Origin of the sequence: Paraburkholderia sp. SECH2, assembly GCF_030464795.1 — a bacterium.
Classification (GTDB): Bacteria; Pseudomonadota; Gammaproteobacteria; order Burkholderiales; family Burkholderiaceae; genus Paraburkholderia; species Paraburkholderia aspalathi.
In genome coordinates, this window is the sequence record NZ_JALPRH010000004.1 from 239,512 (window position 1) to 296,712 (window position 57,201).

The following is a 57,201-nucleotide window of genomic DNA, read 5'->3' on the forward strand; positions in this document are numbered from 1 at the left end:
TGACCCGGAGCCACTCACGGCGCGGCTCCAGCGCACGAATCCCCCGATCCTCAGAACTTGTGCCGCAGCGCGAGTCGCACGGCCACCTGATTACCCGTCGACGACGGCGCCTGCACGCCCGGAATGAACGCGTTGTCGAGAATCGAGTGGGTGGTGTCGCCCGCGACCTTCTGATACTCGCCCTGTACATACACGTCCGTGCGTTTGGACAGGTTGTAATCCGCCATCAAACCGATTGAGTGAATCTTCGGCTTCACGCTGCCCGTCGACGCATCGTAGTTCTCCATCGTGTACACATACTGCGCGCCGATAAAGAAGGCCGGCGTGAACTGGTATTTGCCGTTCACTTCGAAGTTCTGGTACTTCAGCGTATTCAGGCTGACACCCGATGCCGCCAGCGGGATGCCGATATAGCCGTTGCCGGTCGGGTCCTTATAGTTGGAGTTGGTGTAAGCAAAACCGGCGGTCGCCGAACCGAACGTGTAGTTGATGCCGGCGCCAAACACCCGCATGCGCCCGGCGATGAAGCTCGCGTCATTCGCGGTGATCGCACCGGTGGAACCCGCGCCCGGATTGTTCGCCTGCAGGTACGCAGCCGCAATCAGCAGGCCGCCGTTCGCGTACTGGCCACCGAAGCTATAAGCACGGTTGTTCGCGAAGTTCGTGTCGTTGCTGAAGCTGTACACGCCGCCGAACTGGAAACCCGCGATCTCCGGGCTCGCGTACTTCACGCTATTGCCGAGACGGAACGAGTTGTCCGTGTTGTCGTTGTCGTACGGGTGCGCAAACAGGTAGCCGGCCCAGTTGCCGTTGGCGGTGGTCTGCGCAAGGTAGTCGACCACCGAGTCGTACTGGCGCCCGAGCGTGACCGTGCCGAACCGGTTGTCGCTCAAGCCCACATAGGCCTGGCGGCCGAACATGCGGCCGCCCTGGCCGAGCCGCCCCGAACTCACGTCGAAGCCGTTTTCAAGTTGGAACACGGCCTTCATGCCGCCGCCCAGATCTTCCGATCCCTTCATGCCCCAGCGGCTGCCCTGCGCATAGCCGCTCGCCATTTCCCAGACCGCGCCGCGCCCGGCGTTGTTGGTGTAGTCGATGCCTTCATCGAGCACGCCGTACAGGGTCACGCTGCTTTGCGCGAAGACGGACGGGGCCGCCAGCGAGGTGAGTGCCGTGAAGGCGGCGGTGGCGATGACATTCTTTTTCATTGTGAGCTCCAGACTTTGGTAATGAGTGACCTCAGTGGGTCGAAACGGGGTTCGACCGCCTGTAAAGGCCGCTGCTTTTGGCAAAGCCCGGATTCTGCTATTCGAGATGGGATTCGCGTATGAGGCACATCCCTGGATAAACGTGATTTTTTCGAATGTTTGTCCCGCGAATTATTCGCTTGTGGTGCGCCGTGCCCCAGAGAAAAATTCCGTCCATGCACCTTTGGCATGAAGGCGATAGCCGAAGGCAATGCGCCACCGCACCAGGTTTTCAGGAGACGAGATGCGACTCGATCGGAATTTTGCTAACGGCTGCTTTATCGACGCGGCAAGCGACGAGCTCATCGCCGTCACCAACCCCGCCACCGAAGCCGTGATTGCCCACGTCACGGGCGCTACCGAAGCCGAGGCGATCGCCGCGGTCGACGCCGCAGCCGCCGCGCAGAAGGGCTGGCGCAAGCTGCCTTCGGCCGAGCGCGCGGTCTATCTGCACAAGCTCGCCGACGCGCTCACCGAATGCGCGCCCGCCATCGGCGCGGCGCTCGCGCTGGAGTCGGGCAAGAGCGTCGCGGACGCCACCAACGAAGCGATCTACGCCGGCCAGATCACCCGCTACCACGCCGAATGGGCGCGCCGCATCGAAGGCGAGGTGATTCCGAGCGACACGCCCGACGAAAACCTCGTGCTGCATCGCGAGCCGATCGGCGTGGTCGCATGCCTGATCCCGTTCAACTACCCGGTCTATACGTTCATGCGCAAGGTGGCGCCCGCACTGATCGCCGGCAATACCGTGGTGGTGCGCCCGAGCAACAACACGCCGACCTCCGCGTTCGAGATCGCCAGGGCAGTGGAGAAAGCAGGGCTGCCGGCCGGCGTCGTGAATATTCTCGCGATGAATCACGCAACCGCCGAGGCGCTTTGCACGCATCCGAAGGTCGGCATGATCACGCTGACCGGCAGCGTCGGCGCGGGCCGCAAGGTACTCGAATACTGCAAGACGAACATCGCCAAGCCGTCGCTCGAACTGGGCGGCAAGACGCCCGCGATCATCGAGGCGGATGCCGATCTGGAGAAGGCCGCGCGCGATCTGGTCGCATCCAAAACCACGCACTGCGGGCAGCTTTGCACGGCGATCGAACGCGTCTACGTTCAGGAAAGCGTGCATGACCGTTTCGTCGCGCTGCTGAAGAAGCACATGAGCGCGGTGGAAAGCGGCGATCGTGCCGAACAGCCTTCGCTGATGGGGCCGCTTGTCAACGACGCGTCGCGCCAGTCGATTCACGGGATGGTCGAACGCGCGATCGCTGCGGGCGCCACGCTCGAAACCGGCGGCAAGCTGCCGCAAGGCAAGGGCTTTTTCTATCCGGCCACGTTGTTGTCGAACTGCCGTCAGGACATGGAAATCATCCAGGAAGAAACCTTCGGTCCGATCATGCCGGTCGTCAAATACCGCACGCTCGACGAAGCCCTGGAGATGGCCAACGACCATCAGTTTGGATTGTCGTCGGTGCTCTATACCGAGAACTATCGCAGTGCGATGAAGATTGCCAACGGCATCGAGGCAGGCGAGTTGTATGTGAACCGTACGCCGGCCGATCCGTATCAAGGTTTCCACGCGGGCTGGAAACGCTCGGGTCTCGGCGGCGACGACGGCAAGCACGGCATGCTCGAATTCACGCAGACCCGCCTTGTGGTCATGAAGTACTAAAGCTGAAAAGCTGAAACCGGCGCGTGCCGCGCGATTCGGAGTAGACGGCACGCGTTGTTTTGAAACCCGCAAAAAACGCAGCAAATCCGCTGCACTTATAAAAATATTTGAAGACCCGGCGGCCAGGTGAACCGGCGCTGCGTCTTCCAGGAGCGCTCACGTGTCATCTCAACCCGTTCAAACCACCGCTTCGCTCGCCTCGAGCGCCGCGGAAACCGCATTGCAAGCCAACAAGGCTCAACGCTACATCCAGCTCATGTTGCTGGTCGTGGCGGCCGGCGCGATTTACCCGATTCTGTATCTGCGGCAGGTCTATCAGCCGACGATGCTCGAAGTGTTTCACATCACCGATAGTCAGCTCGGCTATCTGTATTCGTCGCTCGGCACGATCTTCCTGCTGAGTTACCTGCCGAGTGGCTGGCTCGCCGACCGGATCGCGCCGCGTCTGCTGATCTGCTTTTCGCTGATCGCAACTGGCGTGCTCGGCCTGTGGTATTCGACCGCGCCGTCGTTCCAGATGCTGATGCTGATTTTCGGTGGCTGGGGATTGTCGACCGGCTTGACCTTCTGGGCTGCCGTGATCAAGCGCGTGACGATGATCGCCGGCACGCACGAGCAGGGCCGTTTCTTCGGTTTGCTCGATGGTGGACGTGGCCTGATCGAAGCCATGCTCGCGACGATCGCGATCACGCTGTTCGCCTGGTTCACGCAGACCAAAGGCGAACCGGTGACGGCCGGCTTCAAGCTGGTCGTCTACATGTACGCGTTTCTGTGCATCGCACTGGGCGTGGTGCTTGCGCTGGTTAAAGATCCGCAAGGCGCTAAAGACGCGGCGGCCAACCGCGCCACGAAGAAACGCAGCAACGTGCTGGTCGATCTGAAAACGCTCGCGTCGATTCCTGAGTTGTGGCTGGTCGCGGCTATTGTGTTCTGCGGTTACCAGGTGTTCTGGGCGACTTACAGCTTTTCCGCGTATCTGCACGAAGGCGAAATCGGCTTGACGGTGGTGATGGCCGGCACGATCACGACGCTCAAGCTGTGGATGCGACCGATCGGCGGCATCGGCGGGGGATTTCTTGGCGACCGTTATTCGAAAGTCTCTGTGCTGGTGATCGCGCTCTTTCTCGCCGCACTGTCGCTGCTTGGTCTGATGGCGGCGCCGCGTATCTCGAGCCATGTGCTGCTGGTGTTCCTCGTGCTGTTCATCGGCATTCTGACTTACGCGATTCGCGGGCTCTACTGGTCGCTGCTGGATCGCTGCAATATCCCGGTCGAAACGATGGGCCTTGCTATCGGCCTGATCTCCGTACTCGGCTATTCGCCCGACGTGTTCCTGCCGTTGATCAACGGCTATCTGACGCAGAACTTCCCAGGCGTCTTCGGTTACCAGCTTTACTTCGGCTATGTGGCCGGAATGGCGGCGCTCGGCGGCTTTGCCGGCCTCGCGCTGAGAAACATGCTTAGCAAAAAAGGGGTTGCGTAAATGAAAGTCGTCTCGCTCGAAACGCATATCGTCGCCGTACCGCCGCCGCATGTGGGCGGCATGTACTGGATCTTCGTCAAGCTCAAGACCGATTGCGGTATTGAAGGCGTCGGCGAAATCTATTCGGCGACGTTCCATCCGAAAGCGATGACCCACATCATCGACGATGTATTCGGCCGTTATCTGCTCGATAAGGATCCGCACCATATCGAGCGGCTCTGGCGCGAAGCGTATTCGAGCGGCTTCACGCAACGCCCCGATCTGACGATGATGGGCGTGGTCAGCGGGCTGGAAATGGCGTGCTGGGACATCATCGGCAAGGCGGCGAACAAGCCGGTGTACGAACTGCTCGGCGGCATGGTGAACCAGCGTCTGCGCTCGTACACCTACCTGTATCCGAAGAACAGCCGCGGTGAATACGACTACGACGATCCCGATCTCGCTGCCGAATGTGCGGTTGAAAACGTCAAGCGTGGTTTCACTGCGGTGAAGTTCGATCCGGCGGGGCCGTACACGGCTTATTCAGGTCATCAACTGTCGATGGAAGTGCTCGACCGTTGCGAGACCTTCTGCCGCCGTGTGCGCGAGGCTGTCGGCAGCAAGGCCGATCTGCTGTTCGGTACGCATGGGCAGATGGTGCCGTCGTCGGCAATCCGGCTTGCCAAGCGCCTCGAGAAATACGATCCGTTGTGGTTCGAAGAACCGGTGCCGCCGGGACAGGAAGGCGCGATGGCGCAAGTCGCGCAGCACACGAGTATTCCGATTGCCGCGGGCGAGCGCCTGACTACCAAGTACGAGTTTTTCAAGCTGCTCGAAGCGGGCGCGGCGTCGATTCTGCAACTGAACGTGGCGCGTGTGGGCGGCCTGCTCGAAGCGAAGAAAGTCGCGGCGATCGCCGAGGTGTATTACGCGCAGATCGCGCCGCATCTGTACAACGGTCCGATTGGCGCGGCCGCCAGTATTCAGCTTGCCGCCTGCACGCCGAACTTCCTGATTCAGGAAAGCATCGGCACGTGGGACGGCTTCCACGCTGAAGTGTTGAAGAAGCCGATTCAATGGGAAGACGGCTACATCATTCCTTCGCAGGAACCGGGTCTGGGCGTGGAGTTGAACATGGACGTCGTTCGGCAGCACACGCCTTACACCGGCGAGCGTCTGCATCTGCAGATGGCAGCACTTCCTGCCGACGTGAAGGATCTCGCGCCGGCCAAGGGTTGAGCCTGGCGGATTCAGCTGTTTTACGCTTTCAATGGATTGGGCGCCGCTTGGCGACATAGAGCATGAACTACGATTACATCATCGTCGGCGCGGGTTCGGCGGGCTGCATTCTCGCCAATCGCCTTTCGGCGTCGGGCCAATATTCGGTGCTGCTGCTCGAAGCGGGCGGCAAGGACAGCTCGTTCTGGTTCAAGATCCCGGTGGGTTTCACCAAGACGTACTACAACGAAACCTATAACTGGATGTACTACAGCGAGCCCGAAAAGGAACTCGACAACCGGCCGATCTATTGCCCGCGCGGCAAGGTGCAGGGCGGTTCCGGCTCGATCAACGCGATGATTTACGTGCGCGGCCAGCCGCATGATTTCGACGACTGGGCCGCGGCGGGCAACCCGGGCTGGGCGTTTCGCGACGTGCTGCCGTATTTCCGCAAGCTCGAATCGCATCCGCTCGGCAACACGGAGTATCACGGCGCGGACGGCCCGATCCGTATCTCGCCGATGAAGGATGCAGTCCATCCGATCTGCCATGTGTTCCTGAAAGGCTGCGACCAGGCCGGCTACAAGCGCAGCGACGACTTCAACGGCGAACGATTCGAAGGCGCGGGTATCTACGACGTGAATACGCGCAAAGGGCAGCGTTCGTCGAGCAGCTTCGAGTATTTGCATCCGGTGCTGACGCGTAAGAACCTGACGGTCGAGCGTGACGTGCTCGCGAGCCGCGTGCTATTCGACGGTAACCAACGGGCCATTGGTGTGAGCGTGACGCAGAACGGCGCGACGCGGCAGTTCATGGCGAATCGCGAGGTGATTCTGTCGGCGGGCGCGGTGGATTCGCCCAAACTGTTGCAACTCTCCGGCGTAGGCGATAGCGCATTGCTCGCGAAACATCGTATTGCGATGGTTAAGGAACTGCCTGCTGTGGGGCAAAATCTGCAGGACCATCTGTGCGTGAGTTTCTACTATCGCGCGAACGTGAAGACGTTGAACGACGAATTGCGCCCGTTGCTCGGCAAGCTCAAGCTCGGTCTGCAGTATCTGCTGACGCGCAAGGGGCCGCTCGCGATGAGCGTGAACCAGTCGGGCGGGTTCTTCAAGGGCAACGACCACGAAGTGCAGCCGAATCTGCAGTTGTACTTCAATCCGCTGTCGTACCGGATTCCGAAGAGCAACAAGGCGAATCTGGAACCCGAGCCGTATTCGGGCTTCCTGCTGGCATTCAACCCGTGCCGGCCGACGAGCCGCGGTTCGATCGAGATCGCGTCGAACCGTGCGGAAGACGCCGCGAAAATCCGCATCAACGCGTTGACCACGGAGAAAGACATCGACGAAGTGATCCAGGGTTGCGAACTGGTGCGCAAGGTGATGGCTTCGCCGGCGTTGAAAGAGATCACGGTCGAGGAAATCTCGCCGGGGCCGCACGTGAATACGCGCGAAGGCTTCCTGCAGTATTTCCGCGAGCAATCGGGTTCGATCTATCACCTGTGCGGTTCGTGCGCGATGGGCGACGACCCGCGCACCTCAGTGGTCGATGCGCGCTTGCGGGTGCACGGCGTTACCGGCTTGCGCGTGGTCGACGCGTCGATCTTCCCGAACATCACATCGGGCAACATCAACGCGCCGACGATGATGGTTGCGGAGAAGGGCGCCGAGATGATCCTCATGGATGCGGCCGTCGAAGCTGCTTTTAAACCCGAAGCGGCGGAGCTGGCTGCGGCCGCCTGAGTTCGTCCGCCTCAACCCGCTTCGCCTAATTGCGCCGACTCCGACGAATCGAGCGCGCGCTCGGTCAGCCAGATCTCTTGCTGCAGCCAGTCGCGGAACAGCGCGACGTGCGGCAGCTCGTCCTGTTCCGCGCGCGTGACGAGCCAGTACGACTGGTGGCCGTCGACGTGCACATTGAGCACTTGTACCAACTGCCCCTCAGCCAGCTCGCGCCCGATCATGTGACGATCGGCGATGGTCACGCCGAGCCCGTCGATAGCGGCCCGGATTGCGTGATCGAGCAGATCGAATTCGTAGCCACCGCGAGTGTCGACGTTTTCGATGCCCGCGGCTTTCAACCAGTGCTGCCAGGTCAGATAGCGCTGATCGGTGCTCGCGAGCACGTGCAGCAGCGTGAACTGATTCAGATCGATGGCCGCGCGGCCGGCCTGGCGCGCGAGCAAGGCGGGCGCGCAGACGGCGATATGCCGTTCGTTCATCAGCAGACGGTTGTCGAAACCTTCCCACTCGCCGTTGCCGAAACGGATGGCGCAGTCGAGCACGCCCGATTCGGCGAGATTGTCGTCGACGCGGGTCGACAGGCTGAGTTCGAGATGCGGATGCGCGTCACGCAGACGTCCGAGGCGCGGCATCAGCCAGCGGCTCGTGAAGGTGGGCGGCGCGTTGATACGCAGACGGTTGCGGTGGGTTTTCTCCTGCAGGCTGCGGACCGTGAGTTCGATGCGGTCAAATGACTGTTGCAGTGCTTGCAGGAGGATGCGGCCGGCGGCCGAGAGCTCGAGGTGGTGATGGTGACGCTGAAGCAAGGTCTCGCCGAGCTGAGCTTCCAGTTGCCGGACTTGCCGGCTGACCGCGCTTTGCGTCACGTTCAGCAGCTCCGCTGCGCGCGTGAAGCTGCCCGTGCGGCCGGCGACTTCGAAGGCTTTCAGCGCGTTCAGCGCGGGCATTTTGCGTTTCAAGGTGGGGCACCCAAGGGTAGGCTGACGCGCGGCGGCGCGGGTGCCCGCTATTTTACTGTGTTGCCCTCGAGGCGCTAGAAGCGTGCACGTCTTGTGGCGGCGATGCGTTGGTGCCGCAAGACGTGCAGAGACCGACTGGTCAATACGCGATGCAGACCGACTTGCTCTCGGTATACGCATCCACGATGGCCTTGCCGTGCTCGCGTCCGATTCCGGATGCCTTGAACCCGCCAAACGGCATCGCCGGATCGACCATATTGTGCGTGTTGACCCAAACGGTTCCCGCCTCGATGCCGTCGATCAGCCTCAATGCCTTGTCGAGCTGATTCGTCCACACACTCGCGCCGAGACCGTATTCCGATGCGTTGGCCTGAATCAGGACTTCGTCGATATCGTCGTAGGGCATGGCCACCAGTACCGGTCCGAATACCTCCTCCCTGACCACGGAAAGCGGCTTGCATGCGCGATTGGCAATGACCGTCGGGCGGACAAAGAAGCCGTCCGCATCAACGGCCGCGTCACGTGACAGGATTTCGCCGCCTTCCTGCCGGCCTTGGGCGATCATTCCCATGACCTTGTCGCGGTGCCGCGCGGAAACCATCGGCCCCATCTGCGTCGCGGCGTCGAAGCCGGAACCCAAGGCAATGCCATCGGCCACGGCGGCGATACCTTGCACCACTTCGTCGTAAATCGAGCGCGCAACGTACAGGCGGGAACCCGCGGTGCAGACCTGTCCGTGATTGAAGAAAATCGCGCCGGCCGCGCCCTCGATCGCTTTCTTCGGGTCGCAGTCGTCCAGCACGATCACGGGGCTCTTGCCGCCCAGTTCCAGCGATGCGCGCTTCAGATCGCTAGCGCATTGGCGGCCGATGATGCGGCCCACTTCGGTCGATCCTGTGAAGGTAACCTTGTTCACTAGGGGATGCTTGACTAGCGCTGCGCCGGCGGTTTCGCCGCGGCCTGTGACGACGTTGAATACGCCTGGAGGGAAGCCGGCTTCGTGAGCCAGTTCGGCCAGGCGGATTGCTGTTAGAGGCGTTTCTTCCGCTGGTTTCAGCACGACTGTGCAGCCGCAAGCGAGGGCTGGGGCGATTTTCCAGACCGCCATCAGGAGTGGGAAATTCCACGGCACGATTGCGGCGACTACACCTGCTGGGACGCGTTTTGTTGAGGCGTTGTAGCGGGTGCCGGGTGGGAAGGGGATCGACAGGTCGAAGGTGGTGCCCTCGATTTTGGTGGCCCAGCCGGCCATGTAGCGGAGCCATTGGACGCTGCCTGAGACTTCCAGCATCTTGGAGAAGGCTATTAGTTTTCCCTGGTTCAGGGTTTCTAGTGTGGCTAGTTCGTCGGTGTGTTGTTCTAACAGGTCGGCTAGTTTTAGCAGCAGACGTTCACGGGTGGCTGGCGGCATTCTGCGCCAGGTGTTTGCCTCGAAAGCTGCTCTTGAGGTTTTGACCGCGTGGTCGATGTCGGTTTCTGATGCGTCTGGGAGGTGGGATAGTTCTTCGCCCGTTGCGGGGTTGTAGATGGGGAAGGTTTTGCCTGCGGCGCTTGGGGTTTTTTCGCCGTTGATGAACATTGTTTTTGGTAGCTGCGGTGTTTGGGTTTTTTGTTCGGGCATGGTTTTGTCTCCGACGGGGTGAGGGTGGTGGTGTTGTTTGGTTGGCGCTTTTGCTGTTTGCCTGCGGTGGTGCCTTTCCTTGTTTTGTTAGTGGTCTATTAGCGTTGCCCCTGTGCGGGGCAGCACCTACTTTTCTTTGCCGCCGCAAAGAAAAGTAGGCAAAAGAAAGCGGCTCAAACCACGCCTGCTAAGTGGGGCCCGCAGCTGGCAGACGGTAGTGGTGCATCTGGAATCTGTGTTCTCTCACATTCAACGTTCGTGACAAGGGAGTCATACTTCCCGACTGGCACTTTGTGCTCGTCGGAAGAGTCTGCCAGGCGGTGGTCATGGTTTAGATGCTCGTGGCGCGCCTTTCTTTCGGACCAGTTGGTTGCTAATGTGCCGGCGCATAGCAGGTTCGTGATCGCGCTTAGTGCGTACAGCACGATGAATCCTTCGCCGAAAAAGTAGGGTGTTGTCGATAACGTTGCGCCCAATACCATCCCGATGTGGTGGGCTGCGCCGGGACAACTTGCGCTCAACGCGCTGCACGAATTTCTTCGCAGTTTCATCAGCGCCGGAATCGTCAGGCAGTCGAGAATCAGAAATATCTTTGCTGCGAGTAGTGCTAGGGTTGGACTGTCCACGGCTGCGAGGGCTCCAATTAACGCCGCTCGTAGCACGTACAGCACAATCAACATTCGTTTGTTGTTGCCGGAACGGTCGGCGATGAACGCCAGTGCGCAAACCGCACCCACCGAAAGCAAGACCTGCCATATCGGTTGGGCGCCACTCATGCCGCAAATCGCAAACAACTGGAAACGCGCGAGACTGCCGCTCGATAAGCCTGAAAATACTGCGAGCAGTACCGTTGCACCGGTTGCGCAGATGGCTTCGGTCGACTGGGCCGTGTTTTGATTCGCGTATTGATTCCGATCGAAATCCTTAGGACGCAACACGGGCGCATCAACTAGATGCCACCCGCACAACAGCAATGCGCTACCTACCGCCACAAACAACCCAGCTATCGTGACTGAATGCTCCAATCCGCCCACATACGCCGGCATGATCCCCATCGCACTCATCGCGGCAATCAGCGTCACCGCCGTCGCAAACGTCGTGTGCGGCCGGGATACGCGTGACATCAACAACGGCACGATCGTCATCGTTGCTAACGCCAATACGCTCATCCACAACGCGTTGGCTCGTTGACCAAGACCGGTTTGAGTCACCAGTGTCGCGGCACCGCCCACGAGCAACACACAGGCCGTGCAGCTTACGCTCGCAATTAACCCGCGCACCGTGCCCCTCGTGGACGCAATCCGCCCGCGTATCGCACCGCCTGGACCCGCACTCAGCATGCGTGCCACGCCGCCTCCGCGTGGAGTCAGTCGACGTACTACGCTGCACGCAGTCGCGGGCCGCATGTATCTCGCGTCGGCCACGCCCGCAGCAGCACGCCGCGCGTCACGCGTCATCGAATCACCGCTTGCAGCAGCCATGATCCGCAGACTTCCCATCCTCAACGCTGTTCTGATCCCGCTCGGACGGCAAGTCCATCGTCGGGTTGGCGGAGAAGAAGTTGTTCGGCTTGAGCATGAAGCCGGCGTATTCCACGGGCATCACGGGGAAGTCCTCGGGTTTGCATACGTGCGTGTGGCCGAAGCTGTGCCACAAGACAATGTCCTCGTTCTCGATGTTGCGGTTCGCCTCGATATAGCGCGGCAAGCCGTCACCGCCCGCGTGCTGGTTCGGATAGTCGCCGCTCGCGTAGCGCTCGGCCGGATCGAATGGTGTGACCCACACGTGACGTGTCGCAAAGCCGCCGCGTTGGCGGACCTTCGAGCGTTCGTCGGCGAGCATCAGCGGGGAGTCGTTCACGATCAGCTTGTAGCCAGGATTCGCGCCGACGGCGTTCTTCACGTTCGGATTGGTCACCTTCCAGTAACGTCCGGTGCGGCCGTTCGCGAGGCGTGCGGCTTCGCTCTCGGTCTTGAACACCTGTTTGGTGGTGTCGAATACGTTGCCGTACGGATTCGTTTCGCCCATCGGACGCGGCACGAATTCATGTTCGGTCACCGTGTTGCGTTCGCCGTCCACCATCATGTGCATCCGTGCATTGAAGAAGTGCTGATGGGTCGGACCGCCGAGGTTCTCGGTGATCATGCCGCCCCACGGATACGTGTCGCCGTCAGCTACCGCGGAGGTTTGGACGATGCCGGTCAGCTTGCATTCGAGTTGGATGGTGCCGTCCTGGTACAGGTACCAGTAGAAGCCGTAGTCGTAGTTGCCGACCGTCGCGAAGAAGGAGATCACGAGGCGTCGCGAGCGACGCATTTCGAAGACACCGGTGCGGAACTCGTAGTGCTTCCACAGGGTGCCGTAGTCCTCTTCGTGCATGCACACGGCGTTTTTCATCACGAACGCATTGCCGAAATCGTCGGCGGACGGAATGTCGAAATAGCGGATCGTGCCGAGACAATCGCAACCGAGTTCAAGCTGATTCGCCAGTTTGCCGAGGCCGTACTCACCGGCATCGAATGCGCTCTTCCAGTAGTGATTCGTGCTCGGGTCGGAGTAGGGCACGCACATCTCCGTCACGCTCGCACGGTAGATGATCGGCCGCGCGTTCTTGCCGTCGTCCCATGACAGTTGATGCAGCACCAGACCTTCGCGCGGCGTAAACCCGACGCGGAAGCTCCAGTTCTGCCAGCTCACGTGCCAGCCGTCGATCTTGAAGCTCGGGCCGTCGGGTTGGCTGATCGACAGCGGTTTGAGCGTGTTGCGCGGCTCGCCGAGGCTCGGCGTATCGTAGTTGTGCCTCGCGCGCGGAATCGGAATGATGCGGCCATCGTCCACCAGTTCGATCACTTTTTTCTCGAGCAGATCGACCACCGCCACCACGCCCTCGATCGGATGCGCGTAACCGTTGTCGGTCACGGTCTCGCGGTAGTAGCTCACGCAACGCACGAGGCGCCGGCCATTCTCGTTCTCGCGGTCGAAGCAACCGGCGGAAAACGGATCGACCTGGACACGTTCCAGATCCTTCTCGGTCAAACCGCGCTTCATCACCGCAATGCGCCATGCGTCGTCGCTCTTGACGATCTGCTCGGCGTTCATGAAGTCTTCGATCATGATCGGCGGCTGGCCATATGGCGCCTGATCGAACGGCAGCACGTTGCGCGAGGCGATTTTTTTCTCTCTCAGGTCCACATGGAATTCGGTGGTCGTGCCATTCGTGCGATCGATTGCGAGGACGAACGCCGTGCGCGAAAAATATTCGCCGGTCTTGAATGCGATCACTTCGGCCTTCGCCGGCTCGCGCAATTCGACCATCGGAAAGCGCACATGCCCGTCGAAATTTTCGGCGGCCTTCACGAGATCGCAGGCAAGCTGCATTTCGTCCGGACTCAGCGGATCGAGCGGATGAACGGGGGCGTGTGCGGTTTTCGTGGCATTCGTGTTCATAAGGTTCCCGTAAGGAGTGTGCTGGACCGGACCGCGCGCGAGGCTGCGTGAACCGCGTCGAACGCTGAGTCGATGGCAAATCGTAGGAACCCAATAATATTTTCGCGCTTGCTTATCGCGCCAAATGAACGATAAAGTGCGCCACGAGGAAGAACACTGCAGCACACCAGCGAAGACTTGAGAGGAGACGCTCAGCATGAAAAAAGTCACGCTCAACGGTAGTTTCCCGATGATCCGCGCCGCGGTCATGGGGCCGGTTGTGCGCGCACTCGATGCATCAGGCGCCAATTGCGACGCGCTGCTCGAAGCGTTCGGCATGAGCCGCAAGCTCCTGTCGAATCCCTATGAAATCCTGCCGCTGACGCGTTACGTGGCGGCCTTCGAGCGCGCGGCCGAGGTACTCGGCGAGCCGTCGCTCGGCCTGCGTCTCGGCAGCGAATTGCAGGTGACGGAGCTCGGGCCGGCAGGTCTCGTGTTTCTATCGTCGCCAACCTTGAATGCGGCAGTGCGCAAGTTCTCGCTCGCGCTCGCGTCGTGGCAGAACACCACGACCTGCGAGTTGCTGCGCGATGGCGAATGGCCGGTATGGACCTATCAGATCGCCAATCCGCAGATCTGGCCGCGCCGGCAGGACGCGGAATACAGCCTCTCGACGATGTGCCATATGATCCGGGCCGTGCGCGGCGCGGCGTGGAATCCGGCCGAAGTGCATTTCGAACATGCCGCGCCCGCTGACCTCAAACCGTATGCGCGCATTTTTCGCGTACCGGTGCGCTTTCAGCAGCCTTTCAATGGTGTGATCCTGCGTCCATCGGATCTCGATGCGCCGCTCAAAAGCGCCGATACGCAAATGGCGCGCATGATGGAGCGCCACGCCACCGATCTGATTGCGCGCGATGCGGTGCCCCACAGCATCGCCGACCAGGTGCGCGATCTGGTGACGCGGCGGCTCGCGCACGAAAAGCTGATCGTTGCCGACATCGCGAAAGATCTCGGTCTCTCGCATCGTTCATTGCAGCGGCATCTGGCCGAGGCGGGGACTTCCGTGCGGCAGATCGTGCGCGAAGAGCGGCAGCGCAGTGTGGAAGGACTGCTTGAACGCGAAGGGCTCACCAACGCGGCGATCGCTCGCGCTGTGGGTTACGCCGACGCAACCGTGTTGTGGCGCGCCACGCGCAACTGGAAAAAACAATAAAGGTGGTGGCGCCGCAGTTGCTTTCATTCTGAAAGAACTTGAAGGCGAAATCCTCACACAAAAAAACTTCCCTTTCCTAACTATCACTGCGAACCGCAGTGCATGAGACGCTCGTGAGCATTGGCGCAATTTATCGAAAATTTGGCGCAGTTCGCGAAGTCGCTTTATTTTTTAGCTACCTACCATGCGCTCACACCGAAACTTCGAACGTCGGTCAAGCGAGCGTCTGGACCAGTATTTCCAGGGTTTAGGCGAGTTCCAGACTAGCCAACAAAATAGAGGCAGCGATGAATGAACCCTACTCTCCGACCCGTCTGGTCGACGCGGAGAATCCCGTGGAACTGAAGGGCAATACGCTGGGCCTGTGGCAGATCGTGTTTCTTGTGATTTCCGCGGCCGCGCCGCTGACCGGCATGCTCGGTGCGGTGCCGCCCGCGATCAGCCTGGGCAATGGCGCCGGCATTCCGGGCGCGTTCGTGATTGCCGGCGTCGTGCTGCTGATCTTTAGCGTGGGCTTCGCGTCGATGAGCCGACATGTGGTGCGCGCCGGTGCGTTTTACGCGTACATCACCGCCGGACTTGGACGGCCATTGGGCATGGCCGGCGCACTCGTCGCGTTGATGTCGTACACCTTCATCCAGATCGCGCTATACGGGCTGTTTGGATTTTTCTGCACGGTGATTCTTTCTCCACTCCTGCACACGGCGATGCCCTGGTACGGCTATTCGCTGATCTGCGTGGCGGTGGTGCAATTCACCGGCATCCGCGGTATCGATCTGAATAGCCGGCTGCTCGGCGTGCTGATGTGTCTCGAACTGGGCATTCTGCTGCTGCTTGCGATTGCGATCGTCGTGCATGATGGTGGCCCGAACGGCCTCACGCTCGCGCCGTTCACGCCGGAGCATGTGTTCAGCGGCCACCTGGGCATTGCGGTGATGTTTGCCTTTGCGTCGTTTATCGGTTTCGAAGCGACGGCGATTTACGGCAAGGAATGCCGGGACCCGAAAGTGACTGTGCCACGCGCGACGTACGTGTCGGTGATGCTGATTCTCGTGTTCTTCGCTTTCGTCACGTGGACGATTGTTTGCGCGTATGGACTGACCGACGTGGTCGCGGTTGCGACGAAGCAGCCTGGCGACTTCTGGTTCATTCAATCCGGCAAGTACCTGGGCGGTGCGGTGACGACGGTGATGAGCTTCCTGTTGCTCAGCAGTATCTTCGCGAGCCTGTTGTCGTTTCATAACACGCTGGTGCGTTATATCCACGCGCTGAGCCTGGAGGGAATCCTGCCGCAAGCGTTGAACCGCGTGCACGAAAAGTACCGTTCACCGTATGTGGCGAGCTACCTGCAAACGCTCTCCGTGTGCGTTCTGCTCGGGCTCTTCATCGCGGCAGGCAGCGATGCGTTCAACATCGTGTTCAGTTGGAGTTCGGCGCTCGGCACGATCGGGATCGTGATGTTGCAAGCAGTGACGAGTTTTTCCGTCATCGCGTTCTTCCGCAAGACGCGCAAGGACACGCGCGTATGGCATTCGTTCGTCGCGCCTCTCGTCGGTGGCATCGGCCTGCTGTATATCGGCGTGATTCTGGTGCGCAATCTTGACGCGCTCAGCGGCTCCGATAGCCCGATCGTCAAGTCTTTCCCCTGGATCGTATTCGCGGTGGCGCTCTGTGGCGTCGTGATCGGTCTCATCTTGCGTAAGAAGCGACCGGACATCTACGCGCGCTTCGGGCAGTAATCGAACAGCGCGCAAGACACCCAGCGCGCGCTAGCTCGCCACGTTCTAACGATCGACTGTTGCCGTTCATTCCTGAACGGCGGCGGAATGGTGTCGTTCGTTTGAGGCGTCCAGTTTGTTCTTGCTGATTTCACCACTCAACTTCCGGCTAAAAAATATGGCAGACACATTCGTCAAGCGCTCGGCGCTTGCGCTGGCCGCGTGCGGCCTCGCGATGGGCGCACATGCGCAATCTTCGGTGACGCTCTATGGCACGGTCGACGCCGGCGTCGTGTACACCACCAACCAGCAGACGACGCTCGCCGACGGCAGCACCAACGGCCACGCGAATTATCAGCTGGCGGGCGGCAATCTGGTGCCGTCGCGTTGGGGCTTGACGGGCGCTGAAGATATCGGTGGCGGCACCACGGTGAACTTCACGTTGGAGAACAGCTTTCTGATCGGCAACGGTGCGATGCTGCAATCGAATACGCTGTTCAACCGCAACGCATGGGTCGGTTTGAACAACGGTACGTACGGCGCGCTGACGTTCGGCCGTCAATACGATCCGTTCTCCGACTACATGGGAGCGTACGCATCGAGCAATAACTGGGCGACGTTGTACGGCTCGCATTTCGGCGACGTCGACAACCTCAACGAAGCGTTCAACTTCAACAACTCGATCAAATACATCAGCCCGAGCTTCGGTGGTTTGACGGTGGGCGGCTTGTTCAGCCTGGGTGGCGTGGCGGGGAATTTCTCGCAGAACAAGGGCTGGGCACTGGCGGCGAATTACGCGCAGGGGCCGTTGTCGCTGAGCGCGGGGTATCTCGAGTTGAATCAGCCGTTGCAGGCAGCCCTAGGCGGCACGACCGGTTATATCGGCGATTTCAGTTGCGCGAATGCTGACGCGTCGTATTGTCTGCTGCAGCAGGCGAGCAAGGTGAGGATTTTCGGAGCAGGGGGCTCGTACGCGTTCGGCAAGGCGGGCGTGGCGCTCACCTATACGCATACGCGCCTATCACAGAGCCAGTATTTCGCGAGTGCGGCAACGCCCGCGGGGCAAGATATTTCGTTCGACATTGCCGAGTTGAATACGACCTATATGGTCGCGCCGGATTTGCAGCTTGGTCTGGCCTATATTTTCAACGACGCCAAACCGAGCAGCAGCGCTTCGACCCGCGTGCACCAGATCAACCTTGGCGCGGTGTATAGCCTGTCGAAGCGGACGGCGGTTTATGCGGTGGCGATCGGGCAGAAATCTTCCGGCGCCGGGCTGGGGATCAATCCGTCGACGGGGCAGACGGAGAATCTGGCGCAGATTCCGAATATCGTCAATTCGGACACGGATAAACAACTCTCCGTGATCGTGGGTTTGCGGCACAATTTTTAATTTGCCTGCGCGGCGCTGGCAAACCGATCAACGGAGCCAACGCCGCATCCCGACTCACGCAACATGCCGCGCGGGAAAAAATTAATCGGCGAGGCGCTTGTCCGAAAGCGCGTTCTGGCAATCCGCCAGCACCTGCTTGACTAGCCGCGCCTGCGGGTCGAGTTCGTCTGTATCGAGAATTTCCTCGACCGCGTCCCGCGCCCAATCGGCCTCGACAAATTTCGCGTGCCGCTGCGCAATCTCCAGCGCGGTTGCCGACAACCTGGCGATACTCAACCAGTCTGCTTCCCGGGACCGATAGTCGAGCCACTTATGAGCGGCCTGCACGTGAAACGCCGCGTCAGGCCAGTCCTCATTCAGGTAATAAGCGCCCAGGCAGCCGCAGGTGAGCCAGCACAACAGCTCCAAACGGTCCCGTGGACTCAGATGATGGCGTACATCACTCATGGCGACGCTCGCTGCTGAAATTTGCGTTCCGATTAGGGCGGCAAGCCGCCCTCCGCTTACGTTACACAATATCACGCAGAATTCACGAGCGGCAATGCCTGACTGACCCTGGCGACTCCGGCACCACAAACACCACGGGGTAACCCGCAGGCGGCCTGACTCCGCTAGCGCGTAGCGACGATAAACAGCCGTGGGAAGGGCAGCAGCACGGTGCCGTCAGCCTGGGCCGGATAAGCTCGCGCGATCGCATCACGGTAGCGCGCGAGGAAGACGCCTTGTTCGCTGTCGTCGAGTTCGGCGAGGAACGGCCTCAGCGCGCTGCCCTTGAACCACTCGACCACCGCGTCCGCGCCGCCCGCGAGCGGGTGATGGTAGACGGTGCGCCACACGTCGACCCGCGCGCACAGTGGTTTGAGTAACGCGTAGTACCAGTCGGCGCCATAGCGCATGGTGCGTTCCACCCCCCTCAGCTTGTTCGCCCAGGGGCCGTCCGCCGCGATTTCGCGCAGCAAACGGTGCGCGGGTTCGTCGAGGTTGTCCGGCATCTGCACGGCCAGGTTGCCGCCCGGCGCAAGTTTTTTTACCAGCGATGGAAACAGTTGCTCGTGATTCGGCACCCACTGCAGCACGGCGTTGGCGAGGATCAGGTCGTAAGGGCCTGGCGCATCCCACGTTTCGATGTCGCTCACCTCGAACTGGAATTGCGGCAGGCGCTTGACGGCCGCCGCGATCATGTCGGCGGAACTGTCCATGCCGCTGACCTTCGCGCCGGGCAGGCGGGCCGCCAGCGCTTCGGTGGAATTGCCGGGCCCGCAGCCGATGTCCACCGCCACTCGCACATCCGTTGCCGGCACCGCAGCCAGCAGATCCCTGACCGGACGCGTGCGCTCGTTTTCGAATAACACGTACTGTTTTGCCTGCCAATTTGTCGATGAAGTCATCTCGCGCTCCTTTGTCCCGATTGCACCCAATTGCATCCGATTTCCGGACCGTTTTCGCTGACATCCACCCACAGGGTGTGATGTCAAATCGATCCAATGCGCTCATTCTGTGCGGCGGCGAAGGCGGAGTAAAATGAATTTATCATTTCAATTCCTTCATTTTTCTAATGAAAATCGACACGCTCGGCGTACAGGCGTTCGTCGCGATCGCGGATCGCGGCAGCTTTCAAGGCGCCGCCGATTCGCTGCACGTCACGCAAACGGCCATTACGCAGCGTCTGCGTAAGCTCGAAACGTATCTCGGCGTCACGCTGATCGAGCGGACCACGCGTTCCATGGCACTGACGGAAATAGGGCGCAGTTTTCTGCCGCAAGCGCGCCGCTTGTTGGGCGAGCTTGCCGATGCGCTGGTGGAAATTCGTGAGACGGGCGTGGCCCGTCGCGGCGATGTGTCGATCGCCTGCGTGCCGACCGTGGGCGTGCAGTATCTGCCGCGCATTCTGCAGGCGTATGCCGCGCGTTATCCGCATAACCGCATCAAGATTCTCGATCACGCGTCGTCCGCAGTGGAGGAGGCGGTGCTGCGCCGGGAGGTGGAGTTCGGCATCAATATCGCCGGCGAGCGTCATCCCGATCTTGCCAGCGTGCCGTTGACGGAAGACCGCTACGTGCTGATCTGCCATGAAGATCATCCGCTGGCGAAACGGCGGCGCATCGCCTGGCAGCAATTGCAACCGTATCCGCTGATTTTTGCCGGCGAGGTCAGCGGCAATCGCGCATTGCTCGATGTCGCGCTGGAAAAGAGCGAACTGGCGCTGCGCTCGTTTTATGAAGTGCAGCGCAGTTCGACTGCTGTCGGGCTGGTCGCTCAGGGTGTGGGTGCGGCCGTCGTGCCGGCGCTCGCCATTCAGAAGGGCGCGTATCCGACGGTTCGCACGGTTGAGCTCACGCATCCGGTGGTTTCGCGCACGCTTGTTCTCGTGGCGCGTAAGACCGCTCAGTTGTCGCCGGCGGCGCAGGCGCTTTACGACATGATTCTGGAACAGGCGACGTTGAAAGCGTGATTCCTGCGCCGGCCCCTATAAACACTGCGCCCGCAAACAACTCGCCGCATGACTCAGATCGTCCTCGATCGCGCGTCGCACGCCGGCCGCATCCCGCGCCTTCGCGGCGTTCAGCAAGTCGTCGTGGGCATCGTTGAGCGTGGCGGCGAACTGCGCGTCGCCAAACAACAGATTCGAAATCGGCCCGACCTGTAGCCACACCGTTTCGATCAACTCGAGCAAAAGCGGCGAGCCGGCCGCGCGGTAGAGAATCAGGTGAAACGCCTCGTTGGCGTCGAGATAGCCCTTGGCGTCGGCGATCCGCAAGGCCTGCACCATCTGCGCATTCAGTTTTTCCAGCGTTTCCAGATCGTGCTCGCTGAGATGCGGCACGCCCAGTTCGGCGGCCTGGCCTTCGAGAATCAGGCGCACGCGCAGCACGTCGTCGAATTGTTCTTTCGACAGACGTGGCACCGTCACGCCGCAATTGGGCACGTTCACCAGCGCCGATTCGGCGGCGAGGCGCTGCAAGGCGGAGCGCACCGGCATTTCGCCCACGCCGAGTTCGGCGGCGACGTGACGGATCTTGATGCGCTCGCCCGGCACGAAGCGCCCGATCGTCAGCCACTGCCGTAGCGTTTCGTAGGTCTGGTCCTGCAGCGTGTGATGGCGCGAAGTTTTCATAAAGCTCGACAGGTCAGTTCCGCAAGGCAGGCGTCGAATGTGGAAACCAGTCTGTCGACGTCGGCCGCCGACGTGTCGGGGCATACCAGGATCATGTTGTGAAACGGCGTGATCAGCACCCCGCGATTGAGCAGGTACAGGTGCAGGATGTGCTCCAGTTCCGGGTCGAGCTGGCGGCCGGCTTCGTCACCGTTGCGCGGCGGCGTCGGCGTGAACTGGAATTCGGTGCGGGCGCCGACGCGCGTTACGCACCACGCGAGGCCGTGGCGTGCGATCGCATCCTTCAGACCGGTCTCGATTCGCTCGGCGAGCGCGAACATGTGATCGTAGGCGGCGTCGGTCATGACCTCGGCGAGCGTCGCGCGGATCGCGCTCATCGCCAGCATATTCGCCGTGAGGGTGGTGCCGATGCCTGAGTGGCCGGGCGGTGCGCTGCGCTTGGCGTGCTGCGCGCGGGCCGCGAGCTCCGCGCTGAACCCATACACCGCGCACGGAAAACCGCCGCCCACCGGTTTGCCGAGGATGAACAGATCGGGTTCGAGGCCGTACGCTTTCGTGTAACCGCCGGGGCCGCAGCTGATGGTGTGGGTTTCGTCGATCGCGAGCAGCGTGCCGTAGCGGCGTATGAGCGCTTGCGCTTGCCGCCAGTAGTCAGGCTCGGGCAGCACCATGCCGATGTTGGTCATCGCGGGTTCAGCCAGCACGCAGGCCACTTCGCCGTCTTTCAGCGCGTTTTCCAGCGCGGCCAGATCATTGAACTCGATCACGTGCGTGGTGCCGAGCAGGTCGTGCACCTGGCCGATCAGGCTGTCGCGCTGTTGCGGCTGGCCGTCGATGAGATCGACGAACACGTCGTCCACGGTGCCGTGATAACAACCGTTGAAGATCAGGATCTGTTTGCGCCCGGTCGCCGCGCGCGCCCAGCGCAACGCAAAGCGGTTGGCGTCGCTCGCGGTCATCGCGAACTGCCAGTAGGGTAGGCCGAAACGGCGCGCGAGTTCTTCTCCGACCCACGCGGCATCCTCGCCCGGCAGCATGGTCGTCAAACCGCGCTCGGCCTGGGCTGCCAACGCGCGGGCCACGGGCGCTGGCGAGTGGCCGAACATCGCGCCGGTGTCGCCGAGGCAGAAGTCCGCGTAATGATGACCGTCCACGTCGGTAAACGCGGCGCCGCGTGCTTCTTCGACATAGAGCGAGAAGGGCGTCGACCAGTCGTTCATCCAGTGCAGCGGCACGCCGAACAACAGGTGGCGCGCGGCGCGTTCGGACAGCGCGCGCGATGTCGGCATGGCGTCGGCAAACGCGCGGCGTTCGCGTTCGACGAGCGCCTGTGCGCGCTCCCAGTTGATACCTTGGCGAGTATTCAAATCCAGCTTCTCCGATGACGTTTCCATAAGCCGCCCGCACTCACACGAGCAGTTGCAGATGCTCGCGCTCCCACGCGGTAATGCCTTGCGAGAAGGTCTCGAACTCCTTTTCCTTCACCGCGCAATAGGCCTGCACGAACTTGTCGCCGAGCACGTCCGCGAGTTCGGTGCACTTCAGGAGCGCCTTGAGCGCATCTTCGAGGCCGCGCGGCAATTCGTATTCAAGGTCGTAGGCGCTTTCGATCATCGGCGCCGACGCTTCCTGCTGCTCCACCATGCCGAGATAGCCGCAGGCGAGGGTGGCCGCCATTGCCAGATACGGATTGACGTCGACGCCCGGCACGCGGTTTTCGAGCCGCCGGCCGTCCGGTCCGGAGTTCGGCACGCGGATGCCGCAGGTGCGGTTGTCGTAACCCCAGCGCACGTTGATCGGCGCGGCGGTGAAGCGCGACAGACGCCGGTAGGAGTTCACGTAAGGCGCGAACATCGGCATGGCTTGCGGCATGTACTTCTGCAAGCCGCCGATGTAGTTGAAAAACAGCGGGCTCGCTGTTCCATCGGGAAGCGAAAAGATGTTCTCGCCGGTTTTGCTGTCGACGATGCTCTGATGAATATGCATCGCGCTGCCGGGTTCATGTTCCATCGGCTTGGCCATGAAAGTCGCGAAAATGCCGTGACGGAAGGCAGTTTCACGCACCGCGCGCTTGAACAGGAACACGCGGTCGGCGAGATCGAGCGCGTCGCCGTGCGAAAAATTGATCTCCATTTGCCCCGCGCCGACTTCATGCACGAGCGTCTCGACGCCGAGATGCGTGGTCTCGCAGAAGCGCGACAGGTCCTGGAAGAACGGATCGAATTCGTTGACGGCGTCGATCGAGAACGACTGGCGGCCGGCTTCGCTGCGCCCCGCGCGACCGAGCGGCGGGCGCAGCGGTTCATGCGGATTCTTGTTCTGCGCGATCAGGTAGAACTCCATCTCCGGCGCGACCACAGGGCGCCAGCCTTTTTCCTCATAGAGTTTCAGCACGCGCCGCAACACCGCGCGCGGCGAGATGCCGATCGGCTTGCCGTCGAGTCCGACACAATCGTGGATCACGACCGCGACCTGTTCGATTGCCCACGGTACGAGCCGCACCGTGTTCGGATCGGGGATGCAGACCATGTCGGGATCGCTCGGCCCGACAAAGCGCTCGAAATCCGCGAACTCGCCGTTGACGGTGATCATCAGCAGCGCGTTCGACATGTGCATCTTGCCTTCCGAGAGAAACAGGTTCTTCGGCACGATCTTGCCGCGCGCGACGCCCGTCATGTCCGGTATCACGCATTCCACTTCATGAATGCGGTGATGTTCCAGGAATTCACGCAGGTCGTCGCGTAGGTCGCTTTGCAAGGTTGACTCCAGTCGGTTGATGAAGACGGCGCGAAGCGCGGCTGCAAACCTTGCGCGAACGAGCCTGTTCGGAAAAGCTGGGTATTTTGCATCATGGGATTTGATCAAATCATCGCACGGATTTTCCCTTTTGGGAAATTTGATCAAATATCATCGGTTGATCGAGGGAACCTGAGAATCACCCATGACCGATGCACCGTGCTCGCCACGCCCGTCGCCGGCCCAATGCGTTGCGACCTTGCATACGATTGCCGCCGCCGTCTCCTTGCTGGAGCGGCAGGGGATTGGCGCTGAGGTGTTGCTGGCGGGAAGCGGCGTTAGCGAGGGCGATTTGCGTCAGCCGTCCGGGCTCGTCACGCACGCGCAGGAACTGATCGTGTTCGCCAACGCGTTGCAGGCTCGCGGCGATACGCGCATCGGCCTCGATATCGGCCGCGCCATGCATATCTCGAGCTACGGCATCCTCGGTTACGCGATGCTGGTGAGTCCCACGCTTGGCGACGCGCTGCAGTGCGCCCAGGACTTTCCCCTACTGCTTGGAAGCTACTTCAAGGTATCGCTGCGCCGCAACGCAGATGTCGCGGCCATCGTCGCGGCCGATTACCGCTACCGGCCGGATCTCGCCGTGATCAATACGGACATGTGTCTCGCGTCGATGTGGGCGGTGGTCTGCGACGTGCTGTCAGCGCGGCGCGCGCCATCCGCGCTCGAGGTGACGTTCGGCGCACCGGCTCACGCGGACGCCTACGAAGAGCGGATCGGCCAACGCGCCACCTTCGACGCTGCCGAAAACGCGCTGATTTTTCCGGCCAGCTGGCTCGACGAACCGTTGCCCCTCGCCGAGCCGGTGAGCTATCTGATGTCGCGTCAGCAATGCGCGCAACTCGAGCGCGAATGGGCCACCGCGGCGGGCAACGACGTCACCGCGCGCAGCCTGCGCCTGCTGTATTCCGACCCACGCCGCTATGGTTCGCTGCGCTCGCTCGCCGATGCGCTGTGCGTGTCGGAGCGCACGCTCAGACGGCGTCTTGCGGGCAGCGGCTCGGCCTTCCAGGCGCTGCTCGACCGCGTGCGCCACGATCTCGCGCTCGACTACCTGGTGCGTACGCGGCTGTCGATGTCGGATATCGCCGAGCGGCTCGGCTATAGCGAAACGGCCGGATTCCGGCACGCGTTTCGCCGCTGGACCGGCCGTTGTCCGAGCGACTATCGCTGCGCGTAGCTTGCGGTTTTCTGCCCTGAGTCCTTTTGAGCGCACGGTGTCAGCGGCGCGACTACGTTCTTTCGTCGAATCCAGTTCCAATGTCACGTCGGCCCGGCCAGATTGGCCACATTTATCCCCTCGATGACCGTTTCCCCGTTATCGCCCACCCGCGTTCCTCGGGCAGAATTTTCCCAGACGAACATAGAGGAGACGCGAGATGCGAGCAGTCAGCGTGGCGGCAATCCAGTTGGCCGTGCCGGGGTGGGATCGCGAGGCGAATCTCGCGCAAGCCGAGCGCCTGGTGCGCGAAGCGGCGGCGCAGGGCGCGCAGGTGATTCTGCTGCCCGAACTTTTTGAGCTGCCGTACTTCTGCACCGAACAGGATTCAAAGCACTTCCGCCATGCGCTTCCTTTCGATGGCCATCCCGCCATCACGCGCTTTAGCCGCGTCGCGGCCGAGTTGAACGTGGTCCTGCCGATCTGCTTCTTCGAGCGGGCCGGCAATGTCTTCTACAACACGGTGGCGATGATCGACGCCGATGGCAGCGTGCTCGGCCGCTACCGCAAAACCCATATCCCCGACGGCCCAGGCTACAGCGAGAAGTACTACTTCACGCCTGGCGACACGGGTTTTCGCGTCTGGCCGACGCGTTACGGCAGGCTCGGCGTCGGCATCTGCTGGGATCAGTGGTTTCCGGAAACGGCTCGCGCGATGGCGCTTCTCGGCGCTGAACTGCTGTTCTATCCGACTGCGATCGGCAGCGAACCGCAAGACGCCGCCCTCGACAGCAGCGCGCACTGGCAACGCGTGATGCAGGGCCACGCAGGCGCGAACCTCGTGCCGCTGATTGCCGCGAACCGCACCGGCCGCGAGCAGGGCCGCGACTTTCCGCAGCGCTATTACGGCTCGTCGTTTATCGCCGATCAGTACGGCGAGCAGGTGCAGAAAGCTGGGCGCGACGAGCCCGCGATCCTGCTGCATCGTTTCGATCTGGATGTGGTCGCCGCGGCTCGTCATGCGTGGGGCGTGTTTCGCGACCGGCGTCCGGCCTGCTACGGCATCCTCGCGACAAGCGATGGCGAGCACCGTACCCAGGAAGGGGGAGTTTGAGTGTCGTATCCACGAACGTGGCCGGCCTCAGCGCATCAAGCGACGTATTAAGCGACGGAGTCGAGCAACAAGCATCCTGAGGAGACATTGCATGTTGACTGTGTATAGCGATCGGCACCGGCTGCACCATGGCCATGCCGAATTGATCGACGGCGAAATGAAGCCTTGCTTCGAGATGCCGAGCCGTGCGGATTTCATCCTGGAGCGGGTGCGAGAAACGAAGCTCGGCGACGTGATTGCGCCCGCATCGTTCGGACTCGATCCCGTGCACCGTATTCACGACAAGGGCTTCATTGCGTTTCTTGCCAGCGCATGGGACCAATGGAGTGCGCTCGGCCGCAAGCACGACGCGCTGCCGCTCATCTGGCCGGTACGTGGCTTGCGCCAGGACCGCGTGCCGGAAGATATCGACGGTAAGCTCGGTTATTACTCGATGGATGCGGGTGTGCCGATCACCGCGGGCACATGGGCTGCCGTGAGCGATGCGGTGGATGTCGCGCTGACGGGGGCGCGCCACGTGAGGGAAGGCGCGCGCGGTGCGTTCTCGTTGTGCCGGCCGCCTGGGCATCATGCCGCGGCGGACTATATGGGCGGTTACTGCTACATCAACAACGCGGCGGTGGCGGCGCAATCATTCCTCGACGCGGGCGCAAAACGCGTGGCGGTTCTCGATGTCGACTATCACCACGGCAACGGCACGCAGAGCATTTTCTATCATCGCCCGGACGTCTTGTTCGCTTCGCTGCATGGCGATCCGCGCACCGAGTATCCATTCTTTCTCGGGCACGCCGACGAAACCGGCGCGGGCGCGGGTCTCGGCTACAACGCGAACTTCCCGCTGCAACCGGGTACGGCATGGGCGGACTATGCGGTGGCGCTCGACGCGGCTTGTGCGCGTGTTGCTGATTACGCGCCGGATGCGCTGGTGGTGTCGCTCGGTGTCGATACTTTCGAGGAAGACCCGATTTCGCAGTTCAAGCTGCGCAGCGCTGACTATCTGCGCATTGGCGAGGCGATCGGACGATTGGGGAAAGCGACCTTGTTCGTGATGGAAGGTGGCTACGCGGTCGCGGCGATCGGGGTCAACGCAGTGAATGTGCTGACGGGTTTTGAGTCGGTTTAACTGACCCTCTGTCGTGACGCAAGCTGGCCCAGCGCACAACGTGCAAAGTGTCTATGTCCGCTTTATCGCGCTATCGATACGCTACGATTCGAGCCGGATTCCCGGTGAATTTATCCATAGCGACTGAACGAGCGGCCCCGATCCTATGCTTCAGATACTAGGCAAAGCTTCATCCATCAACGTGCGCAAAGTACTGTGGACGTGTGCCGAACTCGGCCTGCCGTTTGAACGGGAGGACTGGGGTTCCGGATTCAAGGCGACTGATGTGCCCGAATTTGTCGCTTTGAATCCTAATGCCATGGTTCCGGTGATCAAGGACGGTGAGTTTGTGCTGTGGGAATCCAACTCGATCATCCGTTACCTGGCCGGCCGCTATGACGGCGAGTTTCTGTATCCGAGCGATCCTTGCGAGCGCGCCAGGTGCGATCAATGGATCGACTGGCAGGCGAGCGAGCTGAACCGGGCGTGGAGCTACGCGTTTCTTGCGCTGGTCCGGCACTCGCCGGCTCACCAGGACCGTCAGCAGATTGATCTGTCGTGTGCGAACTGGGCGCGGCATATTGCAATCGTCGACAGGCAACTGGGAACGACCGGCGGCTTCATCGCTGGTTCGGCGTTCTCGCTTGCGGACATTCCGATCGCGCTTTCGATCAACCGTTGGCTTGAGACGCCATTGCAGCATGCCGATTTTCCTGCGCTGACGGCTTACATGGAGCGTCTTGCCACGCGTCCTGGCTATCTGGAGTACTGCCGCAACGGCACACCGTGAGCAGTTCGTTCTCAGGTAATGGCGGCGGCCCTGGCATCACGGGGTCAATTCGCGCGCGACGCTTACAAAAAAGCCTGCGCAGTACTTACAAAAACCTAAGTGCCGAGTGCTTCTGCGCGCCACGATCCGAGTCGCCTACAATGGCCGCTTTTGCGACACAGATTGAAGGTTTAAAGATGCGGGTATCGAAATTTGCACTGGCTTTGCTGACGGCCTGTTTTACTCTCAACGCAAGCGCCGAGATGACGGCCGCGCAATACAAGCTCTGGGCTCATACCGACAACAACTCGGTCTACGCGGCGTACATCACCGGCACGATCAATGCGCTGGGGTGGGCGAACGGGGACCTGGTGTCGAAGAAGCGTCCGCCGCTGTTCTGCCCGCCGCAAAACCTTGCTATCGGCAATCAGAACGTCTACCCGCTGCTCGATCAGTTTTTTACCAACCATCCGAGCATCTCGGACGACTTTCCGATCGGGCTCGCCATTCTGCGCACGCTTCAGGGGGCGTTTCCCTGCTGATACGCCGGATGAGTTTGGCTACGACGCCATCTTGAACGCGTCTACTGCTCATACAGAAAACGCACTGCTTGCGGGGTCGTAAAGACCCCGCAGGCAAACATCACATCTGCACAAGCCCAGGAATCTGCACGTCCGGATTAACGTCGGCTTCATAGTCCACGCCCGCGATCTCGAATCCGAACAGACGCAGGAAGTCGGTCTTGTAGCCGCTGAAGTCGGTGAGCTCGTAAATATTGTCGTTGGTCACCTGGGTCCAGAGTTCCTGAACGCGCGCTTGCACTTCGGGATCGAGCTCCTTGTAGTCCGCGCGCAGACGGCCTTCCTCATCGATGTGCGGCGTCGTGCCGTACATGCTGTCCTTGTATAGCCCGTAGACCTGCTCGATGCAGCCTTCGTGCGTGCCTTTCGCCTTCATCACCTTGAAGAGCAGCGACAGGTACAGCGGCATCATCGGGATCGCGGAGCTCGCCTGCGTCACGACCGCCTTGAGAACCGAAACGCGCGCATCGCCGCCCTTGGCCGCGAGTTTCTCGCGGATGCCGAGCACCTTCTCATCGAGATCTTTCTTGGCCGCGCCGATCGAGCCGTTCCAGTAGATATCGTGCGTGATCTTTTCGCCGAGGTAGGTGAACGCGGTCGTCTTCGCGCCGTCGGCGAGCACGTTGGCCTCGAGGAGGGCGTCGATCCACATCTGCCAGTCTTCGCCGCCCATCACCGCGACCGTATTGTCGATTTCGGCTTGAGTAGCGGGTTCGAGGACGGTTTCCTTGATGACTTCCTTGTCGGTGTCGATGCCGCGCAGGTTGACGGCCTTGCCGATCGGCTTCAGGGTCGAGGTGAACACTTCGCCGGTTTTCGGATGCGTGCGCTTGGGCGCGGCGAGACTGTAGACAACCAGGTCGACCTGACCGAGATCGCGCTTGATGACTTCGATGGTGCGTTGCTTGACTTCGTCGGAGAAAGCGTCGCCGTTGATGCTGGTCGCGTACAGGCCTTTTTCCGTGGCGAATTTCTCGAAGGCGGCGGTGTTGTACCAGCCTGCGGTGCCGGCCTTGGTTTCGCTGCCGGCGCGCTCGAAGAACACGCCGAGCGTGGCCGCGTCCGAGCCGAATGCGGCGCTGATGCGAGCGGCGAGGCCGTAGCCCGTGGAGGCGCCGATCACGAGCACTTTCTTCGGGCCATTGGCGATGGGGCCGCGTGCCTTGACGTATTCGATCTGTTCTTTGACGTTGGCTTCGCAGCCAACCGGATGGGTCGATACACAGATGAAGCCACGCACGCGCGGTTTGATGATCATGAAGCACCTCTTGTCAGAATTGCCGACATTATAGTGGGCTTGGGTTTCTGCCTGTGTGCGGCGCCTGGGTTTGTCCATTTGCAGCGCAAAAATCGGCCATCGCCCCGCATCTTGGTAGGATTCAGCCTTTCCCAGCAGACGGTAGCAAGTGTGAAGCGCCTGATCACCTCATTCTTACAGACCCTTGAAAAAGGGCTAACCCGGGCGAACCAGCCCATCGTGCGGGGCCTCTGGCATCTGCGCCATCCCACGCTGCGCGGCGTGGCATGGGCCTGTGCCGCGAGCCCGGTGCTGCTGGTTCTATATGTGCTGATCCTGATTCCGTTCACGCCCAGCATCGGCGACATCCGCAAGGCGAAAATCGAGCAGCCGGCGCAGATTCTCTCGGCGGACGGCAAATTGCTGGCCGAATTCAAGCCCTCGAACCGCGAGTGGGTGAAGCTCAAGGACATCTCGCCGAATGTGGTGAATGCGCTGATCGCCACGGAAGACCACCGCTTCTACCAGCATTTCGGGCTCGATTGGCGCCGCACGGCGTCCGCCGCGCTGCACACGTTTTCTGGCGACCGGCAGGGTGGTTCGACGATTACCCAGCAACTCGCCCGCAACCTTTATCCCGACGAGATCGGCCGCGCGCCCACGCTGACCCGCAAGATCAAGGAGGCGATTACGGCCTTCAAGATCGAGGCGCTCTACACGAAGGACGAGATCCTCGAGACCTACCTCAACACGGTGCCGTTCCTCTACAACGCGTACGGCATCGAGATGGCGGCGCGAACCTATTTCGACAAATCGGCCGGCGACCTGAACGTGCTCGAAAGCGCGACGCTTACCGGCATGCTCAAGGGCAATAGCTATTACAACCCGGTGCTCAACCCGGAACGCGCCTTACAACGGCGCAACACGGTGCTGGCGCAAATGGTCAAGTACGGCAAGCTCACGCCCGCGGCCTATGCAACGCTTTCGCGCCGCCCTTTGCGCATCGATTTCGAGCGGCAAACCGAGCCGCCCGGACCCGCGCCGCACTTCGCACAGCAACTGCGCAAATGGCTCGCGGCATGGGCCGATCGCAACGACTACAACATCTATTCCGATGGCCTGGTGGTGCGCACCACCATCGATTCACGCTTGCAGACCATGGCCACTCAGGCCGTGACTTTGCAGGGCAACCAGTTGCAGGGCATCGCGAATTCGGCGTGGGGCACGCGCGCAGGTTGTGCGAACGGCCGCGACCTGCTGCAGACTTTCCTGCGCGAAACGCCGGACTATCGTGCCGCAACAGACGCGGGCCTGTCGGATGACGACGCGATGAAGCGTGTCTCGGCCGACCGCGACCTGGTGAAGAGCGTGTGCGAGTCCAAGACCCGCGTGCAGGCGGACTTCCTCGCCATGGACCCGCGCAACGGCCAGATCAAGGCATGGGTCGGCAGCCGCGACTTCAGCCAGGACCCGTTCGACCACGTCCAGCAGGCGCGGCGCCAGCCCGGTTCGACCTTCAAGCCATTTGTCTACGCGGCGGCTTTCGAAGACGGCGCCAAACCCAGCGATACGTTTATCGACAAGCCCGTTGAGATTCCGCTGGCCGGCGGCGAAGTCTGGCGTCCGAGCGACGAAGACGAGCCGAGCGACCGGGCAATCAGCCTGCGCGACGGCCTCGCTTATTCCCGCAACCGGATCACCGCCCAGTTGATGGAAACGGTCGGTCCGAACAAGGTCGCGAAGCTGGCGCGCGCCATGGGCGTGCGCGACAGCGAACTCGACCCGGTGCCGTCGCTCGCGCTCGGCACGAGCCCGGTGACACTGAAAGAGATGGTCTCAGCCTACGGCACGATCGCCAACCTCGGCGGTTACGTGGAGCCGGTGATGGTCACGCGCATCGAAGACCGTAACGGCGAAGTGCTCGCCGAGTTCGAGCCGGCATCGCCGAAACAGGAGTTGCCGGCCGGCGCCGCGCGTACGCTCGTCGATGTGATGCGCGATGTGGTGAGCCGCGGCACGGGTTCGAGCATTCGCAGCCGCTTCGGCGTGCGTGGCGATGTGGCGGGTAAGACGGGCACGACGCAGGGCAACGCGGACGGCTGGTTCATCCTGATTCAACCGCAGCTTGTGGCCGGGGCGTGGGTCGGCTTCAACGACAGCCGGGTGACCTTGCGCAGCGACTATTGGGGCCAGGGGGCGCACAGCGCATTGCCGATCGTCGGCGACTTCTTCCAGCGCGCGCAACGCTCGAAGCTGGTGGATAGTCGCGTCAAGTTCGCGACCGACGAAGAGCCGGGCTGGTTTGCGGAACGCTCAGGCAGACTGCGCGAGTGGTTCCAGCATCTGTTTGCAGCGTCGCCCGCGAAGACGGGGGCGCCGGTTGTCACGCGCAATACGACGCGCCATGCGCCTGCTGTTGCCACGGCGCCGACGTCCGCTGCATCGGCGGTCGCGGCGTCTTCTGCAACTGCCGCTGATGTCGAACCGCGCACGCTGCCGCCACAGCCGCCCCTCCTTCAAGCACCGGCGTCAGCGGTTGCGCCTGCAAACAGGGCGGTCGACGGTGAGGTGCATGGCAACGGTGAGCCGGCTTTGGCGCCGACGCCCACGCCGGACGACGTGCTGCCGCCGGACGCAGGCGGCGCGGCAAACTCGCTTCCGAGCGCGCCGGCCAGCGCGCCGGGGAGTGCCTCGCCCTGAGGTTCGACCAAGCCGGGCCGCGTAGCCAAATCGGCGCTTCGCAGACGCAGCTAGGACGGTCTGGCAACTTTCTCCCTGCCTGCCGCGCCGGAGTCCGGAAGACTGCACGACGCCTCGAGCGATGTGTCGTGATGCAGCAGAAGCACGGCGGCCACGCCGACGAGTCCCGCGCCCGACAGACACAGCAGACCGGCGCCAAAGCCGCCGGTGCTGTCCTTGATCCAGCCCATCGCGTACGGGCCGAAAAATCCCGCCAGATTGCCGAGAGAATTGACCGCGGCGATACCGCCCGCCGCCGCCGCGCCCGAGAGGAACGCGGCCGGCAAGGTCCAGATCACGGGCAGGCAGCCGAAGATGCCGAAGCCGGCAATCGACAACGCGATCATCTTCTGCACCGGATTGTCGAGCCCGGCCGCCGCCGCAATGCCGCCGGCCGCGACCAGCAACGCAATCGCCACGTGCCATTTGCGTTCGAGCTTGCGGTCCGAATGCCGTCCCCAATAGATCATGCTGACCACGCCGACGATGTAAGGCAAGGACGTCACGAAACCGGTCTGCAGGTTGGTGAGACCGAAGGACTTGACGATCTGCGGCAGAAAGAAACTGAGGCCGTAGTTGGTTGCGTTCGCACCGAAATAGATGAGCGCGACGGCGAGCACGCGCGGATTGAACAGCGCTTCCTTCACGCTGAACGTGCGCACGGCCTCACGATGCTCGCGTTCCTGAGCCTGACGGGCGACCAGCCAGTCGCGTTCGTCATTGGCAAGCCAGGTGGCGTCCGCCGGTTTGTCGGTCAAATAGAACAGCACGCAGAACGAGAGCACCAGCGCGGGCAGCGCCTCGATCAGATAGACCCACTGCCAGCCGGCTAGTCCACCGCGTCCATCCATCGAGAGCAGGGCGCCGGAAATCGGGCCGCCGATTACCGTGGACAAAGGAATCGCCGCCATGAAATAGCCGACCACGCGGGCGCGATAGGCGGCGGGAAACCATAGCGTCAGCAGAAAGATGATGCCGGGGAAGAAGCCCGCTTCGGCCACGCCCAGCAGAATGCGCAAGCCATAAAACACGTGCGCGGGCGAGAGGCCGGTGAAGCGTGCGATGTCCGGGATATAGGCCATCGCGCCGGCAAGGATCCCCCACGTGAACATGATCCGGGCGATCCAGCGTCGCGCACCGAATTTCTCGAGCAGAAGATTGGACGGGACTTCGAAGAAAAAATACGCGATGAAGAAAATGCCGGCGCCGAAGCCGAACGCGCTGGCAGACAGGCCGAGCGCCTTGTTCATCTGCAGTGCAGCAAAACCGACGTTGACCCGGTCGAGATAGGCAATGAAATAGCAGACGATCAGGAACGGTACGAGCCGAACCGTCACGCGGGTTATGGTGCGTGCTTCGAGATCCATCGACGTCTCCTCCGGTTCAGCGTCCGGTCTGTTTGCTTGATGTGCATACAGACTAGTCGGTGGAGCGCGATTCCGAAAGTGTTTTGCCTTCGGGAGCACCTGCCGCCAGGCGAGGCTCTTGCGTCACCCGGCGGCAGCGTTTCGCCTTAGAACCGATGCGTCATACCCACCGTTGCAAGAATCTGCTTGGTCCCGGGGGCGGTCACGGTCACGCCCGGCCAGCTCACCGTCGCGGTGCCGTTGTTCTTCATGTAGCCCGCCCGCATGTAGAAACTCGTACGTTGGGAGATCGAATGGTCGGCGCCCACTTCGATGCTCGACGTATTGTCATGCGCGCCGCGCACGCTGCGCTGAACGCCGGCAATCGTGATCGTATCGGCCGGGGTTGCCTGAATTGTTGCGCCCAGCTCCGCAATGCTCAGCGAATGGCCGGTGCCCAGGTGCGCGGCCAGCGACCCAGGCGCCGGGTCCTGCGCGCGGTTGTAAGAATAGTTGAACTGTAAGTTCACGATGCCGATCCGGTAGGCGAGCGCGCCGATGAAGTGCTCGGTGCCCAGCAGGCTCAGCGAGGTGGGCAGGCCGGCGATGGTTTCCTGGCCCGGGTGCTGGTTCACATAGGCAAGACCCGCGTAGAACCCGTAGCCCGAGTAAGTGGCCGCGACGTTCAGCATGTTGCCGGTCGTGGCCGGTATAGGCTGGCTCACCGTGGCGGAGAACGCATACATGCCGTACAACTTCAGGCCTTTCATATCCGGCGATTGATACATGATCGAATTGCTGGCGCGGCCGGAATCGTATTGCGTTGACAGCGTGTTGCGGTCGACTGCGAGGACGTTGGCCGAGAACGGCGACAACACTTCGTTCGCGCGAAACGGATCGGATGGATAGATGACCCGGAAACTCGGTTCGTACTGCCGTCCCATGGTCAACGAACCGTATTGGTCGTGGCTCAGGCCGACCCATGCCTGACGATAGAAGAGCGCCGAGGTGTCGGCGAACAAGCCGCCGTTGTTCACGTTAAAGCCGGTTTCGACGTTGAACTGCGCCTTCAGGCCGCCGCCCAGGTCTTCAGTGCCCTTCAGGCCGAACAGGGAGCCCGTCGAGCCGCCGCTCTTTTCGGCATAAGAATGGACGCCACCGTTGTCCAGATACTGGATGTTCGCGTCGACAACACCGTACAAGGTCACGCTCGACTCGGCGGCCGCGGCGCCACTAGCGGCAAGAATCAGCGTGGCTCCGCAAACGCCGTGGTTGATAAAACGCATGCATGTCTCCTCTTTTTATATCCGCCTGTTGCGGACTCGATTGCACAGTCTTGCTGCGGGGTTATCGCGGGTAGGGTTCTGCGACCCGAATCCTGCGCGCCACAAAATGGAATGACCGTGCTAATTTCGGTCAACTGGCGGAATAAAGCCAGTGCATTGTTCGTATGAAGAGAGTGCAGAAATTGCATGAAACGGAAGAGGCGCAAAAACAGGGTTTGGGCCCGCGGGGACGCGATGTTGATCCGTTATGCCGTGGACTTGCGGAGTCCCTTCCTGGCGTGGACTACGGGCGATTGTTCAGGCGTGTGCAACAGTGTTTTCGGGTGACGAGGCTGATCTGACGCGCCTGATTGCGCATAATTTCGAGATTGGAAAAATGGTTAAAAAATGTGGGCGAATATGTTCAACCATATGTCAGATTCCGTGCTCGATCAGGAGCGAGCGTCCGAAATGCCGCAGAGCGGAAGCTTGTTGTCGAACCGGGGGCGGGCGCTCATCGCTGCAGTGGTCGCGTGCGCGAGCCTCGTGGGCTGCGCATCGACGACCGATGTCGTCACGACCGACAAACCCGGCACTTACACGGTAGCGGCGAGCGCGACCGGCGGGAAGATGGCCTGGGCTCGTGCGCATGAACACGCGATAAGCGAGGCGCGCGACTACTGCGAGCGTCGCGGCATGCAGAGCAGTGTCACGACTGAAACGGTGAGCGGCGTCGAGATGATGACCGCGCACGCGTCGTCAGTGAATTTTGAGTGTCATCCGAAGTTCTAGGCGGGCGCGGCTGCAGCTCACGTTACGCGTTTATTGCTTGTCGAACGTCACCAGCTTTTTATCCTTTGTGTCCGCCACAAAAATGGCCAGCAGCTTCGCGGGTTCGGTATCGCTCGCGTTTTCGCTGACCGTGTGATGCGCGCCGGGCTTCTCGGTCCAGGATTCGCCCGCATGAAACACGTGCTCCTCGCCATTGTTGATACGGCTGCGGATCGCACCTGACAGCACGTAGCCGACCACAAACGCCTGCCCATGCCGATGCGGTAGCGACTTGCCGCCCGGTGGGTAGTCGACGACAAGCGCCGTCATCGTTTTGCCCGGCACGTTGGCGATCGCCTCAGTGAACGCTGGCGTAATCGTCTCGCGCACTGCGGCCGTATCCGCGGCGAATACGGTTGGCGAGATGCCCGCGAGGGAAAGGCCGGCGAGCGCTACTGTCGCCGTCAGCGTACGAATTTTCATGCGGCTACTCCTGGCTGAGTGCCAGGACATCGCTGTCCTGTTCCAATGCTGAGGCTGGCTCCGGCTTCGCCGTGCTTTCATGGCAGGCGTGCGCTCATGCGACGGCGTGTAGGTCGCGATGGCGAATGCTTCGTTCACATGCAGCGGCGTATCGACTGTGACGTCGAGGTAGTCGACCTCGATGTCCAGACCTTCTTCACACAGGCGCTCCAGAAAATGTTGGCTCAACGCGCGCGAGTTGGATCGCTCGCGTTTGGCGCTCGCGTCGACGTGCATGATTTTCATGACTTGTTTCCTTCCGGGTTATGCAGAAAGGGGGCGCTGGGATAGGGCGGCGGCGCGCTTAGGCCGGGATCTTGCGAAACGCGATCGAAAAACGGTTCCACGCGTTGATGGCGGACACGAGCAGCGTCAGGTCGACCAGTTCCTCGTCGCTGAAGTGCGGGCGAACGGCTTGCCACACGGCGTCGGGTACGTGTTCTTGCGACACCAGCGTGAGCGCTTCGGTCCATTCGAGCGCCGCGCGTTCGCGGTCGGTGAAGAAGGGCGTTTCACGCCACACCACGACGGTGGCCAGACGCCGTTCGGATTCGCCGCCTTTGCGGGCGTCGGTGGTGTGCATGTCGACGCAGAACGCGCAGCCGTTGATTTGCGAGGCGCGCAGACGGACCAGTTCGGTGAGCGATTTTTCGAGGGCCGATTTGCCGATGCGTTCTTCGACGCCGAGCATCGCCTTGATGGCAGCGGGGTTGGCTTTATAGAAGTCGAGACGTTGTTCCATGATTCACTCCTTGGGGTTGGACCCACTTCGTGGGCCGATGAGTGAAGATTAGGCGCTCGACTGGTGTTATTAAATGACCGATCTTGTCTATTTTTAGGTAGCCACTTTATCGGTGTGCCGTAGGTGGCTACAGTGGGTGACAATGCCCGCGGAGTCGTTCGCCCGCGTGGTGGTCTTCGCGATGGGCCAACCGGGCGATGCCGGCCTGAACGAAATCCTGTTCAGGCCGACCCGTCAGGCGCGTTGAGCCGGGCGGTTCTGCGGGATCCGACTCAGATGTCTTCCGCGTAGTCGATACCGGTCAGCACGCCCAGATGAGCAACGGTGGTGAAATGCGCCTCCTCGTTCATATCGATATCCAACTCGCGCACATTGCCGCCCAAATCGGTCACGAATGCGCGGCGCCCGCGGGAGTCGAGAGACACGCCAATCCCTTCTTTCAGCTCGCGGGCGAGCACCTGGCGATCAACCAGTCCGGACGCCGTGATTCTTGCGCGATTCAGGGTATTGCCGTCATGCGTATCGTCGCCACGATCCGTCCAGTAAAGCATGGTGTCGCGCTGATCGATATCGAGATCGATGGGCTCGGGCAGATCGGCCAGCAAACATTCGATATCCGGGCGCCGATCGGGTGTCGCGCCAGGCGGCAGCTCAAGGCCCGCCCTGAAGATGCGGCCCTCGCCGGCATCCGGCGCGCCCTTTTGTGTCCAGTAGACATGCCCGTTTGCCTTATCCAGGACGATGCCTACGCAATGGCGCTTCGCGTCGTGCGTATCGTCCGGGAAGTTTCCGGTGCGGACGAGTTCCGTGACCTCCGTGCCGTCCAGCCGCGCGCGCATGACCCGCATGCCTTCGCGATCGCACCAGTACAGGTGACCACCTTCCTTATCCAGCACGATTTCCTTGGGCGTTCCGGCCTTACCGGAAGGTACCAGCACCCGATGCCCGGTTCCGTCGAGCTTCGCGCTTTCTATCGTGCCGTCGTTCGGGGGAACGGCGCCTGAAGCCGGATCGCCGTCGACCAGATGGATGCCGGTTCCCATGTTGGTCCAGTAGACCATCTGGCTTTCAGCATCGACCTTGATGCCGTCGGGCGTGCGCGTGAGGTTCGCGAGAACGACCTCGTGTGAACCGTCCGGCGACAGAGCGATGATTGCCGGTGGACGTGCCTGCAGGACATACAGCGTACCGCCATTGTTCGTAGCCACAGTAAGTACCCTCCATCAAGTGTCGATAACCGTTGTCGTACTGGCGGAGTCGATGCGCAGACCCGCCGCTGCTGAACCATTCCCGACAGACTACCGTAGGTTGTGCGAGAACTTCGTGACGGTTGTTGCTCCGAGCGAAAGGGACAGTCGCATGGTTGTCGCCCGGAAGCTGCCTACTTTTCGGATCAGGCAACAAGCATTCGCCGTGGTTTGGGTCTGAAGGTCCTTCAAAACGCCGAGCGCGCCGTCGCGAACCGCGCATACAGCATGCGAGGCAGAACCAGTCCCACGGTCATCGCCAGGATAATCAGGAACGCCGTGGCGCCGTTCGCAACGAGGGCCGGGACAAGGTCGGCCGACGCACGCGGTCCGATGGCGACCAACTCAAGCAGCGTGCTTGCGGCACGGAACAGGTAGAAGCCCGGCATCATCGAGACGACCGCGGAGAAGCCGACGGCGGCGAACGGCAGGCGCAGGCGATCGACCAGCGGCGCGACGATCAGGCCCACCAGAAGGCAGGCGAAAAACGCCGCTATCGCAGCGTTGGCGCTCAGGATCGAGACGAGCGCCCAGCGCGCGGCGTGCGCCAGCATGCCGACGGCGATTGGCAGCGGCAGCAGGCGCCACGGCATCGAAAAGAAAGTCCCGAAGCTCGCGACCGCGCATCCTGCGGCGAGGACATCGGCCGCGAAGGGCGCGGGCGCGGCCGCGGACATCCCGGCCTGAAGCGCGCCGCCACTGGCGGCGGTTCCGATCAGCAGGCCCGTACAGATCATCAGCACGATGAGACCGGCATAGGTCAGCCGCGCGACACCCAGGGTGATCCGGGTGCGTGCAAGATCGATCGCACCATTGAGGATATGCGGGCCGGGAACCAGCACCATGCAGGGGCAAAACGCGACGAGCGATTGCGCGTCTGACAGGTGGAAGCGACCCGCGAGGGCGCCGATCACGCCGGCGAGCGTGGCCGCGGTCAGCGGTTCGAGGAAAGGGTCGCTGCCAAGCTTTGCCTGCCAGCGACGGATCAGGGCCCCCGCGCCGGCGCTCAGGGCGATCAGCGCCAGGCTCGCCGCATCGTACACGCCGTAGATCACGCCGAGCGACGCAGCGCCGATGGCCGCGAAGAGAGCAAAGCGGAGTACCGCGACGGGTGGCATGCGCTCTGCCGCTACGAGCGCCGGGCGGGCGTCTGTGGTCGACATGGCGCCGTCGCACACCTGATGCACGATTGTCTGGACGGCGAGTACCTTGCCCATGTCGACGCCTAGCGGCGCGGCCGGGACAATTTCCGAGAAGGAGGTGTGGTCAAGCTCGACCACGAGTTCGTCCCAGTGTGGCAACACCCTGACCGGTACGCCAAGGGTGCGCCCGAACTGCTGCGCCGCGACGACCGTCCTTTCCGTGGTCTGCCCGTGCGTGAATAGCAGTGAGGCTGCCAATGAGACGGTGTCCACTTCGTCTATGGGGCCTTGGCGAGGGAGGGCGTCTTGGTTCATGCCGGCTCAAAGGATTGTGTCGGTCCGGATGTTCGGGATCGCGAAGCTGGATGGGCGTCGCGGGGGCACCGTCAGCGTTGTTCAATATCCTTTGATAGTAGTGAGTGCGGCGCAGGGTGGCTATTACATAAAGCTGGAACTCTGGCGCCGCTTGCGCGCGATGCGAACGACGCCGAAGTGTGCGCTGCCGCAGGGAAGCACGCACTGCCGCGCCTGCCGCCAGGCAGCCTGCGCGGCGAACGGATTAGCCGACTGCCTTCTCGACCGTATTCCGCAAGGTACCGATTTTCTCGATCTGGACCTCGCAGATGTCGCCGGCTTTCATAAAAATCGGCGGCGTGCGGGAGAAACCCACACCCGATGGTGTACCGGTGGCAATGACGTCGCCTGGTTTCAACGGGATGAGTGCCGAAGCATAAGCAATGATTTGCGCGACATTGAAGATCAGGTGGCGGGTATTGCTGTCCTGAAGCGTCTTGCCATTGAGCAAAAGCTTGATGTCGAGGCAACCCGGATCGGGGATCTCGTCTGCCGTGACAAGCCACGGACCAAGCCCACCGGTTTGCCAGAAATTCTTGCCCGAGGTCACCTGGCTCGAATGATATTGCCAGTCGCGCACGCTGCCGTCGTTGAAGCAGGTATATCCGGCGACATGATTCAACGCGTCGGCTTCATCGATATAGCGCCCGCCGTTTCCAATGACCACAGCCAGTTCTGCTTCGTAGTCGAATTCGTCCGATACCTTCGGTATTTGCAGAGGCCGGTCATGCGCGACCAGCGATTCCGGAAAGCGGGGAAACAGCGACGGGTGCTTCGGTTTCGGGCGTACGATGCCGGCATCCTGGACCTCCTTCAAATGATCCGCATAGTTGACGCCAACGCAATAAAAATGGGCCGGGTCCGGGATGAGCGGCAGGAAGGCCACGTCGCCCAGGACGTGGTCGGGCTGTGCTCCAACGAGTTCAGTCGCCGCGCCGAGTTTCCCGGCTTCGAGCAGGTGGCGCAGGCTGTTCACACCCAGCCGCCTGCCGATGTCGACGACACCATCATCGACGAGCGCCCCTAGACGGGAAGCACCTTCGAACTCGTAAGACAGAAGTTTCATGTTATCTCCGTTGCGTCGATTGAGACGACGACTCTGCCGGGGTTATCCCGGTTGCCATGGTTCAGGCTTCCTGATCAGCGACTGTTGCTTTGCTGGCGATATCGCGGAGCAGATCGTTCAATCCTTCGGCAATAAATCTTGCGGTCTCCTGATCGACAACCCGACCGTCCCGTATTTTTTCATGCACCATGCCGATGACAATCTGCGGACGCAATACGAGTAAAGCAGCGTTCGAGAGCAGCGCTTCGTTGAGTTGCGCCTGCGCTCTCACCCCTCCCGTAAAGGCCGGCGATGCCGAGAGCGTCAGCACGGCTTTCCCCTTCAGCTTTGATTTTCCGTAGGGTCTGGACGCCCAGTCCAGCGCGTTCTTCAGAACACCGGACATGCCGTAGTTGTATTCCGGCGTGACGATCACCAGACCTGCCGCGCGTTCGATTGCCTGCCGCAGGGCAGTCACCGACTCGGGAGGCGATTCGTTATCGAGATCCTGGTTGTACAAGGGCACAGCGTCGAGGGGAAAAAATTCGAGCGTCGCGCGGCTCTCAGCGGCATCGACGATGTTCTTCAGGATCGCCGTGCAGTGCGAGGCCTTACGCAGACTTCCCGAGATCCCAAGTAAAACGGGTCGATCAGACATTCCAAGTTCTCCAGTTCTGTTGTTAGCGGATCGTGCTGCCGTCAGTTTATTCCTAAAATAAGGAATTTTTCAACTGAAATCCTAAGGCTTCCATGGAAGCCGGATTTCTCTTCGCCGTCGAGGCTGTTGTTCCGTGAGGGAGGACAGCCAGCGAAGGAGCGAGTACCGTCTTGACATATTCCCATTATGGGGAATATATTGCACGAAAGCATGGGCGACCGGTGTCGTCCACGGTCTGGATGGGCTACGTGTTCCGGGCTGTTCAGAACAGCGACCGATGAAGGCATCGGTCCAGTGCAAAGAAGTGGAGATAAGGATGAGGATGACTGAAGAAACAGGATTGGAACGAAGCGAGCTGGATCATAAAAACTCCTACGGCATGATCTTCGAACAGGACGTTCCGATTCCCGTAAGCGATGGGCTCGTTCTGCGTGCGAACGTATTCCGTCCGGACGCAGAAGGCAACTTTCCTGTGATCATGGCGCAGGGCGTATACGGCAAGGATCTCCATTTCGAGGACGGCTTCAAGACGCAATGGGATCAGCTAGTCAGCGTGTATCCGGACCTTTGCAGCAACGGCTCCACGGGCAAATATCTTCGCTGGGAAACGGCCGATCCTGAACGGTGGGTTCCTGATGGTTTTGTGATCATCCAGATCGATTCGAGGGGCAGCGGCAAGTCGCCCGGCTACCTGGATCCTCGCTCGCCGCGCGAGATCGTGGACTACTACGACGCCATCGAATGGGCGGCCCGGCAACCCTGGTCGAACGGCAAAATCGGCTTGCTGGGTATTTCCTACTACGCCGTGACGCAGTGGCGCGTCGCGACGCTGAGACCACCTCATCTGGCAGCGATCTGCCCTTGGGAGGGTTATACCGACTACTACCGCGACAGCACGCATCACGGCGGCATCCTGAGCAGCGGTTTCGCTAATTACTGGTGGCCGAAGCAATGTCTCGCCGTGCAGCACGGCAATGGCGCCTCACCGCATCGGGAACGGGAAACCGGCAAGCGTGTCACCGGCGAAGAAGCATTGAGTGAGCAGGAACTCATCGCCAATCGCACTGACTACGTCGCCGATATCCTGCGGCACTCGCTGGATAGCGCCTGGTGGCGCGAACGAACGCCGGTGCTCGATCGTATCGAGGTGCCGGTGCTGTCGGCCGGCAATTGGGGCGGTCCCGGCATGCATCTGCGCGGAAACATCGAGGGTTTTCTCGGAACGGGTTCGCAGCAGAAGTGGCTCTCCCTGCACGTCGGCAAGCACTGGGAGGGGTTCTATCTTCCCGAATACGTCGCCATGCAGAAGCGCTTCTTCAATCATTTTCTGCGCGATGAGCAGAACGGCTGGCAGAACGAGCCTGAAGTGCGGCTCGTTGTGCGCGATCCTCGAGGCGATCGGGTGCGCACAGCGGCGTCGTTCCCGCTGCCGGAGACGCAACCCACACGCCACTACCTCGACGTCGCGTCGGGCATGCTCTCCACCGATTGTCCCGCAGAGGAGTGCAGCGCGATCTTCGACGCCATGGGAGACGGGGTGAGCTTCACGACAGCACCCTTCGCAGTCGATACCGAATTTACCGGCTTCATCACGGCCCATCTCTGGCTGTCTTCATCGACGGAGGACATGGACCTGTTTGCCGTCTTGCGTATGGTCGATGCGGCCGGCAAGGAGCTCGTCATCAATGGTGCGCACGAAGCGTCTCCCGTGTCGCGCGGCTGGCTGCGCGTGTCGCATCGCAGGCTCGATCCACAGCGGAGCAATGCGCTACGTCCCTTCCACACTCATGACCGGGTCGAACCGTTGGTGCCGGGTGAGTTCTATGAAGTGGACGTCGAGATCTGGCCAACGTCGATGGTTTTTCCGAAGGGCTATCGATTGGTGTTGACCATTATGGGCAAGGATTTCGAGTTCCCCGACATTCCGGGCCGGATCCTGCACAAGCATGCATCCGACCGCGGCGGCGCGACCTTCCAGGGCAGCAGTCGCATTCTGACCGGCGGGACCCGTGCGTCCTATCTGACGCTTCCCCATATCCCCGGAACTAACGATTGAGAGGAGCAGGCAATGCAGATTCGAAGGGTAGTCACCGGACACAAGCCGAACGGCGAGGCCACGATCCTGATCGACGAATCGTCCAAGGATGTTGTCAGCTTCCGTCCAGGCGCCACGGTCTGCAATATCTGGTCGGCGGCGTTGCCGGCCGATAACGACGACCCCAACGACGGGGCGAAACAGATCGTGGGCACGGCGATGAAAGGGCGCTCAGTCTTCCGTGTCATCGAATACGCGCCGGGTGTCGCGCCGCGCAATCATCGAACTGATTCGATCGACTACGCCATCGTGCTCGCCGGTGAGATCACGATGGAAATCGATCATGAGGCCGTGGTGCTGCGCGCTGGAGATGTGCTCGTGCAGCGCGGCACGATTCACAACTGGGTCAATCGAGGTGATGCGCCATGTGTCATCGCTTTTGTCCTGATCGATGCCGCGCCGGTGACGATCGCGGGCGACGCGATGACCGCGGTCGGATGACGCAAAGACACCGGTAGTCGGTACGGACCACCTGCCGGTGATTTATTGCCGCACTGCCTGCATGATTCGCAAATTTATGAATGAAGATCCTCAGCAGTTGAACACTATGAAAGGAAATATGATGAAGCCGATTAGGCGGGTGCTGATTGTAGGTGGAGGCATCGGCGGTCTGTCACTGGCCGTCGCATTGGGGCGCCGGGGGACTCAGGCTGAAATCGTCGAGATCAAGTCTGAACACAACGTCTACGGTGTGGGCATCATCCAGCCCGGTAATGCGCTGCGTGCGTTGAACGGTCTTGGCCTGATGGAGCGTTGTCTCGCCGAAGGGCTTCAGATCGACTACTACGTGATGAACGACAGTGACGGCGGGTTCATTGCCAGGATGAAGCTGCTGCGGATCGCAAGTCCGGATATTCCTGCCGTCAACGGTTTGCCGCGCACGGCGCTGCACCGCATCCTGACGGAGACGGCTACTGCTGTGGGCGCGAGGATTCGGCTGGGGTTGAGCGTGCAGGCGCTTGAACAGGTCGGCGACGAGGTGGACGTGACACTGACCGATGGCTCGCGGGAAAGATACGATCTCGTCGTCGGGGCAGACGGCATCCGCTCGCGGATCCGGACGCTGCTATTCGGCAGTCAGTTCGACCCTCAATACACGGGCCACGGTGTCTGGCGTTTTACGACCACCCGGCCTGCTGAGATCGACCATCAGATCATGTATTTCGGCGTGGGGGTCAAAGCGGGGATCATGCCGGTCTCCAAGGACCAGATGTATCTCCTGCTGGTCACCAATGAACCCGGCAATCCGCGCTTCCAAGCCGCTCAGCTTCCACGTCTGCTGCGCGAACGCCTGCAATCATTTACTGCGCCTCTCGTCACACAGATCCGCGAACAGATCGAAGACCCGGCGCGCGTCATCTATGGCCCGATCGAGGAGGTCATCATTCCATCGCCCTGGTATCGAGGCAGTGTGTTGCTAATCGGCGATGCCGCGCATGCCTCCGGTCCACACGTGTCGCAAGGAGCGACCATGGCGATCGAGGACGCGGTCGTGCTGGCAGAGTTGATCGCGGAGGGTGAGGGCGTGGAGAAAACGCTCGCGAGGTTCATGGAACGCCGCTACGAGCGTTGCAAATTCGTGCAGGACATCTCGCACCAGATCGGACAGGACGGCAATCTCGACGATCCCGTCCTTTGCGAACTGCGCAATGAGCGAATGCGCGCTGCCTTTCAGGACCCGCAGCCGCGGCCGCACGAACGGCGCCTCGCGGAGCCGATCTAGAGCGTGTCGGAGAGCAGTGACGGGAGCACGCTTACTGGTTATCGCTTGCGCGGCGTTCGCGCGGCCACCGATGGCTTGTTCACGCTTTTGCCGCTCGCCGCTACGTTGATTGCGGCTGAGCCCATCACCAGATCGGTGACGAAGTCGCAAAATCGTTCCTTGAATGCGGGGGAGTCGACTTCGTTTCCGAACAATGCAGTGAAGACAGGTTTCGCGCTGAACATGAATTCGCAAAGCGCGGCAATCGAAACGTGAATGAATCGCGCATCCAGTGGATAGGCCTGTCCGGTAGCGTGTTCACCGCTCAGGAGCGTCTGCAATTCGCCGATGGAATGCCGGAACCTCTCGAGCGCGGCATCGCGTTCGGGGCCGATCGTGTTGAAGAGATAGTCGACCACCAGACGATGGTAGTGCGGGTTGCTCCCGAAAAAGTCCAAAAAGATCGAGATGCGCAGACGCAGACGATCTCTGACGGAACCGTCGTGGACGTTGGAGGCGATGAAGCGGTTGCGCAGTTCCTCCGTGATCTGGATGGCGACCACCTTGAGAAGATCCGGCATCTGACCGAAGTAGTAGCGGATCAACTTCTTGTCGATGCCTGCCAGCAGCGCCACCTGCTGGAACGTGATCTCTCCTGGCGGTACGGTTTTCAGTGTCTCCCGCGCCGCGGCCAGGATAGCTTCCTTGCCGACGGCGCCAGCAGTGGACGGGCGGCCTTGCGGGCGTCGAGTCTTTTCAGTTTTTCGGGCTGGCATATCCGGGTGGTTCTTTTCCTGGTGGTGACGGGTAATCGTACTCGGAGGATTGGAGCATCGCAGCGGAATTATGCCCAATCCGCGACTGTGGTGAGGACGAGGTTGGCGGTACCCGCAGTCGAAGCATATTGACATTTCCCATAAATGGGAATTAAATCATTGACAGTGTTCAGCGGATAGGAGAGAAAGTCAATGCTTGAGCTTTATCACACGGTGAACTCCGTCTGCGCGCAGAAAGTCAGGATCGAACTGGCAGAAAAGGACCTGGATTGGGAAAGTCATCAGATGACCCTACGCGGCGACCAGTTCGACGAGGCTTATCTCAAGCTCAATCCGAACGGTGTGGTGCCGACGTTGATCCATGACGGACAGCCTGTCATCGAATCGTCAGTCATTCTCTACTATCTCGAGGACTGTTTTCCTGACGTGCGGTTGATGCCCAAAGACCCGATGGGTCGCGTTACCGTGCGGCTGTTCAACAAGTTCATCGACGAGTACGTGCACAACGCCTGCACGGTGCTGACTTTTGCTATCGCATTCCGGACACGCTTCCAGAAAATGGATCCGGTCAACCGCGAAAGCTATCTATCGGGCGCGCCGAATCAGAAGCGTTCCGACTACAAGCGCGATGTGATAGCCCACGGCTTGGACTCGAAATTCTGTGTCGAGGCAGTCGGGCATTTCATCAAGCTATTGCAGTCGATCGAACGTGCAACGCTCGATCATGACTATCTGGCAGGCGGCGAATTCTCGCTCGCGGATATCGCGGTCATACCCTACGTGATCCGTCTGGACATGTTGCGCCTCGCGCCGATGTGGCATTCCTATCCTCATGTGGCGGCATGGTACGAGCGCACGCGAAAACGCCCAGCGGTCGAGCGCGCAATCGTCAACAGCATGACGGCGGTGGATCGGGCGCCGTTCGAAGAGATTTCCGTCGATCCCTGGCCAGCCATCGGCCGCATGGTGGAACAAGCTTAGATTCATTCACCGTCGGAATCGACGTTCAATAATAACTGCCCTCGTCGGCGGGCAGACGATATCAGGAGACTTGACGTGTTGACGGTAAAAGCAATTGTTCCCACCGAGGAGCATGCAATCCATTCGCCGGCAACAGCGGCCGATGCCAATCATGCGGCCGCTGCGGCGGAAATCACCGCACGTATCGAGCGGCTGCCGTTCTCTTCCTGGCATGTGCGCCTGGTTGCCGTGGTTGGTATCGCGCATTTGCTCGATGCGTTCGACTCGCTGGCCATTGCGCTCGTGCTGCCTGTACTGATCGAGCTCTGGCACTTTTCCCCGGGTCAGGTCGGGCTGGTTTTTTCCATCGGGTATCTTGGGCAGATCGTCGGAGCGATCGGCTTGAGCTGGTTGTCGGAACGCTTCGGGCGCCTTCGTGTACTGCGTCTCGCGCTGGGTATCATGGCTGTTCTTAGCCTGGCGACCGCGTTCGCCGGCAGCTACATGACCTTCGTTATCCTGCGCCTGATCCAGGGGCTGGGACTCGGCGGCGAAGTGCCGGTTGCCGCCACCCTGGTCAACGAACTAACGCCGGCCCGTTTTCGTGGTCGCGTTATCAGTTCGTTACAGAGCATATTCGCCGCCGGTCTTTTTCTGACGTCATTCGCTGCAGTCTGGCTGATTCCGCAGTTTGGCTGGAAATCGATGTTTTACCTGGGCGCGCTGCCGGGCTTGCTGATCTTTGTGATTGGCGGCGTGGTCCCGGAATCGCCGCGATGGCTAGCGTTGCGAGGTAGGATCGATGAAGCCACCGCTGCCACGGAGCGTATCGAGACGGCTATATCGAAGCAGGGCACGCGAACCCTTCCGGCGGTCGGCCCGCTCACACTTCATCCTATGCGGCGGCATGGCCGCTTTGCGGATCTGTTCCGCAACGGCTATGCGGTTCGTACCGTCTGCATCTGGGTCCTGATGTTCTGCATTTCCGCATGTGGCAATGCGCTGATCACCTGGCTGCCGACGATCTACAAGACCGTTTATCACGTCACCCTCACCAACACGTTCCTACTCAGCAGTGTGCTGGGCATCGCGGGCCTGTCTGGTGCCATTACGAGCGTTCTCGTGATCGACAGCATCGGCCGTCGCCGCACTTTCATGTTGTCGTTGTTCGGCAGCGCCGTGCCGCTGATCGTGCTGGGGTTGGCCGGGCAGGTGCCGATGCTCGCAGTGGTGTCGTTGCTGACGGTGAGCAACTACCTGCTCGCCATTGGGCTCGGCAGTATCCATACCTATGCCACTGAAATTTATCCGACCCGCATGCGGGCGCTAGGTGCAGGCGCGGCCATGGCCTGGCTGCGTATCGCTCAGGTGGTGAGTCCGCTTGTGATTGGAGCACTCCTTAGCCACATCGGCGTTGGTGCGGTGTTTCTCTTCCTTGCCGTGATGGGATTGATCGGTGGCCTGACGGTTGCCGTTGCCGCAATCGAAACCAAGGGCCGCATTCTCGAAGAAATCTCCGTTTGAAGCTGTCTTTGTGACAGCGTGGCCGCTTCGGAGAATTGGAATAAGCGGCTTTTTTCGCGTTCTTGAATGGAGACACAAATGGCTATATTGGGTGTGCAAACAGTGGTGTTCGGCGTCGACGATATGGCGCGCTGCACACAGTTCTTCGATGATTTTGGCCTGGTGAGAGAAGATACCGATGCCGTAGAGTACAGACTACGCGAAGGTTCGAACGTAGTTCTGCGGCAGAGTACAGATTCCGCGCTGCCGCCGTCTTTCGGCTCTGGGCCGGGTGTCCGGCAGGTTATCTGGGGAGTCGATAGTCAGGCAAGCCTCGACGCGATCGAGGCTGACCTGCGCCGCGACCGGGCCGTCGAAAAAGACGCTTACGGGCGAATCTATTGTGTCGACGATGCGGGGTTGTCAATCGGGTTTGGTCTCTTCGAACGCCAACCGCTGATCTCGGACGAAGAGCTGGTCAACTCGCCTGGCCGCTCGCTACGCTGGAATCGCCACCGTAAATGGTTCAAGCGCGCGGCGCCTCAGCTCATCCATCATGTCGTCTTTGCCTGCCCGGAATACGAGAAGGCGGCCCGGTTCTATCGGGATCGACTTAAGTTCCGCATAACGGATGTTTCACGCGATCGCGGCATATTTCTCCGAGCCGACGGGCGGTCCGATCATCACAACCTGTTCTGGCTAAAAGACACGCGCGCCCGATTTGTCCATATCTCGTTCGGCGTCGAAAATCTGGATGAGCTTGTAGCGGGTGCGAATCATATGCAACGCACGGGCTGGACAAGCAACCTGGGGCTGGGGCGGCATCGGCTTTCTTCGACGATTTACGCTTACATCAACAATCCAGCAGGCGGTGAGGCCGAGTATTCGGCCGATACCGACTGTCTGGACGATCGCTGGCAACCGAGGATCTGGAACCCGCCGTTTGCAAATCAGCATTGGGTCGCGAATCTGCCGGAGTTTCTGATCAAGCATCCCGAGGAAGATGTGAGGCTGCTAGCCGAGATCGATCCCGAACTGGCCAGCATTCCGGAGTAGCCGGAAGGCTTGCTTCAGAACGGCCAGCCTCGAAACAACCGAGCAGGCGGCCGTTCATCGGGGAGCGGCTAGAACGAGTGCCGGATGCCAAGCATGCTGCCCACCTGACTCATCCCTTTGCCTGGCGTGGACGCTCCGCCGCCGCTTACGGAATAAGCGGCCTTGGCGCTGTTCTGCAGAAAACCAAGTTGCGCATACACTGCCGTGCGCGGCGACAAAAGGTAGGTGGCGCGGGCCACTTCCATGCTTGCTCGCGTATCTTGCTGGCGATCGATAACCCGCTGCAGCAGCATGTCGAAAAACAGCGCCGGCGACATCTGATAGTCCGCCTCCAGCGCATATTGATTCGACGTGATGGTGGGTGTTGTCGTTGAGGCCGAGTTCACATGACGATCCAGCCATACTGCCCCGAAGGTGAACTTGCCCACCTTCGCATACCCGTCCAGCACCAGACGTGCGTCCCGATTGCCGCTGCTGGTCAGAGCAACGGGTGTCAGGCCGTTGAAGAGGCTAGCCGCGGCACCCGGACCACCATTCTGGCGATCGTAGCTCGCCGCGGCGCCCCAGCTTCTGGCGTCGTATTTCAGCAGAAGCGACCATTCCCGGCATGCCGCGGCATTGCCGGGAATACTACCTGCGCAGGTTCCATCTCCGGGCGTATTGAATCCGTTTGCCGGTGACGCGTCCCGACCGAACGAGTAGCTTGCGCCGACCGTCAGGCCTCCGACGTGCTTCTGATAGACGACCGTATTGTCGCTGCGAGGATTTGCAATCCATGCATCGAGCGAAGCCAGTCCATAGATGTTGGTGCCGACGATATCGGCGGGCTGCAGCGACCAGAACAGCATTGAATACTGCCGACCGAAGGTCAACGCACCGAGCGGACCGTCGATCCCGACAAAGGCTTGTCTGCCGAACAAGCGGCCACCCTGATTGAGGCTGCCTGTGCCGGTTGCAAAACCGCTTTCGAGCGTGAACACCGCGTTGTAGCCTTCGCCAAGCGGCTCTGAGCCTTTCAGACCCCACCGCGAGGGTAGCTCGCCGGTGGTGCTCGGCATTCGCACGAGCGAACCGCCCGTCGGGTTCGCGTGATTCACGTATTCAATGCCCGTATCGATGATTCCGTATAGCGTGACACTCTGGGCGCGGGCCGCGCTGCACCACGTTGAAGCGAGCGCAGCTACGAGAACGCCTGAGATCGCCGTGATCCGATTCATGCCTGTCTCCAATGTATATTTTATAGTACTAACTGATGTGAAGCGGTCTGGAAAGCATTTCCACCTAACGTTCGGCGACCTCCAGCCTTTTCGCGTTTCCTTGGTGCGCGGTTGGTCGCCGGCGCTTTCTCTATCGGCAAACTTTGCCGAAGATGCGATTACGGTTTTCGAGACCGAAGCGCGTGAGACACGATCGCATGCGCAAAGCCGTGCTTCGTGTCACGAATGGGATCGCATGGATGGAATTTATATTCCCACAATGGGGAATTGTCAATTGACTGGATGGGAAGGATTTCCCTTAGTCAATGTACGAAGCGTCTCGGCTGATTTGCCGGGATGGCGGGTGGCGGGGTAGGGGGAAGCGAGACGAGTGCCGGTTCAACGCGCATCTTCCTGGCACGAGTTTCATAATGCTGCTAGATTTTCGCTACCTGCACTCTTGATCGAGAGTCCCATGACCGACAGACCGAGCTCCAACGTTTCCGTTACGCGTTCGCTGGCCCTGATCGCACTTGTCGTTGGCGTGGTAGTGCTTGCCTTCGCCTACACCGCAGGCTGGCTTTCGCCAGACCGCCTGACCCCCGCAAAAATCGTCAATGGCCTGGCGCCTCCAGGCGGACCCGCTTTGGGTTTCCGGCGTAACCACGCTAAAGGCGTCTGTTTTACCGGCACATTCGAGTCGAATGGAGGCGCAGCAGCGCTGTCAAAGGCGCAGATGTTTGCGCCGGGCTCGTATCCGGTCACAGGACGGTTCAATCTGGCCACGCCGGATGCCAAAGCCAAAGACGCTGCCGTGCGCGTTCGCGGCCTCAGCCTGCGTGTGGTCACACAGGATGGAAACGAATGGCGCTCGGCGATGATCGATGCGCCTTTCTTCCCCGTTGCGACGCCCCAAGGCTTCTATGCCCTGTTGCAAGCTTCGGCGCGAACGGACGACCCCGACGCGATGAAGAACTTCATTGCCGCCCACCCTGAGTTTGCGAGATTCGGTGCGTGGGCAACCGGCGCACCCTGGACGGCGTCTTATGCGCAAGAGCGGTATAACAGCCTCAACAGCTTTATCTTCACGAACGCAGAAGGACAGGATCAGGTCGTGCGCTGGTCCTTTGTACCGGAAGCGAAGCCTGAGCCTGTCTCTCCGGACGATCTTAAACAGCGCAGCCCCGACTTCCTTGCTTCGGACATTACGCAGCGGGTGAGCAGCGCTCCGCAACGCTGGACGATGATCGTCACCCTCGCCAATCCGGGTGACCCGACTGCCGATCCGAGCAAAGCCTGGCCTGATGATCGCCGCAAAGTGGAGGCCGGCACACTGGTGGTCAACGCCATCGAACCCGAAGCCAATGGGCCGTGCCGTGATCTCAACTTCGATCCGACAGTGCTTCCTTCGGGCATTCGTGTTTCTGACGATCCGTTCCCCGCTGCGCGCTCGGCGGCCTACTCGGTATCGTTCAACCGTCGGACCGCCGAGGACAAAGACTATCCGCACACGCCAACCGCAGGGGGCAAGCCATGACATCGAGCCACAAGCGCTTCACGCCAATACAGCGCGCTTTGCACTGGATCATGGCGATATGCATTCTGTCGATGCTGTTTATTGGCGTTGGCATGGTGTCGACCGTTCGGCCCGACTATCTCACGCTGGTTTCGATTCACAAACCGTTGGGCATGCTGATTCTCGTGCTCGCGCTGATCCGGCTGATAGTAAGACTTGTGCGAGGTGCGCCGCCACTACCATCAGATATGCCTGAGCCGATGAAGCTTGCGGCTTATCTTTCGCATGTAGCATTCTATGCGTTGATGTTTGCACTTCCGCTACTCGGCTGGGGCATGCTGTCAGCAGCCGATTATCCCGTCGTGGTGGCCGGCATTCGACTGCCGTCATTTTTGCCTCACAGCAACGAACTGCACACGCTGCTCTGGAATGCGCACAGATTTCTTGCGCTGTGCTTCTTTGCGCTGATCGTTCTTCATATCGCAGCCGCGCTCTTTCATGCGCTGGTCAGGCGTGATGGCGTTTTTCAGGCCATGGCGTCGTGGCGCAAAGGGTAGAGGTTTAAGCGGAAGAAGGTGTATGCCAAATCCGGTGACCGGCGAGCCTCAACGAGCGCTCGCCTTATCATCGGCTGTGCTATTGGCCTCCTAGCGGAGCGACCATTAAACAGGATGACTCTTGAAAGGATAGAGGTGGAGGCGCGCTTTGTGGCAAATTCGGTGCGTGCGCTTAAAGCGATTGCCGCCACGAACGACGCTGTGACCTTCTTGCCGAAGATATCGGTTCAGCCTGAATTGAATCAGGCTAGCCTTTTTGCGCTGCCGAGCTCGAACCCGATTCTGCAGTCCGCACGCGCTCAGGTCTTTGTTCGACGCGGCAGGACATATTCGTCCGCGCTTTCAGCATTAGTGAGCGTAATGGGTGAGCGGCGGTACTTTTCGACATCGCCTTTGAAAGGCAGATAGCGGGAAATCGGCCAGCCGGACCATCTGCCCTAACGCGCCATTCAGCCGATATTTGGTCCCCGTCTGCGACGCAGCGTCCCGTCACGGCCCGCAGATTGCTCCCGACGCGTGATTCAAAAAATTTGAAGTACCGCGTCAGATACTTTCGTTTGCCGACTGAAATTCGACCGGGTATCTTCAAACTCACCAGTGACGCTTGAGTCTTGATGAGGAAGGAAATGGAGGCAATCGGTTACGACAGGGTGAGCGCTTATCGGCTCGAGCGAACGCGCTTGATGCTCGCGGAAGCAGGTGTCGACGCCGCCATTCTGTTTGACCCGCTGAACCTTCGATACGCGACCGGCAGTCGCAACATGCAGGTGTGGAGTTCGCACCATATGGTCCGCTACGTGTTCGTTCCGGTTTCTGGCCCCGTTGTTCTGTTCGATTACGGTGGTGCGATGCACCTTTCCGACAGCAACACATTGATCAGTGAAACGAGACCCGCGAAATCATGGGATTACTTCGGCTCCGGAAGCCGGGCCGCTGAACACGCAACCCTATGGGCGTCCGAGATAGCTGACCTCCTGCGGGAAGTCTGCGGACAGGATGCCACGCTCGGTCTGGACCGGGCCGATCTCTTGCCATTGCGAGCGCTCGACCGGCTAGGCGTACATGTGGTCGACGCCAAAGGTCCTCTCGAACTCGCAAGATCTGTCAAATCAACCGAAGAGATTGAGATCATTCGTGGCTCGATGCAAGTTTGCACCGATGCCATTACCTTCATGCGTCAGCATGCCAGACCAGGAGTGTCGGAAAACTATCTCCTCTCTCTGCTGAATCAGTACAACATCGAACACGGTGGTGAACATCAGGAGACACGATGCCTCGCGTCTGGCCATCACACCAATCCGTGGTTCACGGAAGCGTCCGCCAAGATCATTGAAGCAGGGGAAATGCTGGTGTTTGACAGCGATCTGGTGGGTCCAAACGGCATCTTCACTGACCAGACTCGCTCGTTCGTTATTGGAGATTGTCGTCCGACACCCGAGCAGCGGACCAACTACGCTCTCGCTTACGAGCAGTTGCAACACAATCTGTCGTTGCTGCGCCCAGGCTTAACTTTCGAAGAATACGTCCAGGCGTCGTGGCAGATGCCGGATCTCTACGTCCCCAACCGTTACGCGGAGATGGTTCACGGAATCGGTTTTGGCGTGGAATACCCACTCGTCTATTTCCGACAGGATGCTCCGGCGTGGCAGTACCCTGGCGAATTCGTGGAGGGTATGACCGTTTGTGTTGAAAGCTATATTGGCGCGGTCGGAGGTCCAGATGGTGTCAAGCTCGAACAACCCGCCTTGATTACATCAACCGGCCCAGTCGCTCTTTCTGACTGTCCGTTTGAGCTCGACTATCTTTGAAGATAAGCGGGCAATCGTCGATTTCCACATTTTTCTCGATCCCGGTCTCAGGTCATGTCCACCAAGAAGTATTTTTTCAGCACTGCGCCGATTTACAACATTCGTGCTACTAAAGATATTGAAAGAAAAACGATTGAGTGGTCAACGTGGGTATGCAATGACGACAGCTATGTCCATCGATATTTCCCTGGCGCTTCGTTTTACGTTGTGAGGGGGAGGGCACGTCTAACTTTCCCAGATGGGACGGTTGTTGATATCGAAGCGGGTGATTTTGTGTCAATAGCCACGGGTGCCGAGGCAACGTGGAAAATCGACGCCGAGATCGAAACTAGATACTGCTATCACGCCGATGTGCCCACGAGCGGCAACCGTGCTTCGCGGGTGAGCGCATGAGCCAGACGGCGATATTCGACTATGTTATCGGAGGCGCAGGCTCGGCGGGCTGCGTATTGGCTCGAAGACTGGCTGACGCCGGCCACACGGTTCTGCTCATCGAAGCGGGGCCGAGCGATAACTCCTGGATCATTCGGATGCCTGCCGGGCTGCGATCGATTTTTCGGCCGACCTCGAAGTATAACTATTGGTTCCAGACTGAGCCGCAACATCATTTGAATGACCGCCGGATAACACAGCCCCGCGGACGCGTACTAGGGGGGTCCTCATCGATCAACGGTATGACATGGCTGCGAGGTCATCCACTGGATTACGAGCGATGGGTAAAGGAAGGTGCAACAGGCTGGGGATGGGAAAACTGTCTCCCGTATTTCCGCAAGATCGAGCGAAGCGAGGTCGAAAGCGAGTACCGCGGTGCGGAGGGATTTATTCGCGCACAGCGCCAGGAGCGCCTGAGCCCTCTGAACCGGGCCTTCCTGGCTGCTGGACAGCAGGCAGGCTATCCGCTGACCGAAGACGTTAACGGATATCAGCAGGAAGGCGTGTCGCGTTTTGAAATGAGCGTTGACAGAGGTATTCGAAATAGCGCCTCGTATGGGTACCTGCATAGCCGGCCCGATGACGACCGGTTGACTGTCTGGACCGACAGTACCCTGCGCAGAATCAACTTCGTCGGGAATAGAGCCACCGGATTCAACGTGAAGCGGCATGGTGAGCTCGTGAACGTTGTGGCACGTAGGGAAACCTTGCTTTGTGCTGGCGTTTTTGGCTCTCCACAACTGCTGATGCTGTCGGGGATTGGGCCCGGGGAGCATCTCAGCGAACACGGCGTCGACTCACGCGTGAATCTTCGCGGCGTCGGGTCAAACCTTCAGGACCATCTTGAGTGCCACATTCAGATCGAGACTCGTGAGCCGGTATCGTTGAACCGGGAACTTCAACTGCACAGAATGCTGATCGCCGGAGTTCAGTGGTTCGGTTGCAAAACGGGCGTCGCGGCGGTGAATCAATGCCACGTCGGTGCGTTTCTGAAAAGCGCACTGGACATTCCGCATCCAGACATCCAGTTCCATTTTTTTCCCGTGTTCTTCAACAAGGACTGGACGCCAACCAGGCATACAAATGGGTATCGCATCGGCGTTGGCCCGATGCGTCCGACGAGTCGAGGACAGGTACGCCTCAGAAGTGGCAGGGCTGATGATCCTGTTCTGATCGACCCGAATTATCTTGCCACTGAAGAAGACTGGCGTGTCATGCGTGAGGCAGTACGTCTGGGGCTTCTGTTTTCCAGCCAGCCAGCGTTCCGACGCTATCACTTTCGGGAAGACATGCCAGGAGTCGACACAACTGACGTCGAACGCCTTGATGAGTTCATCCGCGAAGATGCCGCCAGCGCCTACCACCCATGTGGCACGTGCCGCATGGGATCAGGAAACGACCCAATGACGGTCGTAGACGCTGATCTCAAGGTGTTGGGAGTGGACGGACTTCGAGTCATTGACGCTTCCGTCATGCCGTCCGTGCCAAGCGCCAATATCAACGCCGCGACGATCATGCTGGCCGAACGCGCCAGCGACCTGGTACTCGGAAAGAAACCGCTGAGTCCCGTTGCTCTGAAATTTCACTCGTGAGATTCACTTCGATCGGTTCCAGGCGATGAGGGATCAAATTGATCGAGACGAGGTCGCCACAATGTTGAGCACCAGTAGGAAATACCACTCCACATGTCCAGGGAAAAGGAGAACCAAATGAAACATCTCAAGAAGCTTGTTCTGGCCGGCGCATTCGCGCTCACCGGTCTCATCACCGGAAACTCGATGGCGGACTCAAAGCCGACGCTGAACCTTGGCTATGTGCAAGGCTGGGATGACAGCGTCGCGTCTGCAACGGTGGCGGCACAAGTCATCGAGAAGCGCCTCGGATATCCCGTCAAGCTTATTCCCGCAGCACCTGGCATCATGTGGGGCGGCGTCGCGCGAGGTGACCTCGATATCATTCTCGCGGCGGCTTTGCCCAACTCACACGCCGCTTACTGGGAACGATACAAGGATCAGGTCCACGACCTTGGCGCCAACTATCTTGGAGCAAAGATAGGGCTCGTCGTACCCGACTATGTCTCCATCGACAGCATTGCCGACCTGCAGGCGCATAAGGCGGACTTTTCTGGGCGCATCGTCGGGATCGATGCGGGTGCGGGCATCATGAAAAAGGCTGCGGACGCGATCAAGGTCTACAACCTGGATTACCAATTGCTTCCC

General features: G+C 60.5%; 50 protein-coding genes (1 of these 50 only partly in view). 29 read left to right on the forward strand and 21 right to left on the reverse strand.

Going from position 1 to position 57,201, the window contains the following annotated elements; genetic code table 11:
- Positions 1 to 50: 50 nt before the first annotated feature.
- Entirely contained in the window at positions 51 to 1,208 is a 1,158-nt protein-coding gene (locus tag M0D66_RS10325) for a porin (RefSeq protein ID WP_200571143.1), read from the reverse strand.
- A 283-nt stretch (positions 1,209 to 1,491) separates the two neighbouring features.
- On the opposite strand from M0D66_RS10325, the gene aldA reads away from it, so the two are divergent.
- The 4 genes from aldA to M0D66_RS10345 all read left to right on the forward strand — a co-directional run bounded on the left by aldA (position 1,492) and on the right by M0D66_RS10345 (position 7,341).
- Positions 1,492 to 2,916, forward strand: a complete 1,425-nt coding sequence (aldA, locus tag M0D66_RS10330) for an aldehyde dehydrogenase (protein WP_200651009.1) — start codon at positions 1,492 to 1,494, stop codon at positions 2,914 to 2,916.
- Positions 2,917 to 3,076: 160 nt separating this feature from the next.
- Complete coding sequence (locus M0D66_RS10335) at positions 3,077 to 4,399, forward strand: nitrate/nitrite transporter (protein ID WP_200651008.1); 1,323 nt, start codon at positions 3,077 to 3,079, stop codon at positions 4,397 to 4,399.
- On the forward strand, positions 4,400 to 5,617 hold the full coding sequence (locus M0D66_RS10340) for a mandelate racemase/muconate lactonizing enzyme family protein (protein ID WP_211701592.1): 1,218 nt from the start codon (positions 4,400 to 4,402) through the stop codon (positions 5,615 to 5,617).
- A gap of 62 nt (positions 5,618 to 5,679) precedes the next feature.
- Positions 5,680 to 7,341, forward strand: a complete 1,662-nt coding sequence (locus M0D66_RS10345) for a GMC family oxidoreductase (RefSeq protein WP_266210697.1) — start codon at positions 5,680 to 5,682, stop codon at positions 7,339 to 7,341.
- 11 nt (positions 7,342 to 7,352) lie between these two features.
- Here M0D66_RS10345 and M0D66_RS10350 read toward each other — a convergent pair whose 3' ends face one another.
- The 4 genes from M0D66_RS10350 to M0D66_RS10365 all read right to left on the reverse strand — a co-directional run bounded on the left by M0D66_RS10350 (position 7,353) and on the right by M0D66_RS10365 (position 13,368).
- Positions 7,353 to 8,288: a LysR substrate-binding domain-containing protein gene (locus M0D66_RS10350; protein ID WP_266210698.1), complete on the reverse strand. Its 936-nt coding sequence runs from the start codon at positions 8,286 to 8,288 to the stop codon at positions 7,353 to 7,355.
- A gap of 151 nt (positions 8,289 to 8,439) precedes the next feature.
- Positions 8,440 to 9,879, reverse strand: coding sequence for a phenylacetaldehyde dehydrogenase StyD (styD, locus tag M0D66_RS10355; protein WP_301772817.1), 1,440 nt, complete (start codon positions 9,877 to 9,879; stop codon positions 8,440 to 8,442).
- Positions 9,880 to 10,094: 215 nt separating this feature from the next.
- Entirely contained in the window at positions 10,095 to 11,201 is a 1,107-nt protein-coding gene (locus M0D66_RS10360; RefSeq protein WP_266210700.1) for a hypothetical protein, read from the reverse strand.
- A 181-nt stretch (positions 11,202 to 11,382) separates the two neighbouring features.
- A complete protein-coding gene (locus M0D66_RS10365) occupies positions 11,383 to 13,368 on the reverse strand; it encodes a primary-amine oxidase (RefSeq protein WP_266210701.1) in 1,986 nt (661 codons plus the stop codon).
- Between the two features lie 196 nt (positions 13,369 to 13,564).
- On the opposite strand from M0D66_RS10365, the gene M0D66_RS10370 reads away from it, so the two are divergent.
- The 3 genes from M0D66_RS10370 (at position 13,565) to M0D66_RS10380 (ending at position 17,674) form a co-directional block, all read left to right on the forward strand.
- Positions 13,565 to 14,563: an AraC family transcriptional regulator gene (locus M0D66_RS10370; protein ID WP_200619434.1), complete on the forward strand. Its 999-nt coding sequence runs from the start codon at positions 13,565 to 13,567 to the stop codon at positions 14,561 to 14,563.
- A gap of 287 nt (positions 14,564 to 14,850) precedes the next feature.
- Entirely contained in the window at positions 14,851 to 16,302 is a 1,452-nt protein-coding gene (locus M0D66_RS10375; RefSeq protein ID WP_200619435.1) for an APC family permease, read from the forward strand.
- A gap of 157 nt (positions 16,303 to 16,459) precedes the next feature.
- Positions 16,460 to 17,674, forward strand: coding sequence for a porin (locus tag M0D66_RS10380; RefSeq protein WP_266210702.1), 1,215 nt, complete (start codon positions 16,460 to 16,462; stop codon positions 17,672 to 17,674).
- Between the two features lie 81 nt (positions 17,675 to 17,755).
- Here M0D66_RS10380 and M0D66_RS10385 read toward each other — a convergent pair whose 3' ends face one another.
- Complete coding sequence (locus M0D66_RS10385; RefSeq protein ID WP_054037539.1) at positions 17,756 to 18,121, reverse strand: hypothetical protein; 366 nt, start codon at positions 18,119 to 18,121, stop codon at positions 17,756 to 17,758.
- Positions 18,122 to 18,285: 164 nt separating this feature from the next.
- Positions 18,286 to 19,062, reverse strand: coding sequence for a trans-aconitate 2-methyltransferase (gene tam, locus M0D66_RS10390; RefSeq protein WP_200650999.1), 777 nt, complete (start codon positions 19,060 to 19,062; stop codon positions 18,286 to 18,288).
- A gap of 167 nt (positions 19,063 to 19,229) precedes the next feature.
- Between tam and M0D66_RS10395 the strand changes: the two genes are divergently transcribed.
- The gene (locus tag M0D66_RS10395) at positions 19,230 to 20,126 is read left to right on the forward strand and encodes a LysR family transcriptional regulator (RefSeq protein WP_200619438.1); all 897 of its coding nucleotides are present in this window, start codon (positions 19,230 to 19,232) and stop codon (positions 20,124 to 20,126) included.
- 15 nt (positions 20,127 to 20,141) lie between these two features.
- Here the strand turns inward: M0D66_RS10395 and M0D66_RS10400 are convergent, their stop codons facing one another.
- The 3 genes from M0D66_RS10400 to M0D66_RS10410 are packed head-to-tail and all read right to left on the reverse strand — an operon-like array spanning position 20,142 to position 23,546.
- Positions 20,142 to 20,789 (reverse strand): GntR family transcriptional regulator, encoded by a 648-nt coding sequence (locus M0D66_RS10400; RefSeq protein ID WP_200619439.1) that lies wholly within the window; start codon positions 20,787 to 20,789, stop codon positions 20,142 to 20,144.
- The gene (locus M0D66_RS10405) at positions 20,786 to 22,156 is read right to left on the reverse strand and encodes an aspartate aminotransferase family protein (protein WP_200619440.1); all 1,371 of its coding nucleotides are present in this window, start codon (positions 22,154 to 22,156) and stop codon (positions 20,786 to 20,788) included. Before M0D66_RS10405 ends, M0D66_RS10400 begins: the two co-directional genes overlap by 4 nt.
- Before the next feature lie 40 nt (positions 22,157 to 22,196).
- Positions 22,197 to 23,546, reverse strand: coding sequence for a glutamine synthetase family protein (locus M0D66_RS10410; protein WP_201126326.1), 1,350 nt, complete (start codon positions 23,544 to 23,546; stop codon positions 22,197 to 22,199).
- Positions 23,547 to 23,730: 184 nt separating this feature from the next.
- Between M0D66_RS10410 and M0D66_RS10415 the strand changes: the two genes are divergently transcribed.
- From M0D66_RS10415 to M0D66_RS10435, 5 genes are all read left to right on the forward strand, one after another.
- On the forward strand, positions 23,731 to 24,768 hold the full coding sequence (locus M0D66_RS10415) for an AraC family transcriptional regulator (RefSeq protein ID WP_200650995.1): 1,038 nt from the start codon (positions 23,731 to 23,733) through the stop codon (positions 24,766 to 24,768).
- Positions 24,769 to 24,967: 199 nt separating this feature from the next.
- Positions 24,968 to 25,861 (forward strand): N-carbamoylputrescine amidase, encoded by an 894-nt coding sequence (gene aguB, locus M0D66_RS10420; RefSeq protein ID WP_266210703.1) that lies wholly within the window; start codon positions 24,968 to 24,970, stop codon positions 25,859 to 25,861.
- 91 nt (positions 25,862 to 25,952) lie between these two features.
- Positions 25,953 to 26,984, forward strand: coding sequence for a histone deacetylase family protein (locus tag M0D66_RS10425; RefSeq protein ID WP_200619444.1), 1,032 nt, complete (start codon positions 25,953 to 25,955; stop codon positions 26,982 to 26,984).
- 145 nt (positions 26,985 to 27,129) lie between these two features.
- A complete protein-coding gene (locus tag M0D66_RS10430; protein ID WP_093633702.1) occupies positions 27,130 to 27,753 on the forward strand; it encodes a glutathione S-transferase family protein in 624 nt (207 codons plus the stop codon).
- A gap of 140 nt (positions 27,754 to 27,893) precedes the next feature.
- Positions 27,894 to 28,274 carry a hypothetical protein gene (locus tag M0D66_RS10435; RefSeq protein WP_234475165.1) on the forward strand — a complete coding sequence of 127 codons (381 nt, stop codon included), beginning with the start codon at positions 27,894 to 27,896 and terminating at the stop codon, positions 28,272 to 28,274.
- A 100-nt stretch (positions 28,275 to 28,374) separates the two neighbouring features.
- Here the strand turns inward: M0D66_RS10435 and fabV are convergent, their stop codons facing one another.
- The gene (gene fabV, locus M0D66_RS10440) at positions 28,375 to 29,571 is read right to left on the reverse strand and encodes an enoyl-ACP reductase FabV (RefSeq protein WP_266210704.1); all 1,197 of its coding nucleotides are present in this window, start codon (positions 29,569 to 29,571) and stop codon (positions 28,375 to 28,377) included.
- Positions 29,572 to 29,721: 150 nt separating this feature from the next.
- Between fabV and M0D66_RS10445 the strand changes: the two genes are divergently transcribed.
- Positions 29,722 to 32,250 carry a penicillin-binding protein 1A gene (locus M0D66_RS10445; protein ID WP_266210705.1) on the forward strand — a complete coding sequence of 843 codons (2,529 nt, stop codon included), beginning with the start codon at positions 29,722 to 29,724 and terminating at the stop codon, positions 32,248 to 32,250.
- Positions 32,251 to 32,300: 50 nt separating this feature from the next.
- On the opposite strand, the gene M0D66_RS10450 is transcribed toward M0D66_RS10445, so the two are convergent.
- Both M0D66_RS10450 and M0D66_RS10455 read right to left on the reverse strand, forming a co-directional pair.
- Positions 32,301 to 33,656, reverse strand: coding sequence for an MFS transporter (locus M0D66_RS10450; RefSeq protein ID WP_266210706.1), 1,356 nt, complete (start codon positions 33,654 to 33,656; stop codon positions 32,301 to 32,303).
- Between the two features lie 146 nt (positions 33,657 to 33,802).
- Positions 33,803 to 34,921 carry a porin gene (locus M0D66_RS10455; RefSeq protein ID WP_266210707.1) on the reverse strand — a complete coding sequence of 373 codons (1,119 nt, stop codon included), beginning with the start codon at positions 34,919 to 34,921 and terminating at the stop codon, positions 33,803 to 33,805.
- A 450-nt stretch (positions 34,922 to 35,371) separates the two neighbouring features.
- On the opposite strand from M0D66_RS10455, the gene M0D66_RS10460 reads away from it, so the two are divergent.
- Positions 35,372 to 35,692 carry a hypothetical protein gene (locus M0D66_RS10460; protein WP_244179322.1) on the forward strand — a complete coding sequence of 107 codons (321 nt, stop codon included), beginning with the start codon at positions 35,372 to 35,374 and terminating at the stop codon, positions 35,690 to 35,692.
- Between the two features lie 30 nt (positions 35,693 to 35,722).
- Here the strand turns inward: M0D66_RS10460 and M0D66_RS10465 are convergent, their stop codons facing one another.
- On the reverse strand, positions 35,723 to 36,154 hold the full coding sequence (locus tag M0D66_RS10465; RefSeq protein ID WP_266210769.1) for a cupin domain-containing protein: 432 nt from the start codon (positions 36,152 to 36,154) through the stop codon (positions 35,723 to 35,725).
- Between the two features lie 343 nt (positions 36,155 to 36,497).
- Positions 36,498 to 36,935, reverse strand: coding sequence for a carboxymuconolactone decarboxylase family protein (locus M0D66_RS10475; protein ID WP_093633696.1), 438 nt, complete (start codon positions 36,933 to 36,935; stop codon positions 36,498 to 36,500).
- Between the two features lie 142 nt (positions 36,936 to 37,077).
- Here M0D66_RS10475 and M0D66_RS10480 point away from each other — a divergent pair, with 142 nt between their 5' ends.
- A complete protein-coding gene (locus M0D66_RS10480; RefSeq protein ID WP_211701845.1) occupies positions 37,078 to 37,182 on the forward strand; it encodes an alcohol dehydrogenase in 105 nt (34 codons plus the stop codon).
- A 25-nt stretch (positions 37,183 to 37,207) separates the two neighbouring features.
- On the opposite strand, the gene M0D66_RS10485 is transcribed toward M0D66_RS10480, so the two are convergent.
- The 4 genes from M0D66_RS10485 to M0D66_RS10500 all read right to left on the reverse strand — a co-directional run bounded on the left by M0D66_RS10485 (position 37,208) and on the right by M0D66_RS10500 (position 41,381).
- Entirely contained in the window at positions 37,208 to 38,143 is a 936-nt protein-coding gene (locus M0D66_RS10485; RefSeq protein ID WP_266210708.1) for a hypothetical protein, read from the reverse strand.
- Positions 38,144 to 38,370: 227 nt separating this feature from the next.
- Positions 38,371 to 39,639, reverse strand: a complete 1,269-nt coding sequence (locus tag M0D66_RS10490) for a threonine/serine exporter ThrE family protein (RefSeq protein WP_093633694.1) — start codon at positions 39,637 to 39,639, stop codon at positions 38,371 to 38,373.
- A gap of 244 nt (positions 39,640 to 39,883) precedes the next feature.
- Positions 39,884 to 40,744 carry a fumarylacetoacetate hydrolase family protein gene (locus M0D66_RS10495; protein WP_266210709.1) on the reverse strand — a complete coding sequence of 287 codons (861 nt, stop codon included), beginning with the start codon at positions 40,742 to 40,744 and terminating at the stop codon, positions 39,884 to 39,886.
- A 61-nt stretch (positions 40,745 to 40,805) separates the two neighbouring features.
- Positions 40,806 to 41,381, reverse strand: coding sequence for an NADPH-dependent FMN reductase (locus tag M0D66_RS10500; RefSeq protein WP_266210710.1), 576 nt, complete (start codon positions 41,379 to 41,381; stop codon positions 40,806 to 40,808).
- Positions 41,382 to 41,703: 322 nt separating this feature from the next.
- Between M0D66_RS10500 and M0D66_RS10505 the strand changes: the two genes are divergently transcribed.
- From M0D66_RS10505 to M0D66_RS10515, 3 genes are all read left to right on the forward strand, one after another.
- Positions 41,704 to 43,437, forward strand: a complete 1,734-nt coding sequence (locus M0D66_RS10505) for a CocE/NonD family hydrolase (RefSeq protein WP_266210711.1) — start codon at positions 41,704 to 41,706, stop codon at positions 43,435 to 43,437.
- 12 nt (positions 43,438 to 43,449) lie between these two features.
- Positions 43,450 to 43,917, forward strand: coding sequence for a cupin domain-containing protein (locus M0D66_RS10510; RefSeq protein WP_200650986.1), 468 nt, complete (start codon positions 43,450 to 43,452; stop codon positions 43,915 to 43,917).
- A 61-nt stretch (positions 43,918 to 43,978) separates the two neighbouring features.
- A complete protein-coding gene (locus M0D66_RS10515; RefSeq protein WP_266210712.1) occupies positions 43,979 to 45,199 on the forward strand; it encodes an FAD-dependent monooxygenase in 1,221 nt (406 codons plus the stop codon).
- 38 nt (positions 45,200 to 45,237) lie between these two features.
- Here the strand turns inward: M0D66_RS10515 and M0D66_RS10520 are convergent, their stop codons facing one another.
- A complete protein-coding gene (locus tag M0D66_RS10520; RefSeq protein ID WP_266210713.1) occupies positions 45,238 to 46,089 on the reverse strand; it encodes a TetR/AcrR family transcriptional regulator in 852 nt (283 codons plus the stop codon).
- Positions 46,090 to 46,146: 57 nt separating this feature from the next.
- Between M0D66_RS10520 and M0D66_RS10525 the strand changes: the two genes are divergently transcribed.
- From M0D66_RS10525 to M0D66_RS10535, 3 genes are all read left to right on the forward strand, one after another.
- Entirely contained in the window at positions 46,147 to 46,935 is a 789-nt protein-coding gene (locus M0D66_RS10525) for a glutathione S-transferase family protein (protein WP_200650983.1), read from the forward strand.
- Positions 46,936 to 47,010: 75 nt separating this feature from the next.
- Positions 47,011 to 48,438, forward strand: a complete 1,428-nt coding sequence (locus M0D66_RS10530; RefSeq protein WP_266210714.1) for an MFS transporter — start codon at positions 47,011 to 47,013, stop codon at positions 48,436 to 48,438.
- Between the two features lie 78 nt (positions 48,439 to 48,516).
- Positions 48,517 to 49,473 (forward strand): VOC family protein, encoded by a 957-nt coding sequence (locus M0D66_RS10535; protein WP_200619455.1) that lies wholly within the window; start codon positions 48,517 to 48,519, stop codon positions 49,471 to 49,473.
- Positions 49,474 to 49,541: 68 nt separating this feature from the next.
- On the opposite strand, the gene M0D66_RS10540 is transcribed toward M0D66_RS10535, so the two are convergent.
- The gene (locus M0D66_RS10540) at positions 49,542 to 50,690 is read right to left on the reverse strand and encodes a porin (protein ID WP_266210715.1); all 1,149 of its coding nucleotides are present in this window, start codon (positions 50,688 to 50,690) and stop codon (positions 49,542 to 49,544) included.
- A gap of 454 nt (positions 50,691 to 51,144) precedes the next feature.
- Here M0D66_RS10540 and M0D66_RS10545 point away from each other — a divergent pair, with 454 nt between their 5' ends.
- From M0D66_RS10545 to M0D66_RS10570, 7 genes are all read left to right on the forward strand, one after another.
- Positions 51,145 to 52,206, forward strand: a complete 1,062-nt coding sequence (locus M0D66_RS10545; RefSeq protein ID WP_266210770.1) for a catalase family peroxidase — start codon at positions 51,145 to 51,147, stop codon at positions 52,204 to 52,206.
- Positions 52,203 to 52,742: a cytochrome b gene (locus M0D66_RS10550; protein ID WP_093633683.1), complete on the forward strand. Its 540-nt coding sequence runs from the start codon at positions 52,203 to 52,205 to the stop codon at positions 52,740 to 52,742. Before M0D66_RS10545 ends, M0D66_RS10550 begins: the two co-directional genes overlap by 4 nt.
- A 114-nt stretch (positions 52,743 to 52,856) precedes the next feature.
- A complete protein-coding gene (locus tag M0D66_RS37950) occupies positions 52,857 to 53,150 on the forward strand; it encodes a LysR substrate-binding domain-containing protein (protein ID WP_367619316.1) in 294 nt (97 codons plus the stop codon).
- 218 nt (positions 53,151 to 53,368) lie between these two features.
- The gene (locus M0D66_RS10555; RefSeq protein ID WP_167378335.1) at positions 53,369 to 54,550 is read left to right on the forward strand and encodes a Xaa-Pro peptidase family protein; all 1,182 of its coding nucleotides are present in this window, start codon (positions 53,369 to 53,371) and stop codon (positions 54,548 to 54,550) included.
- A gap of 54 nt (positions 54,551 to 54,604) precedes the next feature.
- Positions 54,605 to 54,943: a cupin domain-containing protein gene (locus M0D66_RS10560; protein WP_266210716.1), complete on the forward strand. Its 339-nt coding sequence runs from the start codon at positions 54,605 to 54,607 to the stop codon at positions 54,941 to 54,943.
- On the forward strand, positions 54,940 to 56,574 hold the full coding sequence (locus tag M0D66_RS10565; RefSeq protein WP_266210717.1) for a choline dehydrogenase: 1,635 nt from the start codon (positions 54,940 to 54,942) through the stop codon (positions 56,572 to 56,574). Before M0D66_RS10560 ends, M0D66_RS10565 begins: the two co-directional genes overlap by 4 nt.
- Before the next feature lie 117 nt (positions 56,575 to 56,691).
- Positions 56,692 to 57,201: the 5' portion of a glycine betaine ABC transporter substrate-binding protein gene (locus tag M0D66_RS10570; RefSeq protein WP_093633678.1), read on the forward strand. The gene runs 354 nt beyond the window's last position; the window shows 510 of its 864 coding nt (coding positions 1-510); the start codon lies at positions 56,692 to 56,694; the stop codon falls past the right edge of the window.

Bases quoted from the DNA above. Each gene is read 5' to 3' on its own strand.
- M0D66_RS10495 (WP_266210709.1), bottom strand. From the start codon at position 40,744: ATGAAACTTCTGTCTTACGAGTTCGAAGGTGCTTCCCGTCTAGGGGCG.
- tam (WP_200650999.1), bottom strand. From the start codon at position 19,062: ATGACTTCATCGACAAATTGGCAGGCAAAACAGTACGTGTTATTCGAA.
- M0D66_RS10500 (WP_266210710.1), bottom strand. From the start codon at position 41,381: ATGTCTGATCGACCCGTTTTACTTGGGATCTCGGGAAGTCTGCGTAAG.
- M0D66_RS10520 (WP_266210713.1), bottom strand. From the start codon at position 46,089: ATGTCAATATGCTTCGACTGCGGGTACCGCCAACCTCGTCCTCACCAC.
- M0D66_RS10415 (WP_200650995.1), top strand. From the start codon at position 23,731: ATGACCGATGCACCGTGCTCGCCACGCCCGTCGCCGGCCCAATGCGTT.
- M0D66_RS10565 (WP_266210717.1), top strand. From the start codon at position 54,940: ATGAGCCAGACGGCGATATTCGACTATGTTATCGGAGGCGCAGGCTCG.
- M0D66_RS10460 (WP_244179322.1), top strand. From the start codon at position 35,372: ATGCCGCAGAGCGGAAGCTTGTTGTCGAACCGGGGGCGGGCGCTCATC.
- M0D66_RS10340 (WP_211701592.1), top strand. From the start codon at position 4,400: ATGAAAGTCGTCTCGCTCGAAACGCATATCGTCGCCGTACCGCCGCCG.
- M0D66_RS10535 (WP_200619455.1), top strand. From the start codon at position 48,517: ATGGCTATATTGGGTGTGCAAACAGTGGTGTTCGGCGTCGACGATATG.
- M0D66_RS10365 (WP_266210701.1), bottom strand. From the start codon at position 13,368: ATGAACACGAATGCCACGAAAACCGCACACGCCCCCGTTCATCCGCTC.
- aguB (WP_266210703.1), top strand. From the start codon at position 24,968: ATGCGAGCAGTCAGCGTGGCGGCAATCCAGTTGGCCGTGCCGGGGTGG.
- M0D66_RS10525 (WP_200650983.1), top strand. From the start codon at position 46,147: ATGCTTGAGCTTTATCACACGGTGAACTCCGTCTGCGCGCAGAAAGTC.
- M0D66_RS10465 (WP_266210769.1), bottom strand. From the start codon at position 36,154: ATGAAAATTCGTACGCTGACGGCGACAGTAGCGCTCGCCGGCCTTTCC.
- M0D66_RS10550 (WP_093633683.1), top strand. From the start codon at position 52,203: ATGACATCGAGCCACAAGCGCTTCACGCCAATACAGCGCGCTTTGCAC.
- M0D66_RS10540 (WP_266210715.1), bottom strand. From the start codon at position 50,690: ATGAATCGGATCACGGCGATCTCAGGCGTTCTCGTAGCTGCGCTCGCT.
- M0D66_RS10515 (WP_266210712.1), top strand. From the start codon at position 43,979: ATGATTCGCAAATTTATGAATGAAGATCCTCAGCAGTTGAACACTATG.
- M0D66_RS10455 (WP_266210707.1), bottom strand. From the start codon at position 34,921: ATGCGTTTTATCAACCACGGCGTTTGCGGAGCCACGCTGATTCTTGCC.
- M0D66_RS10385 (WP_054037539.1), bottom strand. From the start codon at position 18,121: ATGAGTGATGTACGCCATCATCTGAGTCCACGGGACCGTTTGGAGCTG.
- M0D66_RS10350 (WP_266210698.1), bottom strand. From the start codon at position 8,288: ATGCCCGCGCTGAACGCGCTGAAAGCCTTCGAAGTCGCCGGCCGCACG.
- M0D66_RS10560 (WP_266210716.1), top strand. From the start codon at position 54,605: ATGTCCACCAAGAAGTATTTTTTCAGCACTGCGCCGATTTACAACATT.
- M0D66_RS37950 (WP_367619316.1), top strand. From the start codon at position 52,857: ATGACTCTTGAAAGGATAGAGGTGGAGGCGCGCTTTGTGGCAAATTCG.
- M0D66_RS10430 (WP_093633702.1), top strand. From the start codon at position 27,130: ATGCTTCAGATACTAGGCAAAGCTTCATCCATCAACGTGCGCAAAGTA.
- aldA (WP_200651009.1), top strand. From the start codon at position 1,492: ATGCGACTCGATCGGAATTTTGCTAACGGCTGCTTTATCGACGCGGCA.
- M0D66_RS10325 (WP_200571143.1), bottom strand. From the start codon at position 1,208: ATGAAAAAGAATGTCATCGCCACCGCCGCCTTCACGGCACTCACCTCG.
- styD (WP_301772817.1), bottom strand. From the start codon at position 9,879: ATGTTCATCAACGGCGAAAAAACCCCAAGCGCCGCAGGCAAAACCTTC.
- M0D66_RS10475 (WP_093633696.1), bottom strand. From the start codon at position 36,935: ATGGAACAACGTCTCGACTTCTATAAAGCCAACCCCGCTGCCATCAAG.
- M0D66_RS10375 (WP_200619435.1), top strand. From the start codon at position 14,851: ATGAATGAACCCTACTCTCCGACCCGTCTGGTCGACGCGGAGAATCCC.
- M0D66_RS10400 (WP_200619439.1), bottom strand. From the start codon at position 20,789: ATGAAAACTTCGCGCCATCACACGCTGCAGGACCAGACCTACGAAACG.
- M0D66_RS10490 (WP_093633694.1), bottom strand. From the start codon at position 39,639: ATGAACCAAGACGCCCTCCCTCGCCAAGGCCCCATAGACGAAGTGGAC.
- M0D66_RS10480 (WP_211701845.1), top strand. From the start codon at position 37,078: ATGCCCGCGGAGTCGTTCGCCCGCGTGGTGGTCTTCGCGATGGGCCAA.
- M0D66_RS10555 (WP_167378335.1), top strand. From the start codon at position 53,369: ATGGAGGCAATCGGTTACGACAGGGTGAGCGCTTATCGGCTCGAGCGA.
- M0D66_RS10425 (WP_200619444.1), top strand. From the start codon at position 25,953: ATGTTGACTGTGTATAGCGATCGGCACCGGCTGCACCATGGCCATGCC.
- M0D66_RS10505 (WP_266210711.1), top strand. From the start codon at position 41,704: ATGACTGAAGAAACAGGATTGGAACGAAGCGAGCTGGATCATAAAAAC.
- fabV (WP_266210704.1), bottom strand. From the start codon at position 29,571: ATGATCATCAAACCGCGCGTGCGTGGCTTCATCTGTGTATCGACCCAT.
- M0D66_RS10370 (WP_200619434.1), top strand. From the start codon at position 13,565: ATGAAAAAAGTCACGCTCAACGGTAGTTTCCCGATGATCCGCGCCGCG.
- M0D66_RS10395 (WP_200619438.1), top strand. From the start codon at position 19,230: ATGAAAATCGACACGCTCGGCGTACAGGCGTTCGTCGCGATCGCGGAT.
- M0D66_RS10545 (WP_266210770.1), top strand. From the start codon at position 51,145: ATGACCGACAGACCGAGCTCCAACGTTTCCGTTACGCGTTCGCTGGCC.
- M0D66_RS10435 (WP_234475165.1), top strand. From the start codon at position 27,894: ATGGCCGCTTTTGCGACACAGATTGAAGGTTTAAAGATGCGGGTATCG.
- M0D66_RS10345 (WP_266210697.1), top strand. From the start codon at position 5,680: ATGAACTACGATTACATCATCGTCGGCGCGGGTTCGGCGGGCTGCATT.
- M0D66_RS10450 (WP_266210706.1), bottom strand. From the start codon at position 33,656: ATGGATCTCGAAGCACGCACCATAACCCGCGTGACGGTTCGGCTCGTA.
- M0D66_RS10380 (WP_266210702.1), top strand. From the start codon at position 16,460: ATGGCAGACACATTCGTCAAGCGCTCGGCGCTTGCGCTGGCCGCGTGC.
- M0D66_RS10510 (WP_200650986.1), top strand. From the start codon at position 43,450: ATGCAGATTCGAAGGGTAGTCACCGGACACAAGCCGAACGGCGAGGCC.